We start from the raw sequence: 40754 nt of genomic DNA on the forward strand, positions 1-40754 counted from the left end.
GGCAAACCGGATCTACAACTGGAGTACTAATCCCTGTCTTGGTCATCCGGAAAAGCGCTGACCTGCGCGGTCGTGGTCCCGTTTACCTGGGAATTCTCCGCATTCTATGGCTTTTGTGCACTTCGACCGGTCTGGTTCGTCCGTCATCGGCGTGGAAACGCGGAGCCGCCATGGCCGCTCCCAACCCGCACAATGCCTCACTATAGGGATGGGGTAGACAAGGGCATGGCGGATCCGCCGTCCGGAGCGGGCGGCGGCGACTCAGCGCAGGAGGCGGGGATGGCGAAGGCGTCACGGCTCGGCACGGCCGGGCGTGACCTGTCCGACGGCACCGGGGACGGAGCCGGCGCAGCCGGGCGGCGTCCGCCCCGTGCGGGGGCCGGCGGGCGCTGGTGGGTCGGTGTCGGCCGTGCCGTCCTGTGGGCCTTCATCATCGTCGTCGTCTTCAACGGTGTCTGGTTCCCCCTGCGCGGCGGCCTCGCCCTGCCGAGCAGCGCGCAGGAGCCCGAGACCGGTGACACCGTGGCCTACCCCGAGACCGCGTCCGCGGCGTTCGCGCTCCGCTTCGCCGAGGTCTACCTCGACACCTCCGACACCGACGCGCGCCTCGACGACCTCGCCGCGTTCGTCCCCGAGGGCGAGGCCACCGCCCTCGACGCCACGGCCGACAGCCTCACCGGCGACGGCCTCGCCGTCGTCGCCGTCGACGTCCTCGACGACGACAACGCGGTCGTCGTCGTCCGCGCCGACGTCAACGGCGAGCCCATGCGCCTGGACGTGCCGGTCTACGCCGACGAGGACGCACTGGTGGTCTCCGGCCGTCCCGCGCTGCTGGCCGCTCCCTCGCGGGCCACGCTGCCGCCCAGCACGGCCTTCGAGACCGACCCGGCCGCCACCGAGCAGCTTGAGGAGGTGCTGCCCGGTTTCTTCGAGGCCTACGCCGGGGAGCCGGAGTTCCTGGAGCGATTCCTGGAACAGGGTGCCTCGATCACCCCGCTTCCGCAGAACGCCCTGGAATTCGACGAACTGTCCGAGATCACGGTGCCATCACAGTCCTCGACCGGGGATGATGACGTACGACGGGTGGCGGCCACCGTGCGCTGGAACGTCCCGGCCTCCGACGGGACGGAAGCCGGCCAGTTGGTGCAGGACTACCTGGTCACCGTGGTCGACTCCGGCGACGAGTGGCACGTGCGTGACATCCAGGGCGCCCCGAGTTCGTTCGGCGGCTGACGGGGCCCGTAGGCAAGGAGACGAGAAGAACCATGCGCACACGCAAGACGACACCGGAGGACGGCGCCTGACATGCTCCCCCTGTTGTCCTCCACGACGGACGCCCTCGCCCATGCGGGCGGGGCCGACCTGCTCCACCTCGCGTCGTCGACGCAGGACGCCCCGGACACCGGCGGCCTCGCTGACTTCCTTCGCGGCTTCTTCGGGCCGCTCTTCCTCGTCATCGTGTCGATCGTGGCGGTGTTCTTCCTGTTCACACGTGAGATAACGCGGTTCGCGCAGTTCATTATCCTGGCGATCTTCATCGGGATCGTCTTCTACGTCCCCGGCATCATCGAGGTCATCGCGGTGGCGCTCGCGCGAGCGATGGGCGTATCGGCGGAATAGGCGAGGGAGGCCGGGAACGTGGATCTGCCCACATACACCAACATCTGGCGTATCGAGAAGCGGCTGTACAAGCTCTACGATTTCCGGCTGCCCATGCCGCTCCCCGTGGGCACCTTCGGCGTCGCCCTGGGGATCTTCGCGATCTGGGTGGTCCTGCTCAGCGTCCTCAACGCCCCGTTCACCTTCGGCAACGGCTGGCACCTGGTGCTGTGGGTGGTACCGCCCGGGGTGATCACCGTGCTCGCCACCCGGCCGGTGATCGAGGGCAAGCGCCTCACCGAACTGCTCATCTCCCAGGCTCGGTTCCTCGCCGAGTCCCGCGTGTACACGCGGCTGGCCCCCGAGTACGAGCCCGGCGAGATCCGGGTGGTGGTGCGCGTGTGGCACCGCCATCCGGACGCCGGTCCGCTGCCCGCGGTCGGGCGGCGCCGCGCCGAGCAGCCGGTTCCGGAGGTCGGGGAGCCGGTCGGTGAAACGGAGACGGAACGCCCCGCCCCGGAGTCGGCCCCGCCCCTCGTCGGTGTGGCGCGCCCGCAGCCCGCCCCGAACCCGCGGTCGCCGAGGAGCCCGCGTACGCCCCCTCCGAGGACGCTGTCCAGGCCGCGCCCGCGGACACCCGCGGCGTGAGCCGCCGCGTGTTGAACTACTTCGGCATCGCCCTGGGGCCCGTGCCCACCACCTCCATCGGGGACGAGGCCGACCCGCGGGAGGAGCCCGAGGAGGAGGGCGACACCGCCGCGTGGCTCACCAGCTGCGCGCCCCCTCAGGTCAGACCCCCGTCGGTCTGCGGGCCAAGACCGCCTACGAGGTCGGCGACACCGGGGCGATGAGCCGCGCCGAGGTGGCCGAGGCGACCGCCGGTCCCGAGCGCGAACGCGAGCGCCGCCGCGCCGAGGAGGTCATGTCCGCCCCCGAGCCCGAGACGGCCGAGTCTCCCGCCGCCCGACGCCTCCGCGGACGCGTGCAGGGCATCCGCGTCGCGCGCGAACTCGACGAGCGCCGCTCCGAGCGCGTGCGCGAACGGGCCCCCAAGGACCCGCCGTCGGCGCGGTCGCGCGGGACCGCGCTTCCCGCCGACGAACCACCGAGCCCGCCCCGGCGCAGGAGCCGTCCCCACGCGGCGCCCTGGGAGCTGGACAGCGCACGGCCGGGCGGTGCCGAGCAGGAGCCGCCGGACCACGCGAACCCGGGCGACCTGACCGACTACGCCGAGCGCTACGCGGCGGCGACGGGACGACCCGTCACACCGGAGAGCCCCTCCGCCCCGTGGCTGCCGCCCGCCTCCGCGACCCCGGAGGACGAGCCGGCCGCCAGTACGGGCGAGACCGCCGAACCGACCGAGCCACCCGAACCGACCGAGCCACCCGAACCCGTCGAACCGGTCGAGACGTCGGCGAAGCTCCGTTGGAGCTGGACCACGGGACCGGCGAGCAGGCCGCGATGCGTCCCAGCCGAGCCCGGACGACGAGGATCGCGGGCCGGAGTGGAAAGAGCACATGTCGGTGCTCGACCAGCACCTCAGCACTGCGGACACCCCCGCGCCGCCGCGGCCCAAGTTCGCCGACGCCCTGCGCGACGGCGAGCGGGCGCCGGAGGGGACGAGCCCCGCGGAGTGGTTCGACGACGGCAGGAAACGACACCCCGACCAGCCCAAGGTGGGTGACCGGGGGAACCCCGTGATTCCCGCCAGCGAGCTGCGGGAGGAGAACGCCGCCCGTTCCGCCGAGCCGACGCCCGACGCCGACGCCGCCTCCGCGCCCGAGGCCGCGACGGCCGACGACGCCGACGACGGCACGCGCGCCACCGACGCCGACGCCGCCTCCGCGCCCGAGGCCGCGACGGCCGACGACGGCACGCGCGCCACCGGCGGCGAGGCGGTCGAGGCGGTCGAGGCGGTCGAGGCCAAGCCGATCACGCAGATCGACCACGGAACGGGGGAGCTGGCGAGTTTCGCGGAGGTGCGCGGCGCGACCGACGGCGACATCGGGTCCGACCGGCCTCCCGGCTCCCGGCTCGGCGCCACGCCGGAATCCGAGACCGACGCGCGGTCCGCGTCCGTCTCCGCAACCGGCTCCGAGCCCCCGGCCACCGATGTCCCGGAGGCAGCGGCGGGACCCCGGTCGACCTCCGACTCGCCGGACGCCCCGGCCTCTGAGGCGAGGTCCGGCCCACGGGCCTCCTCCGCCCGACCCACTTCGGAGCCCGGGGCCGCATCCAGCGCCCGGGTCCCGTCCGACGCCGGGTCCACTCCCGTTTCCCGGGACGCCTCCGGAACCGGTTCGGGCGCGCGGTCCGCGGCCGACTCTCGGGACGCCTCGGAGCCCCCGGTCGCCCGGTCCGCGTCGGATGCGCCTGAGGTCGGCGCCTCCGCCACCGACCCCCAGCCTGCCGACACCCCGATCCCGCCCGACCCCCGCGTCGGGCGAGCCTCGCGGCCTCCGGCCCCCTCCGAGACCGCTGACGACCCCTCGGCCACGAGCGGCTCCGAAACCGGCTCGGGCGCGCCCACCGCGCCCGCCGACTCCGACGGGGCGGTCGCCGCGCGCCGGACCGAAGCGGACCTGGAGGAGGTTGAGGCCGCCGCGCTCGCCCGTCGCCGCGAAGCCGTCCGGAGTTCCTCCGACACGCCCCTGCGCGACCCCCGCGCCAACCGGAGCATGGCGGACGCCCTCGCCCAGGAGCGCGCCGCCGCCCCGACCCCGGACGAGGCCTCCGACCAGGCCGCCCCCCACGAGCGTCCCGACGGCCACGACCCGCACGACGGCGCCTTCCACCGCGTCGCGCAGAACGCGCGCAAGCTCGGCCACCTCTTCGGTCGGCCGGTGCCCGGCGAGGCCCCCGAGCCCCCGCGTCGCGAGGAGCCCAGGCCCGATCTCGAACTCGACCACGGCACCGGCGAACAGGAGCGCCTCGGCGACACACCCCGGGGCGTACCCGCCCCGCGCCCGTACCCCCGCCCCCCGAGCCCCAGGACCCGCCCGCCCATGACTCCGGCGGCACGCGCGGCTGGCGCCGTCTGGCCAAGGTGGTCACCGGCGGAGCCAGCCCCGTCCGCTCCGACCTGCCCGCGAGCGACATCACGCGGCTGCGCACCCCGTTGGCCGAACCCCGCAGTCTGGTCGTGCTCGGCTGCACCGGCGGCGCCGGCCAGACCGTCACCTCGCTCATGATCGGGCACACCCTCGCCGCCCACCGGGACGAACCCGTCGTCGCGGTCGACGTCAACCCGGGTCCCAACGGCCTCTCCCGCCGGGTCGGGGCGCAGACCCCCGAGACGCTCACCGCCCTGCTCGCCAACGCGGACGAGGTCGACGACTACGCGAGGATGCGCGGCTACACGTCACGGGCGAGCACCGGACTGGAGGTCGTCCAGACCCTCGACGACCCCTACGTCCAGACGCTCGACGACCGCGACTACGCCCACCTGACGAACCTGCTCGGCCGCTTCTACTCCGTGACGCTCCTGGACCCCGCCGCGACCGGCGTGGCCAGGGCACTCCCGGTGGCCGACGGCCTGGTCCTGGTCGCCCCGGCCAACGCCGACGCCGAGCGGGCGGTCTCCATGACGTTCGAGTGGCTGGACGGCAACGGCTACGGCGCCCTGCGGGCGGCTTCGGTGCTCGTGGTGAACGGGGTGAGCAAGCGCAGCCTGGAGGACGTGGACGCGGCCGAACGGGTCGCGCGCGGCCGCTGCCGGGCGATCGTCCGCATCCCCTGGGACGACCACCTGGGCTCCTCCTACACCCGCATCGACGTGGGCGCCCTGCGCCCCTCGACCAAGCGGGCCCACGGCGCCCTGGGCGGCGTCCTCGTCAACACGCTCACCCGGGCCTGACACGCGGGGCGGGCGGGCACACGCCCGCCCGCACGCTGGTGAATCCGTCGAACCTCAGCGGCCGACCGGGGTGAAGTCACGCGCGGACAGGAAGTCCGGGCGCGGGTTGGACGCGGCGAACGGTTTCACGCACGCGTTCTCGACGCTGTTGAACACGATGAAGATGTTCGACCGGGGGTAGGGGGTGATGTTGCCGCCCGAACCGTGCATGCAGTTGGAGTCGAACAGGGTCGCGTCGCCCGCCTGGCCGGTGAGCACGTCGATGCCGTGCCGCTCGGACAGCATGGTCAGCGAGTCCTGGTCGGGCGTGCCGACGTGCTGGCTCCTCAGCGACGCCCGGTAGTGGTCGTCCGGGGTCGCGCCGACGCACGACACGAACGTCCTGTGCGAGCCCGGCATGATCATCAGGGCGCCGTTGTACGTGAAGTTCTCGGTGAGCGAGATGGAGACGCTGGCCGCCCGCATCCGCGGCATGCCGTCCTCGGCGTGCCACGTCTCGAAGTCCGAATGCCAGTAGAAGGAGCCGCCGCCGAACCCGGGTTTGTAGTTGATCCGGCTCTGGTGCACGTACACGTCCGATCCGAGGACCTGCCGGGCGCGCTCCACCAGGCGCGGGTCGTTGACCAGGTCGTGGAAGACCTTGCTGATCGTGTGGACCTCGAAGATCGAGCGGACCTCGTTCGACGACGGTTCCACGATCACCCGTTCGTCCTCGCGCAGGGCGCGGTCGGAGCTGAGCCGGTCCAGTTCGGCGTGGAAGGCGCCACCTCCGCCGCCGAGACGAGCGCCGGGATCTGTGCGTAGCCGCGTCGGTCGTACGCGCCGACCTCCTCAGCGCTGAAGGGTCCGTCCTCCGCGGCACCCCAGACGGTGGGGTCCTTGCGGTACAGAAGAGCGGGTTCGTTCGCCTTCCGGGTCGGGTACTCGTCCGCGGTTGGAGCATCCATCTGCAGAGTCATGGCCGATCCCCTCGGTGGGGTTCATCCTCTCAGAGGTCGACGGTCACCTTACGACACGCGAACTTAACAAATTTCCGCCGGCCTTCATGAGGATGCCCGTTGGCGTGGTGTTTGACGAATCCCCGATTGGGTATTACTGGAATACTATATGGGCGGAAACCAAAAATCCGTCCCCCTCTTTTTCTCCCTTTTTGGTTGGCTCGGCCGTCTCAGGCACGCCTCACCTGCGCCATTGCTTCAAGAGTGGTTCAAGAGCGCCATTTCGAGCATCACCCCAGGTCGTCCCGGTGCGGTCGTCGTCGGCGGGGCCGTCGGCGCATGCTCCGACTTTTCCTGTGCGCTAGATCACAGGGATCTGGTACAGCCGTGCGGTCGGGGCGTCCGCGGTGACCCGTCCCGGTCAGCCCGGATCACGCCCGAATTCCCCTGGCGGGACTGGTGCGGGAGCTCTCCTCCGGTGCACTCTGGGAAGGCCCCTGTCCTCGACCCGCTCCAGAGGAGAAAACGTGTCCCCCACCCCCCGCCCCCGCCACGGAACCCTGGCCGCCGTCGCCGCGGCGATCCTGCTGGTCGTCCTCGGCTGGGCGCCACCCGCCTCCGCCGACCACACCCTCCCCCCGGGCATCCCCAGCACCTCGGCGGCCCAGAGCCAGCTCGACTCCCTCACCGTCGCTCCCAAGGGAGCCCAGTCCGGCTACGACCGCAGCCTCTTCCCGCACTGGGTCGACGTCCAGGGCGACTGCTCGGCGCGCCAGGTCGTCCTCCTGCGCGACGGCCACGACGTCGTGACCGACACCGACTGCCAGCCCACGTCCGGTCGTTGGTGGAGCGCCTTCGACGACACATGGGTCTACGAAGACCCCTCGCGGATCAGCGTCGACCACATGGTCCCGCTCAGCGAGGCCTGGAAGACCGGCGCCCGCCACTGGAGCACCTCCGAGCGCCGAGCCTTCGCCAACGACGTGGACTCGTCGCAGCTGTGGTTGGCCACCCCCTCCAGCAACAGCGACAAGGGCGACGACGACCCCTCCGCGTGGATGCCGCCCAACACGGCCGTCCACTGCGACTACGCCAAGTCCTGGATCACCGTGAAGTACCGCTACGACCTCACCGTCACCTCGGCCGAGCGGTCCGCCCTCCAGAACACGATCGACACCCGCTGTTAGTCGTGCCTGGGCGTCGCGCAGCAGGGCAGGTGTCCGCGGCACCCCCCCTGGACCCGCAACGGGGCCGGGCGTTGCCGTGGCGCCCGCTCCGCCCGCCACCCAGGTCGACGGAGCCCGTTCCCCTCCAGGGGCGGGCTCCGCCCGTGTCGGCGCCACCCCGGGGCCCCGACGCCGGAATTCGGGCGCGCCGGAATCCCGTCCGCTTCTCTGCCCCCAGGCCATGCACCACTATGGAGGGTGGCACAGGCGGGAAACCCGGGGGCGGCCCCGGTGCGGGGGCTCGCCCCGCCGCGACGCGACCAGAAGGGTTACAGATGACCGGCACCAGGGGTACCCGGGGCGCGACCCGCCTCGCGGTCCGCTACTTCGACGACCGCGTGCTGTTCAGCGACACCGAGGCCTGGGCCTACTTCCGCCTGCCGACGGTGTCCTACGAGTTCACCACCCCCGAGGAACGCCAGGCCCTGGCCACCAACATCACCATCGCGCTCGCCGCCATCCGCATGAACGACGCCGAGGTCCACCTCCGCGTCGCCCACCGCACCTACCCCGCCGCCGCCTGGGCCACCCGCCTGGACTCCACCGCCGACTCCGGCCCCGCTGGTACGACTACCTCGACGAGATGTACCGGCACGTGTGGGCCAAGGACTTCTGGACCAAGGAGGTCTACCTCGCGTCCGGCTCGGCCCGCGCAGCGCCGGGGGAGGCCTCGGCGTCTTCTCCCAGCTCTTCGGCGCCTACCAGAGGACCGAACAGGTCCTCGGCATCACCGACGACGCCGTCGACGACCGCGAGATCGCCCGCTGGACCGAGCAGTCCGAGCGCCTCGGCCGTGCCCTGGCCGCCAGCTCCCTGCACGCCCGCCACGCCACCTCCGACGAGATCGCCTGGCTGGTCCGCCACGCGGTCAGCGGCACCGCCGAGGAGGTGCGCCCCTCCGCCGTCGGCCGCCGCACGTGGGGGCGGGGCGAGATCGAGGCGCTCGTCGACGGCGTCGTGCACAACGGCCGATCCTCACTCCGTCTCGAACAGCCCGCCGGCTCCACCCACGTCGCCTTCCTGTCCTTCGTGCGCTTCCCGGACCTCATGCCCTTCCCGGACGGCGAGCCCTGGATGCACCACGCAGACGCCCTGCCCTTCCCCGTGGAGATGTCCCTGCGGATGAAGCTCATCCCGCCCGCCAAGGCCAGCAAGGACGTCGGCCGCAAACTCGCGCACGCCCGCGACATGGACGCGCACATCCGCGAGGCGGGCGTGGAGGCCCCCATCGCCCTGGCCGAACAGATCGACGCCGCCCGGATGCTGGAGCACGGCATCACCAAGGAACGCCTCCCGTTCGTCTACGGCTGGCACCGCCTCATGGTGTCCGCGCCGACCGAACGCCTGCTCGGCCAGCACGTCGAGGCGGTCGTCGAGCACTACCGCGACATCGGCATCGACGTCATCAACTCCACCGGTGACCAGTTCTCCCTGTTCAGCGAGGCCCTGCCGGGCGACCGACTCCGCCTGGGCGCCTACGCCCAGCGCCAGCCCCTGCGCACCATCGCGGGCGGCATGCCCACCGCCACCGTCGACGTCGGCGACCGCGTCGACCGCTCCGGCGGCGGCTGGGTGGGCCCCTACGTCGGTGAGACCATCGGCCGCGCCCGCTCCATCGTCCACTTCGACCCGTTGGTCGCCGCCGCCCGCAACCGCCCCACCGCCATCGCGATCACCGGCGAGCCCGGCGGGGGCAAGACCACCCTCGCCCTGCTGCTCATCTACCAGCTCGCGCTGCGCGGGGTCACTGTCGCCGCGATCGACCCCAAGGGCGACGCCGAGTCCCTCGTCGAACTCCTCCGGCGTCGCGGCCGCAAGGCGCGCGTCATGTCCCTGGGTTCGGCCCAACCGGGGCTGCTCGACCCCTTCGCGTTCGGGGACGACCTGCCCTCCCGCAAGACCATGGCCACCGAGACCCTCCGCCTCCTCCTGCCGCGGATGAGCGAGGAGCGCGAGTCGGCGATGATCCAGGCCGTCGCCGCGGTCGCCAACCAGCCCCGCCCGTCCCTGGCCAAGGTGGTCGACCACCTCGTCTCCTCGCCCGGGGCCGCCTCCCGCAACCTGGGCGCGGTCCTCCAGTCGATGTCGGAGATGCGCCTGGCCAGTCTGTGCTTCGACCCGCAGGGCGACGCCCGGATCGACACCGAGGGCTGGACCACCGTGTTCACCCTGGGCGGCCTCACCCTGCCCGACTCCGGCGTGGGCCGCGACGACTACTCCTACGAACAGCGCCTGTCCGTCGCCCTGCTCTACCTGGTCTCCCAGTTCGCCCGCCGCCTCATGAACGGGTTGGACCGCCGCCTGCCCAAGGCGATCTTCCTCGACGAGGCGTGGGTGGTCACCTCCACCCCGGAGGGCGCCAAGCTCGTCCCGGAGGTGTCCCGCATGGGCCGCTCCCGCAACACCGCGCTCATCCTCGTCTCCCAGAACGCCGGTGACCTGCTCAACGAACAGGTCACCAACTGCCTGTCCTCGGTGTTCGCGTTCCGTTCCAGTGAGCGGTTCGAGGTGGAGAGCGTCATGTCCCTGCTCGGCGTCGAGCCGACCGAGGACCATCTGGCGGTGCTGCGCAACCTCGGCAACGGAGAGTGCCTGTTCCGCGACCTGGACGGGCGGGCGGGCCGGATCGGCGTGGACCTGGTCTCCGACAACCTCCTGCGCTGGCTGGACACCAACCCCACCCGCCAGCGGCCGTCCGAGGAGGACGACGACCTGGTGTCCGCCTCCGGGCAGGCCGGGTAGGGGCGCGGGGGCACGCCCGCGGCGTTCGCGCACGTCCACGGTGGGAACGGACCAGCCGCGGGAACCGGGATGAGCGGCGCCAGGTTCGGGGCCCGCCCGGGATGGGGATGACCTCTACTGTCGGGTTCCCCGTCCCGGCGCACCGACTCCGCCCCCGACCGAGACCCACCACTCACGAGGGACCGCCCATGAGTGAGGACGTGCCGCGACCCGTCATCGACCCCACCCTCCCCGAGGCGTCGCGCGAGCGGATCGCGCGGGACAGCCACGCCCCGGAACCGCCCCCGCGCCGACGCAACGGGGATGTCGTCACCCGCTCCCTCCGAGTCCGCGAGGGCGCCGTCCAGGTACTCGCCGTCGGCTTCACCGCGGGTCTGGCCGCGGCGGCCGGGGGATGGCCGCTCGGCCTGCTCATCACCGCGGTCATCCTCATGGCGCAGGTCCTCGTTTTCGTCTGCGCCGAGGACACCCACCCCGCCACCCGGATACTGGGCGTGACCGCCGGGGCCGGCGCGGTCGTCTCGGCCCCCGTCCTCGCCGTGGCGGCCCACGACGCGGTCACGGCCGTGCCCTGGGTGGTGTTCGGCGTCTTCGCCGCCCTCGTCGGGACCGACGCGGTCACCGCCCGGGTGCGCGAACCCCTCGCCGACCACGAAGGCCTGGTCGTGCTGCCCGACGACGTCAGCGAGGTCGACCACGCCCACCTCGTGGCCGTCCAGCACACGATCGACCGGGTCGTCGCCGCCCGCAACGAGATCGGCGGCGACTCCCTCGACACCGACCGCGCCCTCGTGGTCCTGCGCGAACAGGAGTGGCGGATCGCGTCCCTTCTGGCCCGCCAGCGGGAGCTGCGCCGCGCCCACCTGCGCCGCTGGCAGCGGGCGGCCTCACCCCGGGTCCGGGAGGCGCTCCGCCCCCAGCGCGCCCAACTGGAAGCCGTCGACGCGGCGGTCCGTGCCCGGGTCGAGCAGATCGCCGAGTACGGGCGGCTCGTGGACCGGGCGGTGGCCGCGCACCGGGAGTGGGAGCAGTGCCAGGAGGCGGTCGACTCCACCGTCGAGTACACCGAGCACCTGGCCTCGGCGGCCTTCCTCGACGCCCGCCCCGCAGACCTCCGCGAACTCACCGCGACCACCGAGGCCGCGCGGCGCGTGCGCGACGAACGGGTCCGCCGCCTGGTCGACCACGGCCTCACCGCCGGGGTTCCCGGATCGTGGCCGGACCCGGACGCCGGTGCCTCCGGCGGCGCCGCCCCGGGCGCCCGCGTCCCGGGGGCCGGGTCACGGGTGTCCGCGGGATCTGACAGATTGGGCCCATGACGCAAGACTGGGAGCCCCTCGCCACAGCCCTCGACGGCGCGACCGCCAACGTCGCGTACGGGGACGGCGGATTCGTCGAGATCTACCGCACGGCGCGCCGGGACCTGCTCGCGTTCATCGACTCCGACGCCGAGCGGGAGGGCGCGCGACGGCCAGGGGAACCGGACGTGGCGGAGGCCCTGACCGTGCTTGAGACGGCCGTCGACGGCGCCATGGCCGAGCACGCCCAGCAGCAGCGCCGCTGGCCCGCGCGCACCGACGGCGAGCGGCTCACCCGTGCCTTCCGAGCCCTCGACGAGTCCGGCATCCTCGCCCGCGAGGACTTCACCTGCTGCGACACCTGTGCCTGGGACGCGATCCGTTCCGAGATGTCCGCCCACGACCCGGACGAGGGCTCCGCGATCCGCGGCTACGTCTTCTACCACTCCCAGGACACCGCGCGGGCCACCGAGGACGGCGGGCTCTGGCTCGGATTCGACGCCGTCCACGAGGTCCGCCGCGCCGCCGTCGGCGACGAGATCGCCGAGACCCTCCGGGCCCACGGCCTCACCGTCGCCTGGAACGGCGACCCGGACAACAAGCTCGAACTGGCCCTGGACGGACGCTGGCGGCGCTGGGGGCGCCATGCCGCCCACCCGGGGCCGACGGTGCAGGGAGAGCCGTCGGTCGAGGTCGCCTTCACCAATCCCAGCGCCTACGCCACCCCCGTGTGGGTCAGCCACTACGAGGGCAGGGTGACCGTCCGCGAACTCGCCCGTATGGTCCTGCCCTGGCTGCCGGAGAACTTCGCGGCCACGGTCACCAGCGACCGGGGCGACACGATCCAGATCGAGCGCGCCTTCGACGTGCTCCGCGTGCGCGGGAACGGGCGCGTCCTGTCCCGCGAACGCGTCGAGGAGCCCCTCAGCCGCTGGGCGGTCGGCGGTGTCTGGCCCGAGGAGGACGCCGTGTCCGACCGGGTCGGCATGGTCGACGTCAGTTACCAGGACACGTCCCAGAACGGCATCGGCGCCGTCGACGTCCCCGAACCGATGGAGACCGCCGCCGCCCGCGCCCTCGTCCACCGGCTCACTCCCGCGCCGGACGGCTTCGCCGTGTTCGTCGCCCACGACGGCTCCTGCGTCCAGATGATGTGGCACGCCGGTCCCCGGCTGTGGATGGAGACCCCCGATCTCAAGGAGTCCCTGTCCAGGGGGCGCCACGTCAGCGTCTCGGAGGCGGAGGAGATGGTGCGGATCCTCGCCGAGGAGGGCCGCGTCGCACTCGACGAGCTGGGGGAGCTGACGATCATCGCCTGGTAGCGGGCGCGGGCGGGTCCGCGGGATCCCTCCGCGGAGCGGTCGAGCCGCGAGGCCGCGCGGCTCAGGGGCCGCCGGGACCGAACCCGAAGAAGGCGCGCGCCCTCGGCGGGATGAGCAGCAGCCCCCCGATCGCGAGGTTGACCGCGAGTACCAGCGCGTACCAGAACAGCAGGCCGGGCGTGTAGACGAACACCGAGAACATGGTGAGGATCAGCATCACCGACACCACGACCTGCACGACCACCACCGCCCCGTACAGGATCCGCGACCGCGCCATCAGGCCCGTTCCGGCGAACGCCGAGAACACGCCCCAGCCGCCGACCAGCAGCACGGTGCTCCACGTGTAGTCCTGCGACCCGTCCAGCGCCTCGCGGGCGAACAGGGCCGTCAGCACCATGAGGTAGAGCGCGTTGAGTCCCAGCATCACGGCGGCGACGATCACCGCCCCGGGCGCGGGCATGTCGGTCCCCCGGCCGTTCCACGCGGACCCACCAGCCGGTCCCCGCGGCGGAGCCCCGCCCCGGGGCGGTTGTCCGACGGCGTGCCCGGTGCCTCCGTCCGGACCGAACCGCTCGGTGGCGCCGGTTCCCGCCCGACCCGCGCCCGTGGCGGATCCGAGCCCGGCGGGCCCCGTCCGCGTATGTCCCGGCTGGTGGCCCGGGTGCTGGTGCGACTGCTGGGGTCCGCTGGGAGGTTGTCCCGGAAACCGCCCGGCCAACGGGTCGGGGGTGTGCGGGCCGGGCGCTTGGCGCCCGGGGAAGCCCCTGCGCTGCGTGTGCGGCCCCGGCGCGTTCGGGTGCGGGGTGTCGTACGGGCCGTGCTGGGGACCTCCGGGCCGCGCGCCCGTCGGGCCGTTCACGGGGGTCTGCGGCCCGCTCACCGACGCCTGGGGGCCGCTGGCGGCGCCGTGGGGTCCGCTCATCGGGCTCTGCGGCTCCCGCACGGGGTTCCGCGGACCGCTCGGGGAAGACCACGGTTCGCCGGCCTGGGGCCGCGGTTCGCTCGCGGGGTTCGCGGAGCCGTTCCCGAGGGCCCGCGCCGATCGCTCGCGCTCCAACAGGGCGAGCGCCTCGTCCGGGGTCGGCCGCGCCGAGGCATCCCGGTTCAGCAGTGCGCTGATCAGAACGTTCAGTGGCGCGCCCGCCGCATGGTCGGTGATGCCGGTCAGGGCCAACCGCGGTGGCAGGGGAGCGGTCAGGACGGCGCTGATGATGCCGGTGATGCTGTCCCTCTTGAACGGGGACCGGCCCTCCAACAGTGAGCACAGCGTGACTCCCAGGCTCCAGAGGTCGGAGGCGGGCAGCGCCCGCTCCCCCTCGAACCGCTCCGGGGCCATGTACTCCGGCGAACCGATGAACACCCCGGTCTGGGTGAGCGCCGTGCTGCCGTCGACGTTGGCGATGCCGAAGTCGGTCAGCACCGTGCGGTCGTCGTCGGTGAGCATGATGTTGGCGGGCTTGACGTCCCGGTGCGTGACCCCGGCCGCGTGCGCCGCGCGCAGACCGTCGAGCACTGACCGGGCGATCTCCTCCACTCGCGCCACCGTCATGGGACCGTGGGCGTCCAGGTGCTGCTGGAGCGACGACCCCGACAGCAGTTCCATGACGATCCACGGGCTCTCGCCCTCGTCGAGCACGTCGTGGACGGCGACCACGGCCGTGCTGTTGATGCGGGCGGTCGCCTGCGCCTCGCGCATGCTGCGGGCGTGCGTCTCCGCGCGGGCGTCCGGGTCCATCCCCTCGGGGAGGAGGACCTCCTTGACTGCCACGTCGCGCTGCAGGGCAGGATCCCAGGCGCGCCACACCGTTCCCATCCCGCCCGCGCCGAGCCGTTCGCGAAGCTCGTAGCGGCCCACGGAGGGATGACCGTCGGACGACATAGGGGCGCATCCCTTCTTGGGGCGGGGGACGATGCGCAGGGCAATCTATCCGAGAAGAGCCCTACCGCCCTGGATCGTGCTGGCGGGTGCCGACATCTGCGTCCATCTCACTGTAAGCCGGGCAGCCGCGAACACCTCGGGCCCCGATGGGAGCTGACCGGTTGCGGTCACCGGTGGTACGGGGTGTCCCAGCGCCCCGGAGCATCCGGGCTCCGTGCCCCCGGGCAGTGACGACGGCGTTCGCGGTCGCGTCGGCGGCGTCCCCCGGCGAGCGCACCGGCGCGGTGGGCGAAGCGATGCGTGCGCGGTGCTCGGCGGTCCGGACGCCACCGCGCGACGCGGCCGTGCGCTGGTCGACCACGCACCGTAGGGCATCGGATTTCGGTTGTGCGGCAATGTGGACTGTGGGTATCGCGGAAGCCGGACCGGAACCTGGACCTCAGTCCGATTCCTAGGGATATGTCCACTTTTGGCGGCGAAAGTGGATGTGATGCCCCTCATACTCGGTGCTGGGTCAGTAAATTGTGGTCTGGTGGTTTATGGGTGTTCCGGAAGTCCGTTGACGTCCTTTACCTGCGTAAACATGGATAGCGTGCTGCCTCGTGTGCCCAGGGTGCGCTGACGTGGTGGCGGAAACCGGAAATCCCGACGCGTTGCACTCAACCTCCGACCCCCTGATGGAGCACCATAGAGGATGGGGTAAGGACATGCGGGGGACTGTGCCCGTGCGCGGTCAGGCGACGGCGTGCGCGCGGGCGGAGTCACCGTGTCTGCCATCGACCCCCGGCACGAACCACGACGCAGGAGAGCCAGCAGATGACGCTTCAGCACGTCCGACGGCGCGGATGGCGACGCCTCCTGATGATGTTCCTCCTGCTGGTGGGCTTCGTCTTCCTCCCCGCGACGGGCGCGCAGGCGAACACCCTGTGCCCCGGCGAGCCCGCGCCTCTGCCCGAGGCCGCGGGAAGCGGTTCCGACGGGTTGCTGGTCCCGCCGCAATCGCAGTCCGCGATCCAGGGATCACCGGACGGGCTACCGCCCGACGCGAGTATGTACGGACAATACGGGACCGCCGGCACTCAGTGCACATGATCACCGAATCGTGCGTCGACAGCATCTCCAACGGGCCCCAGGCCACCCTCGCCAACACGGCGTGGGATCTGTCCAAGACGATCAACCAGTCGACGATCACCGTCTACCAGGCGGCCACGTCCGATGGTCTGCTCGCCAGTTTCAACGAACTGGTCGAGGACGTCGTCGTCACGCTTCGGGAGGGGATCTGGCGGCCGCTGATCCCGACGATCATCATTCTCGGCGCGATCTGGCTCGGGTGGTACGGGCTGGTCCGCAAGCGGGTGACGCTCACCATCGAGTCCACGGTGTGGATGGTGGCCGCGGTCGGGCTCGGCATGTGGATCCTGGTGAACCCCGCGCAGATCATGGGTTTGGCGAGCGGACTGGTCAATTCGGGGAGCCAGTTGGTGACCAGCACGGTCGGACAGGTGCCGTACGGGGGAGGCTCGGGCACGTGTCCTGCCGGCGCGGACGCTCCGGAGCGGGCGGACTGGGAGTCGGAAGCGGACTTCCAGGTCAGACGGAACGCCGACATGCTGTGGTCGAGTCTGGTGTGCCAACCGTGGGTGGCGGGGCAGTTCGGTAACGACGGATTGGCTGAAGACGCTTCTATCGACCATGCAACGGCCCTGATCTCAGCTCAAGCCATCAGCCGTATCGAACAGCAGCAGATCGCCGATAGCGAAACTGACCCAGCTGGGCTTTTCTCGGAAAAGCGCGAGTCTTATGAATCCATTGCTTCAGACATAGAGTCAACATATCCGAGCGTCTACCCGCTATTCTCTGGGCAGGATCAGGGGAGTCGACTTGGAGTCGCCACCCTAGCGCTCTTTGCAGCTATTTTTGCGGGTGGCTTGATCCTCGCGGGTTCAGTGGCCCTCATCGTGCTGAAGATCGCCTTCCTCCTCCTTTTTCTCCTGTCGCCGATTTTCCTCCTCATCGGTATCCACCCCGGATACGGCCGCATGGTCCTGTTGAGGTGGGTGGAGCTCATGGTCGGCTTCCTGCTCAAGCAGATTTTCGTGGTGCTCCTGATCTCCCTGCTCGTCATGTGCTACGGGATGGTCATGTCGAGCACTCTCGGTTGGGGCCTGCAGATGATCCTGCTGGCCCTGTTCACCGTCGCGCTGTTCGTGTACCGCAAGCCCTTCGCGTACCTGTTCACGTCGGTCAACGCGAACTCCTTCACCTCCCGCATCGTCAGCGACGTGGCACAGAGCCAGGCTCTCAGCAAGAGCGCTGTCGTGCTCCCGCCGATGGCCAATCTCAAGGCTCAGGCCTGGGGGCTGAGGAGGGCCCCGCAGATCGCCGCAGCCGCCTCGGGAGTGCCAGCGGGGGGCGGCACCCCGGTGGGTGACGTGGACGCCAGTACTGGGGAGACCGCCGCTGGCGACGGTGGCGGAGCTCGAAGCGACGGTGTTCGGGCACGCGGAGTCGCTGGCTATGGGCGGGTCCGCGGAGAGCGCACTGCGCCTCCGCTCAACGTGAATCGCTCTGGCCACGCACCCTCGGGCGGCGGTCAGCGTTCGGGAGAGGCCACTGGTCGAAGTACCGAGCAGGCCCCCAGCCTGGGCGGCGGCGCCTCGATCCCGCCACGGCCGAGTGGTGGCTACACGGGAACCGGGGACAGCGGATGGGCCTCCGTGTTCGGAACGCACTCGGGTGGTCGTGGCTCCTCCGACCGAAACGATGACGGCGGTCGCGGCAGCGGCGGATCCGTGTTCGGCGGAGGAACGTCCACTGCTGGCGGGCGTGCCGCGAGCGCTGAGCGGCCGGAACCCAGCACGGGGCGAGGGATCTTCAACGGCCGGGAGGAAACCCCAGGGAAGGGCAATATCGGCAACCGGGGCTCCCGTTGGGGGACTCCGAAGGAGAGGCGGGAACGCCCCGCGCCCCAGCGGCCCGCGCGCCCGGCTTCGTCGAGTGGCGACGGTGACGGCGGGTGGCTGACCGGATCCAGCAAGCGCAAGGACGACGCGCCCATCACCCCGTTCTGGGGGGAGTCCAGCTCCCGCCCCAGGGACCGCAAGCGCGACGTCCCCTTCTGGCTCAACGACGACTGACCTGCGAAGGCCCCGAGCGATGCCCAACTCTCTGTCCGAACGCGCCCAGCGGCTGATCTTCATCGGCCTGATCGTGGCCCTGGTGGTGTTCGGCGTCTATCTCAGCCTCGGTGGTTTCGGCGGAGGCGATGACGAACCGGAAGAACAGACCGCAGCCCCCGAGCAGGCACGGTCGAACCAGGAGGACGGAGCGGGGGAGAGTACTGCCCTGGACGGCATGTCCACGGTCGAGCCGAGCCCGATCACCACGACGGACGAAAACGACGTCGACGTTCTGACCTGGTTCCCGCTCGGAGAGGACGAACTCCGTGCGGCGGGAGCAACCGCGCGGAGCTTCGCCGAGGCTTACGGAACCATCGACTACACCCAGTCGCCGGAGACGTACTTCGGTGCGATGGAGGAACTGGCCACTGACGAGTACGCCGAGGTCCTGGCGGACACGAGCCGGGTCGGTGCCTTCTGGGAGGAGATGTCGGAGGCCGAAGCGGTCGCTGAGGGACGCGCCGAGGTGGATCGGATCCGGACCTTCGGCGACGACTCCGTCACCTTCGTCGTCACGGCACAGTCCATCACCGAGACCGGCGACGCAGAATTCGACGAAGACCTCGGCGAGTTCGCCGTGACGGTCGTCCGTGAAGGCGGCGCCTGGTCGGTCTTCGACTTTCAACCCGCCGACGTAGGACAGTTCGGGGAGGAGTAACCCTTGGCCCCCCGCCTCACCCTCACCCCCACGACCCCCTCCGACCAAGGTGCGACGGGCACGTGGGTCGGAATCACGGCCGCGATCATGGTCGCTCTCATGATCATGTTGACGATGTTCCTGGTTCCACTGATCACCAACACCACCCAGCAGATCGGCAGATTCCTCTCCAACGGGCTCGCCTGCGGGCCCAACGCCGACGCCGACCAACCGGGCGCGAGCGGATACGCGATGGACTCCATCCCGGAGAACTACCTGAACCTCTACATGGAGGCCGGGGAGGATCGAGGTATTCCCTGGAACATCCTCGCCGGAGTCGGTCAGGTCGAGTCCCACCACGGGCGATGGGATGGACCGGGCATCACCGAGGGGCACAACGACTGGGGGGCGGCCGGTCCTATGCAGTTCGGTGCCCTGGACGGCTCCGCCGCCGGCAACAGTTGGGGCGGCGAACCGATCCAGGCCGTCGACGACCGTCCCGACGAGGGTTACGGCGTCGACGGCAATGGCGACGGCATCGTCAACGTCTACGATCCCGCCGACGCGATCCCGGCCGCCGCTGACTATCTCATCGCGGCCGGTCTGGAGACGGATGTACGCCAGGCGATCTTCGGATACAACCATGCCTGGTGGTACGTGGACGACGTGACGGAGTGGGCCGAGCGGTACGCCGACGGCGACTTCGACACATCGGGCTCCATCCAGACCGCCGTTCTGTGCGAGCTGAACACGGACGGGTTGCCGATCGGTCGGGCACCGGACGAGGTCACGCAGGCCGTGGTCGACTGGGCGCTGGCGCAGCGGGGGAAACCCTATATCTGGGGTGGAACGGGACCGGTCGGTTTTGACTGCTCAGGGCTCATGCAGAAGGCCTACGAGAGCATAGGGCTCACCATTCCCCGCATCTCACAGGACCAGTGGGGATTCGGGCCCGAGATTCCCATGGGAGAGGAACAGCCGGGTGACCTCGTCTTCTTTGATGTCACGAGGGCTGGTGAACCTCCGGGGCCCGGGCACGTGGGAATGGTGGTCGGCGACGGGCTGATGGTGGAAGCCTGGTGCACCAACTGTGGTCCGATCGCGGTGCGCGAGTACGATGACCCCAACCGCGCGAACATCCTGGGGTTCACGCGACCCTCGCAGCACCCGCACGTGCTCGCACAGTTGGAGGCACAGGATAACCGTGGTTGACACGAAGGAGACCGTGCGTAGACAGGGCCTGCACGGTTGGCGGGCGGCGGCGGCAGTATTCGGATGTGGGACGCTCGCTGCCTTTGCTGTCTTCGGTGTGGTGGCTGGTGCGCTCAACTTGCTTCTCGACACAGCGACCTCCGGAATTACTTCCGGCGACAATGATATTCCCGGCGTCGCTCAGTCGGCACAGCCGCGAGCAGACCTGGAACCCGGAGCTCTGGATCTGTGTTCTGACTATTTACCGCAGATATCAGATATCACCATCACTGCTGAGCTGAGGGCGGAGCATTCAGACGAAGCTCAAGATCCTGGTTTTGACAGTGAAGCCGCTAGGACTGTAGTTGGTCGCTGCACCTTTGAGTTGACGCCGCAATACGGAACTACAACAGAATGGATATTCAATTTTGATTACGAGGCTGTGATTCGTGATCCGGGTCAAGGTCGTGACCAGGCAGCATCTGGTGTTCTGCAGCGGCGCCTGGTAGACGCGGAGAACGAGTTTGCGTCGATTGAATCACGAGGGGATCATGATTGGGCTGACGCTTCTCGATCTTTCTATGGGGAAAGTGCCAGCGGCGTAGCTCAGTACATGGTAGTTTCGCAGACTCGAAGCGCAGTTTACACTATCGCCTTTTTGGGCGACCCCGATTCTGTGGGTGCTGGGGAAGTGTCCGAATTCGACTTCGAGCGCCAAGCGGAGGTCCTGGCTGGACGACTCCACGACAGGTTTTTCAGGCTCATTCCTGAGTGAATTTTCCGGGCCAGCGGCGTCAGGCGACGCCAGCCATGAAGTGGTGGCGGCACAGTGTCGTGTACGACTCGATGCCGCCGATGTGCACCTGCTCCCCCTCGTAGACCATCACGCCGTCGACGACCCGTGCGTTGTGCGTCGCGCGCTCACCACACCAACAGCGCGCGGACACCGGTAGAACCTCGATCTTGTCGGCGAGTTCGACCAGTCGCTTGGAGCCTGGGAACAACCGTCCCTGGAAGTCGGTCAGGATGCCGTAGCAGTACACGTCGATCCGGAGCCCGTCGACGACACCCGCGAGCTGACCGACCTGCTTGAACGACAGGAACTGCGCCTCGTCGCAGATCACGTACGCGGCCTTGCGTTCGGCGACGTCGTCGTACAGGTCGAGGCCGTCGCCGACCTCGATCGCGGGCGACTTCAGGCCCAGGCGTGACGAGATGATCCCCGCCCCGGCGCGGTCCTGCTTCGTGTACAGCACGCCCTCACCACCCCGCGAGTGGTGCTCCTGGAGAGCCATCGTGCTCTTGCCCGAGTTCATCGACCCGGTGAAGTACTTCAGCTCCGGCATGCCTCTTCCTCGGTCGCGGACGCTGCCCGACGGCTTGGGCTTCCCCGCCGTGGCCAGCAGCGAAGATACCAGCGGTTCCCGGTCGCCGGAGAATCACTGGTTCGGTGGTCCTGAGCGACCCCTCCACCGCACCCTGGTGACCGTGTCTGCTCCAACCATCAGGGCGGTCGGCCCCGTGGCCGAGCGCGATGCGCGGCCCACTTTCGGCGGGGCGGGAAGTGGCTCAAGGGATGGACCGAGCCCTTCGATATATTTGGTCGCTGGTTGCCCGAATGGGGGTGGAATTTCGGAGGGGGATGTGACGTTGCGGCGTGCTCAGGTCATTCGCATGGTGGAGAGCAGATGGTTTGGCAACCTGATGCTTCTGCTGATTCTGGCCAACGCCGTCGTTTTGGGTTGGGCCACCTACGGAGGTTTCGCCCTTCCGTATCTCCTGCTCGTGGAACGCGTGTTCATCGGTGTCTTCGTCATCGAGTTGGCGCTCAAGGTCTACGCCTGGCGAGGCCAGTACTTCCGTAGAGCGTGGAACTGGTTCGACTTCCTCGTCGTGGTCGTGTCGGTCATCCCCGCGACCGGCCCGTTCTCCGTGCTTCGGGTGCTGCGCGTCCTGCGGATCCTGAGGATCATCAGCGCCGTTCCGCAGATGCGGATGATCATCACGGCCCTGTTCCGCTCGGCACCCGGCATGGGGACGGTGATCGGCCTGCTCCTGGTGATCATCTACTCGGCGGCGGTCCTCGGCCACCAGCTGTTCGGGGAGAACGTGCCGGAGTACTTCGGCGACCTGGGGACGACCCTCTACACGCTGTTCCTCGTGATGACCACCGAGAACTGGCCGGACGTCGCCGATGCGGTGGCCGCTCACCACCCGATGGGGTGGATGTTCTTCGTCCTGTACATCGTGCTCACGACCTTCATCATCCTCAACCTCGTCATCGGTGTGATCGTCACGTCGATGGAACAGGAAGTCGACAGGAGCATGTGGGCCGAGGACCAGGAGTTGGAGGAGATCCAGCACCAGGCCGTGATGGATCGACTCGCCGAGCTGAGCCAGCAGGTGGAGCGCCTGGAGCGGTTGGTGCGTGAGCGAGAGGGACAGCCAGTGAGCCCGCCGGGAAGCGAGAACTGACGGCAGTGGACCGTGAACACCCGGAGGCCCGGGGGGAGGGCATCCGGGTGCCGAGTGCGTGGGAGTTAGAGCTGAGCGGCCTTGAGGAAGGTCGTCCACTCCGCAGTGGAGAAGGGGAGGTACCCGGCGTCCGGGTGCTTCGAGTCGCGGATGGCGGCTCCGTGGGGGAGGCCACCGACCTCGACGCAGTTGACCCCTTGTCCGCTGTAGCTGCTCTTGCGGAAGTTCGTGGGGGTGAGGGCAACATTGAGGCGGTCGACATCGTGCGCGCTGTAGCTGCTCGTGTAGAAGATCAACTCTGAGCGTCTCAACGGGTGGTCTCCAAGACGTGTATCTGCTTGGTGATGTACTCGGCGGTCTCGGCGGCACTGATCGCCGAGGCCTGGACATCCCCAAAGGTGGCGGCGTACAGCTCTACATCGTCGTGCTCTTCGAGATACAGAGCATCGCTCAGAGTCTCCACGCACACGATGGAGGAGTCCAGGGGGTTCGGAAAGTCCAGGATCGTGAACGGGGCGGTGAGCCCGGAGTGTGCGCCCTGGCTGAGAGGGAGGATCTGCACATCGATGTGCGGCATCTGCGCCATGTGGAGCAGGTGCTTGAGCTGGCCAGCCAGCACATCAGGTCCGCCTATGAGACGTTGGCAGGCGGACTCATCGATGACTGTTCGCAGGTGCACGGGATTGAACCGAGTGAGAATCCCCCGGCGTCCCATGCGTGCTTCGGTGCGTCGTACGATCTCCTGGGGATTTGCGTAACGTCCGCCCTTGAAGATGGCAGCCGCATAGGCAGGGGTTTGGAGCAGTCCAGGGATCACCTGGGACTCGTACGCCCGAAGGACGGATGCCTCCGCCTCGAAGTCCGGAAGTGACTCGTTTCGGAAGACGTCTTTGTACTTCGACCACCAGCCACGGACACGTGCGTCTTTGGCGAGGGCCTGCATGCAGGCCCGCTTCTCAGGATCGATGATCCCGTACAGATCCATGAGATTGTCGAGATCGTCCGGTTTAATTCGTTTTGACTCGCTGGTCTCCATTTTTGTGACTTTGGGGGAGCTCCACTTCAGCTCCCTGGCAACACTGGTAGAGGAGTACCCGGCGGCGAGTCGGGCGCGGCGGAGTTCGGTTGCGAGTCGTCGTAGGCGCAGAGATGGACTTCGCGGGTCTTGCATGTCGCGTGAACCTCCCTAGTTACCCATGGGTAGAATTCAAGTTCCGCTTGCATAACTCGAATAATAACGGTTACCTAGATGATGTAGTCACCGGCTGATCACTGAAGGTCGTTGATGCCCAGGCTACGCCGTGCCCCATCCCGTCGTCGCGGGATTCTCGAACTCACCTGTTGCGGGCACACTTCATCCCTTTTGTCCGTACTCCGACACGTCAAGGAGTGTGTTCGTCATGCTTGCGAACTACGCGATGCCGTCTCTCGGCGACGTCACCGTGCCTCTCTCGACCTTCATCCGGCCCCGGTGCCGGCACTACTTCTCGGGTCGGCCCGAGCGCTCCCACTTCCGCGTCCGGCGCTACGACTTCCCCGGCACCCCGGTCGTCATGCCGTTGGTCAGGGCGTTCCTCGACACCTGTGCCGTGACCGAGTCCGAGGACTACCGCTACCTGTTCACGCTCCTCGGCTCCGAACTGGCCAACAACGCCATCCAGCACACGCGTTCGGGACTCCCCGGCGGGACCTACAGCCTCGTGGTCGACCGGCACCGCGACGGCCTGCACCTGGTCTGCCGGGACAACGGGACGATGGGTTGCGCCAAGGAGGGCGTCCCCGCCGCCAACCCGGACGGCCTCTGCCTCAACGCCGAATCCGGCCGGGGGCTCACCCTGGTGGACGCGTTCGCGACCGACTGGGGGAGCGACGCCCGCGGCCGGACCCATCACGTCTGGTGCTACCTGGCTTTCGACCTCGAAGACAGCCTGTGGGACACGAGCCCCGCGGCCTGACGCTCAGTGGCCGGGCGCGCCCACTTCTACCGCGCTCGGCCTGTCCCCTCATCCTCCGCACTCATGTACGACCCACACCCACAGGTAGGACGCGATGTTCACGACCCTCTCCGCTTTCGCCCGCTCCAGCGGCGCTCCGAAAGCCCACACCCCCGAGTCCGCGAGCCAGTGTCCCCCGGTGCCGGGGAAGGCGCAGACGCTCGGGCCGGTGTGCCGCCGTTGCTGCCACCCCACGTGCCGGACGATCCGGGCGCGGGCTCTCCCGCTCCTTGGCGGTCACCGTGCCGAGTTCTCCCATGAGCACGCCAGGGCCGCGGTGATCCAGGCCCGCCACCGACACCTGGTGATCTGGTTCGGGGAGGCGACCCAGTCGTACTGGGTGATGACCGGTGACGGCCTCCAGGAGGCCGAGGACATCGATGCGCTGCTACTGATCTTTGATGTGTGGGTTGACGTCCGGCTGAACTGGGAAAACCCTGTTCATGGAGCTTCCCCTCTCCTCTCCCCGCACCCCTGTCGAGTACGAGAAACGACGCCTGGTCGCCGCGGAGCTGTTCGACCGGGGCGAGCTGTCCCAAGCCGCGATCGCCCGCCTGCTCGGTGCGAGCAGACAAGCCGTCCACAAGTGGCACACCGCCTGGAAGAGCGAGGGCCCCGCAGCGCTGGCCGCCCGCCCCCGCGGCGCCGAACCCTTCCTGGACGGCGAGCAGGAACGCGCCCTGGCCGCCCTGCTCGACTCCAACCCCACCGAGCGCGGCTGGCCCGACCAGTCCTGGACCCTGGACCGGATCAACCACCTCATCCACGAACGTTTCCGCGTCTGCTACGCCGACCCTTCCGGGGTGTGGCGCCTGCTCCAACGCAGGGGCTTCTCCCACCAAACGCCCACGACCCGTGCCGCCGAACACGACGAGGAAGAGGTCGACCGGTGGCGCACCCAGGTGTGGCCCCGGGCCAAAAGAGCACGCTGAAACCCGTGGTGCGTGGGTCGTCTTCGCCGATGAGTGCGGCGCGGGCACGTCCCCGCCCACCCGCCGCACCTGGGGCCGACGGGGCCGCACCCCGCTGGTGGCCACCCGCCCGGGGCCGGCGGGAACGGGCCAACACCGTGGGATGGCTGTGCGTGCACCCCGCGACCGGGGCGGTGAAGCTGTTCCACACCGTGCGCACCCGCTCCTCGATCACCGCCGCGGTGCTGCCCGCCCTGCTGGGCCGGCTGCGTCGGGCGCTGCGGGGCCCGGTGGTGCTGATCTGGGACAACCACTCCTCGCGCTCCGGGAAGAAGATGGCCGCCCACCTCGCCCGCAGGAACTGGGTGCGGGTGGTGTTCCTGTCCCGGTACTCGCCCGAACTGAACCCGGTGCAGACGCTGTGGGCGCACCTTGAACGGGTGCTCAGAAGCCGTCTGTTCCGGAGCCTGGAGGAGTTGGAGCAGGTGATCAACGCGCATCTGCGTCCGGTGCGCAAACGCACCGACCTGCTGCGGGGGTTCATCGACTCGGTCGGCTTGGAACCCTCCCCGTTTCCGTCAGCCGCATAATCAAAGATCAGTAACTGGTCGGTGGCTTGGCCGGGTAGATCTTGTCCTTGGTCAGGGTCCCGTTCGCGTCCAGCGCTGGTGTGACAGAAGTTTTCCATGGTCGCCGAATGTCTTAATTTGTGCGAGTTGTCCGTTGGTGTGCCATTGTTTCCATTCGCCCACTGGGTGGCCGTTCTCGACAATCCCTTCGGACCGGCGCGTACCGTCGGAGTACCATTCGCGCTGTGCACCGTCTTCGTGGCCATCGACATAGTTGCTCAGTGTCAGGATGTTGCCATCGGCGTCCGTCTCCACACCCTCTCCTGTGAAGGGTTCGCCGTTGAGAAGGGTGATGTAGTTGTCGGGGTCGTAATCAAGATCGTCTTCGTCGGCCCTCATGAACCTTCGCTCTCCCTGCTGTCATCGTAGGAGGGGCCTAGCGCCCGTCTCCGTCGGGGCTCGCCGCTGGCGGTTCATCCACTCCCTCCGGTGCCCCGCTCTCCCCGTGCGCCTGACTTGCAGAGGGAGTGGGTGAACTCCCGTCTGTAGTGGAACGCAGACCCTCGTCCTCGTCGTCGTAGTCGACAGTCCCGTCCCACAACCCCTGGACTGGGTCGGTCTTGCGTCCTGCCGTGGGGTTCTTGGCGTCTCCGACCATGTCCCCACAGTTCGGGCAGCATGGAGCCCGGTGGTCCTCCCCCTCCCTCCGGTATATGAAGCGATTGTCCAGCTGGAAATCCTCGATCGCCGAGCGTCCGCGTCAGCGCCACGTCGCCAGAGAAGCTCGTTGACCGCCTTGACCTCGGCATGGCGTAGTGGGTCGTCGTCCATGCGTGTGGGAGCAAGCCTCCAGGGCTTCCCGTTCTGGTGGAGAGGATAGGGTCCGCCAGCCTGGAGCGCATCCAGCCGCTCCTGCAGGACCGGATGAACCAATTCGTCAGGGATCGTGCTGTCACGCCTGCCGTTGACACCCTCGACGATGATCCCGGTCCGTCGGTCGAGAACCAAGGACGTGATGGCGCCATTCTTTCCGAGGCCGCCCTTTGTGGCGTGGGCCCCCTTGTCCAATACCTGGTTCTTCGTTTGTTCGACGCGCAGGTCGAGGAGCTCTGCCATGTACTGTCCGGCGGGCTTGTCGTCGATGGTTCGGATTCGTCCGTTGGAATCGAGGGTGACCCGGCTGCGGTCGATCTTCTCGAAGATCTGCCCGCGGTCCGTGTCCACAGGCGTCAGCATTCCCTGCCGCTCCTGGCCGCCCCCGGCCACCGGTGTATTGGCCGGATCAGGATCCCGCCCCTCTGGAGTCATGCTGTCCTCCGGCAGATCAGGACTCCAGTCGTCGTCGGATATCCACGGGTCCCTGCCCGGTTCGGGGATGGGTTCGAGCGGTACCCCGCTGTATCTCCGAGATACCGGCTCCACGTCCTGGAGCCCAGGCATTGCTGGGGAATCCTCAGAGGTGGAAACGTCGGTGTGGTCATCGGCTGGGCTTGGCCACCGACTCTCGGTGATCGACTCGGGGCCGTTCAGCGGCACAGATCCTTCGGGTGGGTGAGGGTCGTCGGTTCTCGGTTCAGAATTCGGATCCGTGGGGGGCTGCTCTCTGGTCTGCGTGGATTCAGAGAGGGGAGTGTCGCCCCCGGCCAAGGAAGGACTGGGGTCTGTGCCATCGGCATGGTTGCGGGCAGGGGAGTTCTCATCCTGGAGTCGTGCGTCGTGCCGACCGTTGCTGATATCCGGATCCCTGTCCGGGGAGCCGTCGCCGTCGTGCCCGCGGTCGCCGATGCCGGTGAGGTCCACCCGGTGGTTCGCGGTCGGGCTGGGGGTGTTCCTCGACGCGGTCAGCGTGTCGTCGCCGCGACCGCCCACACCCGCTGGCACCCGCGCGCCATCGGCCTCCGGCCCGTCCGTGTCGCTGTGCTGCGCAGCCTCCCAGCTGCCCGGGGCGCCGTCGGAGCGGACGTCGTTCTCCAGGAAGTCGCCCTCGTACTGCCTCCGAAGCCGTGCGGCCTCCGGAGAGGTCGGGTCGAGCACGTCCTGGACCGTCACCACGTCGGCGAGGTCCTGCGTGGTCGGATCCTCGGGCACCGCTCGACGGTGGTGGGGAGAGTCTGCGGACTCCGCGCCGCCACCGCCGAACCGGGCGGTCAGCCGCTCCACCGCTCCTTGGGCCTCGGCCAGGCGCTCCCGGCTCAGCCCGCCCAGGTCGAATCTGGATGTGTCGATCCGGAACAGTTCCCGTGAACCCCCGGCGAAGTTCGGCAGGTTGAGGTTGACGCTGACGCCGGGCGCGTCCGTGTCGGGCAGGCCCACGTCCGGGACACGGGAGTCGCCCATGCGGCTGATGACCGCCGCGCCCCGCCAGGCCATCAGCGGCACGCCCACCGCCGCGCCCACGCCCGTCGCCGACAGGGCCGCGCCCACGGCCGTGACGCCGATGTTGAGAAAGGCGGTGCCGATCACGTAGCCGGGCCGTTCGCCCCACTCCTCCCACGGCACCACCGCGTGCGCCGCGTCCCTCCACGCCGACCCCACGGCGCCCCAGCCGGACCAGCCCCAGTCGTCGGACTCGGCGTCGTACATCCCCACCAGCGACGCCACCGACTGGGCGCTGCTCTCCCAGTTCTCCCACAGGGCGTCGCCCCAGGACATCTGGAACCAGCCCTCGGAGCTGTGCGCGCCGACCATGGCGCCCAGGCCCTCGGCCGCGCCCACGGCCCAGTCGCCCACGGCGGCGCCCACGTCCACCCACCAGTGCTCGTCGGTGGTGGCCGCCTCCACGCCCCACGCGGTGGCCAGGTCCGACAGGTCCTGTTCGTAGCCGTGGTAGAAGACGTCCGGGTCGAGGTGGCCGCTCCCGGGCATGGCGGCGAACCGGGTGCGGCCGGGGATCCCGGCGTTGATCCGGTTGGCACAGTCGCGTTCGGCCTCGGCGTACTCCTCGACGAGGGCCATGCCCCGGTCGACGTAGCCTGGTTCTCGGCGACGTTGGGGCTCTCCCCGATGCCGAAGAAGCCCTTGATCCCCTCGGCTTCCCTCCAGTCGTCGCCCTCGGCGTCGATCCGGTTCCGGAACTCAGTCGCCTCAGCGCGCAGCCTCGCCCAGCGCGACTGGATGCCGCTGAGCGCGTCGGCGAAGTCCTCCAGCGCGCTGGCGGCGCCGTTCAGGCTGCCGAGACGGTGTCCCCGTCGGTGCGACCGGGTTCAGCACGGTGTAGAGCTCCGCGGCCTCCGGCGCCTGGTAGCAGCCCGTCAGGCCGCCCCAAGAGGAGTTGATGTCGTGGCCGACGTCGCTGACGGCTCCGCCGGACGTGCGCAGCCTGGAGGCGAGGGTCTCGATGTGACCGGGTGAGGGCGTGGGCACCGGGAACGTGGCGGGGCTGATCTTGCCGTCGCCGTCGGTGAGCATGCCGGTCTGCTCTTCGATGGACGGCGGGGGACCGGCGGCGGGACTGTCGGCTGGGGGCACGGGGCGTCCTTGGCTGGGAGGCGGGGCGGTCAGACCGCTCGCGCGTTGCCGGGCGGGGGAGGGGTGTTCTCCGGTTCGGGGACGACACCGGCGTTGCGCTGGGACTCCAGGGCCATCTCCCGGTTGCCCTCGACGTAGGCGGCGGTGGCCTCGCTGGTCTGTTCCAGCGCGTTGGCGGTCAGGCTGAGCATGTCGCCCATGAGGCCGAAGTAGTGTTCGGCGAACTCGCCCAGGGCGATGCTGATCGGGGCGCTGTTGATGTGGCCGCTGGTGAGGGTGATGTCGGTCTCCAGACGTTCGATCTCCCCGAGCAGGCCGTCGGCGCCACCCTCCTCACCGAGGTGGGCCGCGGTGGCGGACAGGACGGAGCCGACGTCCTGGGGAGTGATGTCCCAGCTGGACAAGGGTGGGGCCTCCTGCTCAGACGGTGGTGGCCGGGTCAGTCGGACGTGCGGGCGCGAAGGCCTCGGGGCGAAAGCCTGGGGGCGGCGGCTGGTCGGTCGTGCCGGTGCCGTGGGAGTCCTGGGCTCGGGCGGCCTCGACGGTGTGGTGGAGCTGGTTCAGGGCTGAGCGGACCCGGGCCAGGTCGGCGCCGGAGCGGGTCCGCAGGTGCGCGACGGCCCGTCGCATCCGTACGTCGGGTGGGAGCGCGGGGAGCCCGCCCTCCGCGTCCTCTGCGGAGCCCTCACCGGATGCCGTCGATCGCGGCGCCGGGGTGGCGGGATCCTCGCCGTGGTCGAAGGAGACGACGTCGAACTTCACTTCCACCTTCTCCCTGATTCGTCGCCGTTCGGGTACTGGGTGTGTCGCCTGGCCTGTTCCGAGCGGCGACGTCGCGCGTCGGACGAGGAACTGTCTGTAGGCGACGTGCTGATTTTGTCAGGTTTTGGGGACATTTTCCGTACGGGTCAGCCGCACGAGAGCCGTGGTGCGGCGGCTTCGGGAACGTCGAACCAGGTCAGCACCGTGCGTTGTGGTGCGGGGCGGGAACGTGACCACTTCCGGACACGCCCCTGGCGCGTCGGGCGTGCGCCCGCTCCCGGCCGCGCCGCGCGGCCCGCCGTGACCGCCCCCGCGCTTTCCCGTACGGTGAGAGCCGTCGGTCCGGATCTCCACCCCCACGCAGGAGACGTATGAGCGCCAACACCCCCGAGCGCGGCGGGACGCACAACGCTGTCCACGGAGGCGCCCGCGACTCCACGGTGGTCCAGGCGCGGCACGTGGAGTTTCACCAGCACGTCGGCGGGCGCGACCCCGCCGCGCCGCCGATGCAGGTCCCGCCGCCACCGCCGGACTTCGTCAACCACGAGGCCACGATCGAGTGGATCAGCGGCCTCATGGACCCGGACGCCCCGCCGAGGGTGGTGGTCTGCCAGGGACCGCTCGGTATCGGCAAGACCTCCCTGCTGCACCAGGTCGCCTACGCCACCAGCGCCTACTTCACCGGCGGCCAGCTCACCTACGAGTACGAGCGCGGCGCACGCGAGGACAGCGACGCCGCGCTCGCCCAGTTCCTCCGATCGCTGGGCGTCGCCAGCGAGGCCCTGTCCCCGGATCCGAGGGACTGGCCGGGCGCGTACCGCACGCACACCCGGGGCCGACGCCTCCTCGTCGTGGTCGAGGGCGCCTGGGAGCCCGCCCAGATCCGTGCGCTGATCCCCAGCGGCCCCGGCAGCCTCGTCCTGGCCTCGGGAGACGGCCCCGATCTGGGAGAACTGACGATCGCGGCCCGCGCACGCCTGCGCGACCTGGAGCCGCTCGACGCCCCGGTCGCGCGGACCCTCCTCCAACGTCTGGTCGACTTCGACCTGACCGACGAGGACACCGAGGACGTCGACCACCTCCTGGCGGTGTGCGCGGGACTGCCGCTGGCACTGGTCCTGGTCGGGGCTCGGCTCGACCGGGGCGGTCCGGGCAGCGCCCGCGAGCTGGCCGACCGGGTGCGCGGACCGGGAGGAGTACTGCGGGCGGTGGGTGACGAACGGAGCAACCTCGACGTGATCTTCCAGTCTGCGTACGCGGAACTGTCCGACGGGGCCGCCGTCCTGTACCGGACCCTGGGCACGTGGCCCGGGGCGGCCTTCGACCGCTCCGTCGCGTTGGCGGTGGCGGACGAGGCGCGTCTCGACGAGCTGGTCGCGGCCAACCTCGTCGAGACCGGCGAGCGCGGCGCCCTGCGGTTCCGTCACGCGCTGATCCGGACGCATGCCCGCGACCGCGCGGAGGCCGAGGACGGCGCGGAGGTTCGCGCCGACCGGTTGCGGCGGATGCTCGACGCCGCCATGGTCGTGCTCGGGTTCGCCGAGCGGCTCGTCCGGGGTGAGCGCCTGCGCGTGGTCGACCTGGACGCACTGCTGGACGGAGCTGAGGACCCCTTCCACGGAGACCGGACCGCCGCGAGCCGGTGGCTGTCCCGGGAACGCCCGACGCTGATGGCCGTGGTTCTGGGCTGCCTGGACCTGCGGATGTACGAGCACACCTGGCGGTTCGCCGAGCTGGCCTGCGCTCTCTACCTCGGTGAACGCCACGTGCACGACTGGGTCGCGACCGGGACCGCCGGGGCCGACGCCGCCAGGATGGCGGGGAACGCCGCCGCCGAGGCCCGACTGTCAGCGCTGGTGTCGCGACCGCTCCGTGACCTGGGCCGCGACGAGGAGGCACGGGCGCGGATCACCCGCGCGGTGGAGTTGGCGCAGGACGTGGACGACGAGCTCCTGCGCGGATCCGTGTGGGAGTTCCACGGCCGCTTCCTGGAGGGTGTCGATCCGGACGCGGCGGTGGCCGCCTTCGACCGCTCCCTCCGCCACAACCGGGCCAGCGACGATCCCCGCGCCGTGCGCGGCTCCGCGCTCGCGCTCCTGTTCCGGGGCGGCGCCCTGATCTCGGCGGGACGGCCGCAGGACGCCGCCGCGGACATCGCGACCGCACTGTCGGACCTGCTCGCGTTGCCCGAGGGCCCCGACCACCGGATGGCGGCGCGCGCCCGCGTCATGCTGGGCCGCGCCCACGCGGAGGCGGGCCACGACCGCGCGGCGGTGACGGCCCTGAACGACGCGCTGGAGGGGTTCCGGGAACACCGGAAACGCTCCGGAGAGGACCTGGGGTACTACGAGGCGGAGGCCCACCACCGGCTCGCCGAGGTTCTGGGGTCGCTCGGCGCGACCGGTGACCGGCGTCGGCATCTGGAGATCGCCCGGGATCTCTACGACCGGGTGGGCAGCCCGCGGGCCGGCGAGGTCACGGGGCTGCTGGAGGAGGAGTCCCCGGAGGGGTGACGGGTTCCGCCTCGATCTTGACGTCGACGGGGACCGAGCCGACACGGACCTTGCACGCCCCCGTGATCCGTTCGGACGCACGGAGGAGCGTGTAGACCGCGGCCGCCGCCAGCACGGTGTCGAGCGGTGAACCTGGGCGGACCGTGAACCGTCGGCCGTCGCGGATCGTCACGAGAGTGGAGGCAACGCCGTTCCCGGCGTTCGCCGGGTTCTCGGCGGCCTCTGGAGCCGCTACCGTGCCGGGGGTGCCGGGGGTGTCCGCTCCGGTGTCGGCCGCCGCCATCAGAGCGCCGGGCAGGAGTTCCAGGACCTCCTCGGCCCAGGCACGCGCGTCGGTGTGGGCGTCGGTGTCCCGGCACACGACCGACGCCGAGGTGACGAGCGAGTTCCTCGCCTCGGTCTCGAACGCGGACAGGTGGCGGACGGTCCCGGGACCCGGAACCGGGGTTCGGCGCGTCGCGGCGGGGAAGCGTTCCAAGGCGATCTCCCGGTCGCCCTCCAGCCACCCGTACACCTCGAAGGCGCGCGGCGGGTCGCCGGCCGCGTCGGGGACCGGAACCGGGAGCGCCCGGTCGGTACCGTCGTCCTCGCGGGGGCGCAGGCCCAGCCGCCCGTACAGGAACGCGGCCATTCTGCGACCGCCCTGCCCCGGGTGGGCGAAGGCGAGGTCGGCCGCCCGGCGGTGCCGGGTCGGGCAGTGCGCGTCGATCGCGGCCTCCACCTGTTCGCGCAACCCCGTGTCGGTCAGACGCGGCGCGGTACGCGCCAGTTCCGCGGCGGCCGTGCCCGGGACGGACTCCTCACCGAACGCGCCCAGCAGGACGGGCAGACCCAGGGCGGCCCCGTACATCGTGACGCTGCCGTGATCGCCGATGACGCAGTCGGCGGCGACCACGGCGGCGCCCCACCCGGCGTCCGGCGGGATGAGCAGGAGGCCCGAGTCGAGGGCGTCGGCCAGAGTGCGGCGCACGGACCAGGGGCTGTGCGCGAACCACACGTTGGGGTGCAGGACGGCGGCCACGCGGTAGCCGTCGTGGGGGAGGGCGCCCAGCAGGCCGGCGGGCAGCCCGGGCCGGGTGCCCAGGAGCCCCTGCGGCCCCCAGGTGGAGGTGAGCAGGACCAGCCGCTGGCCGGGTGTGACCCGGAGCCGGGCGCGGTAGTGGTGGCGCAGGCGCCGGCGGCGACGAGCCGGTCCCGCGCCGGGTCGCCGACGACGTGGGCGCGGTCGGCGAGCGATCCGCTCTCCGCGCGCAGCTGTGCGAGCTGGGAGGGGTGGGAGAGCACCAGGTGGACGTTGCCCGCGTCGTGGGACTCGGACCGGGGCAGTCCGGAGACGCGGCGATCACCGGTGCGGTGGTCGGGCACGTACTTCTGGAAGCCGATGCCGTGCGGCAGGACCACCACCGGGCACGTGTAACCGGTGAGGTCCACGTTCTCGGAGGCCGTGACCACCAGGCGGGGCCGGACGCAGTGGCGCACCTCCCAGGGCACGACGGACACGCCGTGGGAGTCCAGGAGTTCCCGGGTCCCGGCGTGAACGCCGTGCTGTCGCTGAGGGCGAAGACGATCCGAACGCGGTCGTCGCCGCGGAACACCGCCAGGCTCTCCAGGACCCGGACCGCCGACGTGTAGGTGCGTGCCATCGCCAGCACGGGGACCGCGTCCGCGAACGTCTCCCACCGGTGGGTGTCGGGGCCGCAGCTGGCGCGGACGTACGGCGCTGCCCAGCGTCTCCCAGGGGCAGGGCGCGTCATCGGCGCCGGTGGAGGGGCGGCAAGGGGTGTGGCAAGGCGTCAACGGTCGCTCCTGCTCTCGGGAGCCGTGCCGAACCAGGGTAATGGTCGGTTCGCGGGGACGGTCGAGGCAGGAGCGGGCCGGGGCGGGAACCGGTCAGGACGGCGGCGCCCAGTAGGCGACGAGGCGGCCGACCCCGTGCTCCACGCCGCTCCACGGCGCGTCGAGGGTCAGGAGGGCGACCGCGCTGGCGGGGAAACCGGAGACGTTGAGCTGGGCCAGCAGGTCGCCCTCGGCCTCACCGGTCAGGGTGTCGGCGAGCCAGTGGAGGCCGGGGTTGTGGCCGACGATGAGGAGGTCGTCCACGTCGTCGTCGACCTCCTGGAGGAGGGTGACCAGGTCGGAGGGCGTGGCCTCGTAGAGCCGCTCGTCGTAGGAGGTCCTGCGGGGGGCGGGCAGTTCGCGGCCGACGAGGGTCCAGGTCTCCTGACAGCGGACGGCGGTCGAACTCAGCACCAGGTCGAAGCCGAGCCCGTTCCTCGCCAGCCAGCGACCCGAGGCGGGGGCCTGTTCGCGCCGCGGTCGGACAGCGGGCGTCGTGGTCGGAGTCATGGGACCAGCTGGCCGTGGAGTGGCGCAGGAGCGCGACTCGGCGTGTCTTCTCACCCATGGTGGTGATCGTCGCACAGAGTGACCGTCCGCGCGGCGGAACGGCGAAACCGGGCCGGGACCCCCCGGGGGCGGACCGGGGCCCGCGTTCACATCGTGGGGTGACTGACGGACTCGATCAGGGCGCGGCGCTCACCGGGAGCTTCCTGGCGTAGGGAGGGAGCCAGGTGCTCCAGGCCGGTGGGGGAGCCCGGCGGCGACGTCAGGCTGACGACCGTTCCGTCGTCGAGGAGGACGCGTAGCTCGTCGGGGGAGTCCGGGCCCCGGTCCACCAGGACCGCCCCGTCGGTCTCCCGGCAGCTCACGCCGGGGAAGTCGCAGCCCGTGCGGACGCCGTCGCCGTGCGGGTCGAGCGCGTTCGACCCGCCCCAGGAGTGCACGTGGACCGTCGCGCCGTCCGCGCGGCGGTAGGTGAGGCGCAGGGCGTCGCTGACCTCGTGGACGCGGGCGACGGACCAGTCCGGGTGGTCGAGGACGGCGATCGTGTGCGCGAAGTCGGTGATCTGGTCGCGTGAGCGCTCCTCGGTCGCCCACGCCCGCATGACCTCCGAGGCCGGCGGCAGCGACACCAGAGCCGCCAGGACCACCGCCACGGCGGGCAGAGGGCCGGGCGGCCACGCGTACGGGAGCCGGTCCACCAGGACGCACGTGCCCAGGGCCGCGGTGGTGATCGCCGCGGTGAGGAGGGCGACGTTGACGGCGAGGCCCCCGGGAAACGGGGTGAACGCCGGAGCCAGGTACCCCACGACCACCGGCGTGGCCATGGCGGTCGCGGTCACCAGTGCGGCCGCGAGGTGGGGTGGTGCGCGCCAGCCTCCTCCAACCAGCGGGTGGCCAGCCACATCATCAGGAGGATGACGCCGACGATGACCGGGGCGAACAGCAGCACCCACTGGACCGCGCCGCTGATCGCCAGTGCGCGGGCCGCCTCCCAGACGCCGAGCGGGAACAGGGACATCAGCGGCGAACCGACCAGGCACAGGGCGAGCACCGGCCCGACCGCGGATCCGCGCGGCCGGATCCTGGGTGACCGTGTCAGAACCCCGTCCATGGCAACCCGGATCATCCTCCTGGCGGTGAGATCACGCTACGCCTGTTCAGGCCTGGACACCAGATGTGCAACGTCCGGTTCGGGCTTGACACGCGGCACCGGGGATCGATTCCGGTCCCACGGTCACCGGCCGCGGCGTCCCGTCCGGTGCCGCGCGGGGTCCGGGACACGTCCCGCGCCCGTGCCTGTACCCGGAACGGTCACCCGGGGTGTCGCTCGGGTGCCGGCGGGGTTCGTGAGGGCGTGACCGCGCCGTGGGCGTCCGTCGAGGGTGGTGGTGGGAGACGGGTGGGCGCGGCGAGCGGAGCGGTGAGGAACGGGCGACGGGCGCCGCCGAGGATGAGGGAGCCCTGCCCTCGGGGCGCCCGAACCCGGTCCGAAACCAAGCGCAGGGCCCAAGGAACCTGGCTAGGAGCCCAGTTCGCGGCGGTACTGGCGGCGGAAGGCGTTGAACCACGCCCAGTCCGGGTCGAGCTCGCTGCGGAGCTTGACCTTCCCCTCGGGCCAGTCGACCAGCTGGGCCTCGAACTCGGGCAGGACGCCTGACTCCGGGTCCAGGTAGTAGTGGTAGTGGCGCTCGCCGCGCTCGGTCTTCTGGGCGAACAGCGCGCCGTCGTGGCCCAGTACGCCCTCCAGACGGGCCTCAAGGTCGCCCAGGGCCGCCTCGGAGGCCTCGATCGGGCGTTTCTCGGCGTCCATGGCGGTGAACGGGACGACCACCTGGACGTAGAGGGAGAGCGCGGGGAAGTCGCGGCGGGTCAGCGGGTGACGGATGAGGATCCGTACCGCGCCGAACAGCGGGTGGGCCCCTTCCAGGGTGACCCAGCCGTTGGCGCCGCCGAGCAGCTCGGCCATCTGGCGGGCCACTGAGGGCATCGAGGTGGGCGGAAGCGGGTCCAGCGGCGGTTGGTCCAGCGACGTGGCCGCGCCGATCCAGCGGACCACGTCGTCCTCGCCCAGGGCGAGCAGGGCGACGTGCTCGGCCACACCGCGACGCACGTCGTCGGGCAGGAACATGTTGTCGGGGTGGTAGACGCCGACCTCGATCTTGCCCGTCGACTGGTTCACGCGCAGTGACACCGACACGTGCGAGAGGTCGAGCTCGTGGTCGTCCCAGGTCAGGACGGACGTGAGCTTCTCGTGGTCGGCGGGGCGGACGGGCTGGAAGACCCACTGGTCGTCGGAGGGAGCGGAGCGGGCCCAGCGCTCGGACATGATCCGCGCGTCGTCGGAGGCGCCGGGGCGCAGGGTGAGGGCGTGGGTGGGGCCGCCGGTGAGCCTGGAGGGGTCGTCCAGCGCGGCGAGCTGTTCGAGGAGGGCGCTCGGGTCGACGTCCGGGGACAGGTCGAGGTCCTCGACGTCGCCGCCCTTCCGCTCCGGTGGGCGCCCCACCTCCCAGTCGAGGTCGGGGTGGATGCCCTTGACCAGGGCTGTGACGCGGTCGGCCACCTCGGCCGGGGCCGGTTGGCCGGACTCCACGGCGGTGGCCAGCGGTGCGCGCACCTCGGGCCAGGCGTCCCAGAACGCGGTGACGGCGGTGGTGGAGTCGGCGGAGCGGCGACGACGGAACAGAGCCATGCTCCGATTTTCGCAGAGCCCGGCGACCACCCTCGCCGCGCGGGGCGTGGTCCGGGGCGTCTGCGGCGGGCGGCCAGGAGTGGCGCAATCCTCGTGGCCGCGACCCCCGCGCGCCGCATACGCTGGACGGCACTATGACTTTGCGTGTACTGGCAGCCATGTCCGGCGGAGTCGACTCCGCGGTCGCCGCGGCCCGGGTGGCCGAGGCCGGCCACGACGTCACCGGCGTTCATCTGGCGCTCTCCAAGAACCCGCAGTCCTACCGCACGGGGGCGCGGGGCTGTTGCACGGTCGAGGACTCCCACGACGCCCGGCGCGCCGCCGACGTCATCGGCATCCCGTTCTACGTGTGGGACATGTCCGAGGAGTTCGACCGGGAGGTCGTGGCGGACTTCGTCGCCGAGTACGAAGCGGGCCACACACCCAACCCGTGCCTGCGGTGCAACGAGAAGATCAAGTTCGAGGCGGTGCTGGACCGGGCGATCGCGTTGGGCTTCGACGCCGTGGCCACCGGGCACCACGTGCGCAAGGTCGACGGGCGCCTGGTCCGCAGCGTCGACCAGGCCAAGGACCAGTCCTACGTCCTGGGCGTGCTCACCGCCGAACAGGTCGAGCACGCGATGTTCCCGCTGGGCGACTGCACCAAGGAGCAGGTGCGGGCCGAGGCGGAGCGGCGGGGCCTGTCGGTGGCGGACAAGCCGGACAGCCACGACATCTGCTTCATCGCCGACGGTGACACGGCCGGGTTCCTCAACCGGCGGCTGGGCGCCAGGCCGGGGCCGATCCAGGACGAGGACGGCAACGTCGTCGGCGCGCACGACGGGGCGCACGCGTTCACCGTGGGTCAGCGCAAGGGCCTGGGACTGGGCGGCGCCCCGCATCCGCGCTACGTGTTGTCCATCGAACCGGTGGACAACACTGTCACGGTGGGTCCGCGCGACGCGCTGCGCGTCGACCGGATCACCGGTGCGCGTCCGGTGTGGAGCGGCTCCGAGCCGCTGACCGAGCCGACCGACTGCCACGTGCAGTTGCGCGCCCACGGGGAGGTGTACCCGGCCAGCGTCGTGCAGCGCGACGGTGCGGACGGGCCCGAACTGCGGGTGCGGTTGGCGGAGCCCGCCACGGGCGTGGCGCCGGGGCAGGCCGTGGTGGTCTACGACGGCGACACCGTGCTCGGGTCGCCACGATCTCGGCGACCGCGCGGGCGCGGGAGGTCGGGGCCGGCGGGACCGGGTCGTCGGCGCACGCGTGACCGGCGTCCTGGCGTCAGCACATGTCTGACCTGGACTGTTGCTGGGAACACCCGCGTCGGAGCCGCCGCCCCTCTTGCTGAAGTTAGGTAAGGCATAGCATAGTGGCGGCGAGATGAGGGGGCCTGGTCCATGCCTGAGTTCGGTTTCCTGGAGGGGCAGCCCTTCTGGATCGTCTACTTCACGCTGCTCGGTGTGATCCTGCTGCGGGTCCAGGCCACGTACTGGATCGGCCGGGGGCTGGGCGAGGGCGTGTCCCGTAGCCGGATGGGCAGGCGCCTCGGCCCGCGCCTGGAGACCGCGCGTGAGCGCATCGACCGGTTCGGCGCCCCGGTCGTCACCCTGAGTTTCCTCACCGTGGGTGTGCAGACCGCCGTCAACCTCGCGGCCGGAGCGATGCGCATGAGGTTCGGACGCTACCTCGTCGCGATGTTCCTCGGATCGCTGATCTGGGCCGCCCTGTGGTCGGTGGTGTTCTCGGGCGTGGTCGGCGCCTGGTGGGCGCTCTTCCTGGACTCCCCGTGGGCGGCGGTCGGGGTGACGGCGCTGGCGGTCGCCGTCGTCGTGGGCATGGTGTGGCGGTCGCGACGACGCGAGCGCTCGGGGCCGAGGGGGCGCCGGTCGCTTCCCCGGCCGCCTCGGGCGGTTCGTCCCCGCCAGCCGTCCACAGACCGTCGCGAACCGGTGGCGCGGGGTAGGGATCGTCATCTAGGGTCGGATACGGGGCAGCTACGACCTCCCGACGGGGTCGCCTGACGCCCCCGAAGTCGAGTATCCGCCAGGTCGGCCCGCTCAGCGTGTCTTAGCGAGGAACCCCGGGGCTTCAGCCCCGGGAGGAATCGCCCCCAAGACTAGGTAGAGCGCCGCTCGATCCCTGGAACACCGGGACCGGGACGTTTCTGGTTCTCGATGTACTCCCGCACGATCGACAGCGGCGCCCCACCACACGAGCCGACGAAGTAGGACGGCGACCAGAAGTGTCCGTGCACGCGGGCACGGTTGATGCGTCCGGTGAACTCCTGACCAAGCCTGCGAGCGGACACACCCTTGAGCGAGCCGACCAGGCGAGACAACGCGACCTTGGGCGGGTAGTGCACCAACAGGTGGACGTGGTCGGTCCCGCCGTTGAACTCGCGCAGCTGCGCCCCGAAGTCGGCACACACCTCGCGCATGATCTCCTCGCATCGGGTGAGCATGGCCTCGTCGAACACACCCCGGCGGTACTTCGGTGTGAAGACCAAGTGTGCGTGGAGGGTATAGACGACGCTTCTTCCCCTGCGTACGTCGGGGTCTGGTTCCCATCGCGGTGACATAGATCAATGCTACGATGCGGTGGTGTCCACGATCGTCGTGCAGCTCAAACTCACGCCTTCGCCCGAACAGGCGGCGGCGCTTGAGGCAACCCTGCACACGGTCAACGAGCAGGCCAACCGTGTTTCCCGGATCGCCCACAGCGAAGGTGCCCACCGCAACTACGCGCTGCGCAAGCTCGTCTACGCCGACGTGCGCGCGGCCGGTGTCGGATCCCAAGCGGCACAGCATGTCGTCAAGAAGGTCGCCGACGCCTACACGACGTTCAAGGCCAACCTGAAGGCCGGGAACTATGGAAAACCCGGGTCGAAGCGGCGCAAGCGCGTCGGGGAAAAACCGATCGTCTTCCGGTCGGACGCCGCACAGCCCTACGACCAGAGGAACCTTTCCTTCTGTGTGGACGCCCGCACGATCTCGTTGTGGACTGTCCGGGGACGGTTGAAGGACGTGCCCTTCGCTTGCTCACCTGATGCGGCTAAGGCCTTGGGCGAGCACAAGCGCGGAGAGTCGGACCTGCTGTATCGGGACGGGGTGTGGTTCCTGTCCGTCACGCTCACCGTGCCCGACGACGAGGAGTATGACCCGGAGGGATTCCTGGGTGT

General features: G+C 70.3%; 35 protein-coding genes and 4 pseudogenes. 22 read left to right on the plus strand and 17 right to left on the minus strand.

The features are described from left to right. Positions 1 to 279: 279 nt before the first annotated feature. From BJF83_RS16025 to BJF83_RS16055, 5 genes are all read left to right on the plus strand, one after another. Entirely contained in the window at positions 280 to 1233 is a 954-nt protein-coding gene (locus tag BJF83_RS16025; RefSeq protein ID WP_075926946.1) for a conjugal transfer protein, read from the plus strand. 72 nt (positions 1234 to 1305) lie between these two features. Then, the gene (locus BJF83_RS16030; protein WP_075926922.1) at positions 1306 to 1620 is read left to right on the plus strand and encodes a hypothetical protein; all 315 of its coding nucleotides are present in this window, start codon (positions 1306 to 1308) and stop codon (positions 1618 to 1620) included. Positions 1621 to 1638: 18 nt separating this feature from the next. Next, positions 1639 to 2247 carry a conjugal transfer protein gene (locus tag BJF83_RS16035; protein WP_075926923.1) on the plus strand — a complete coding sequence of 203 codons (609 nt, stop codon included), beginning with the start codon at positions 1639 to 1641 and terminating at the stop codon, positions 2245 to 2247. Between the two features lie 869 nt (positions 2248 to 3116). After that, a complete protein-coding gene (locus BJF83_RS16050; protein ID WP_075926926.1) occupies positions 3117 to 4790 on the plus strand; it encodes a hypothetical protein in 1674 nt (557 codons plus the stop codon). Beyond that, complete coding sequence (locus BJF83_RS16055; RefSeq protein WP_143831915.1) at positions 4742 to 5455, plus strand: hypothetical protein; 714 nt, start codon at positions 4742 to 4744, stop codon at positions 5453 to 5455. The genes BJF83_RS16050 and BJF83_RS16055 overlap by 49 nt, the downstream gene beginning before the upstream one ends. Before the next feature lie 54 nt (positions 5456 to 5509). Here the strand turns inward: BJF83_RS16055 and thpD are convergent. After that, a pseudogene (gene thpD, locus BJF83_RS16060) lies at positions 5510 to 6414 on the minus strand (ectoine hydroxylase). Positions 6415 to 6920: 506 nt separating this feature from the next. Between thpD and BJF83_RS16065 the strand changes: the two are divergent. From BJF83_RS16065 to BJF83_RS16080, 4 genes and pseudogenes are all read left to right on the plus strand, one after another. Beyond that, positions 6921 to 7580 carry an HNH endonuclease family protein gene (locus tag BJF83_RS16065; RefSeq protein WP_075926928.1) on the plus strand — a complete coding sequence of 220 codons (660 nt, stop codon included), beginning with the start codon at positions 6921 to 6923 and terminating at the stop codon, positions 7578 to 7580. Between the two features lie 314 nt (positions 7581 to 7894). Further along, positions 7895 to 10361: pseudogene (locus tag BJF83_RS16070) on the plus strand (ATP-binding protein). 188 nt (positions 10362 to 10549) lie between these two features. Beyond that, complete coding sequence (locus tag BJF83_RS16075) at positions 10550 to 11680, plus strand: hypothetical protein (RefSeq protein ID WP_075926929.1); 1131 nt, start codon at positions 10550 to 10552, stop codon at positions 11678 to 11680. Next, positions 11677 to 12981 carry a DUF6891 domain-containing protein gene (locus tag BJF83_RS16080; protein ID WP_075926930.1) on the plus strand — a complete coding sequence of 435 codons (1305 nt, stop codon included), beginning with the start codon at positions 11677 to 11679 and terminating at the stop codon, positions 12979 to 12981. The genes BJF83_RS16075 and BJF83_RS16080 overlap by 4 nt, the downstream gene beginning before the upstream one ends. Positions 12982 to 13042: 61 nt before the next feature. Here the strand turns inward: BJF83_RS16080 and BJF83_RS16085 are convergent, their stop codons facing one another. Further along, positions 13043 to 14860 carry a serine/threonine-protein kinase gene (locus BJF83_RS16085; protein ID WP_075926931.1) on the minus strand — a complete coding sequence of 606 codons (1818 nt, stop codon included), beginning with the start codon at positions 14858 to 14860 and terminating at the stop codon, positions 13043 to 13045. Positions 14861 to 15676: 816 nt separating this feature from the next. Between BJF83_RS16085 and BJF83_RS29355 the strand changes: the two genes are divergently transcribed. From BJF83_RS29355 to BJF83_RS26835, 5 genes are all read left to right on the plus strand, one after another. Then, the gene (locus tag BJF83_RS29355) at positions 15677 to 15952 is read left to right on the plus strand and encodes a hypothetical protein (protein ID WP_262391595.1); all 276 of its coding nucleotides are present in this window, start codon (positions 15677 to 15679) and stop codon (positions 15950 to 15952) included. Further along, entirely contained in the window at positions 15949 to 17997 is a 2049-nt protein-coding gene (locus BJF83_RS16090) for a type IV secretion system protein (RefSeq protein ID WP_262391596.1), read from the plus strand. Before BJF83_RS29355 ends, BJF83_RS16090 begins: the two co-directional genes overlap by 4 nt. Before the next feature lie 19 nt (positions 17998 to 18016). Then, positions 18017 to 18697, plus strand: a complete 681-nt coding sequence (locus tag BJF83_RS16095) for a hypothetical protein (protein WP_187347166.1) — start codon at positions 18017 to 18019, stop codon at positions 18695 to 18697. 87 nt (positions 18698 to 18784) lie between these two features. Continuing rightward, on the plus strand, positions 18785 to 19888 hold the full coding sequence (locus tag BJF83_RS16100; RefSeq protein ID WP_083678556.1) for a bifunctional lysozyme/C40 family peptidase: 1104 nt from the start codon (positions 18785 to 18787) through the stop codon (positions 19886 to 19888). Next, the gene (locus tag BJF83_RS26835; protein WP_143831916.1) at positions 19881 to 20642 is read left to right on the plus strand and encodes a hypothetical protein; all 762 of its coding nucleotides are present in this window, start codon (positions 19881 to 19883) and stop codon (positions 20640 to 20642) included. Before BJF83_RS16100 ends, BJF83_RS26835 begins: the two co-directional genes overlap by 8 nt. A gap of 19 nt (positions 20643 to 20661) precedes the next feature. Here BJF83_RS26835 and BJF83_RS16105 read toward each other — a convergent pair whose 3' ends face one another. Further along, complete coding sequence (locus tag BJF83_RS16105; protein WP_075926933.1) at positions 20662 to 21213, minus strand: thymidine kinase; 552 nt, start codon at positions 21211 to 21213, stop codon at positions 20662 to 20664. A gap of 328 nt (positions 21214 to 21541) precedes the next feature. Here BJF83_RS16105 and BJF83_RS16110 point away from each other — a divergent pair, with 328 nt between their 5' ends. Further along, entirely contained in the window at positions 21542 to 22342 is an 801-nt protein-coding gene (locus tag BJF83_RS16110) for an ion transporter (RefSeq protein ID WP_075926934.1), read from the plus strand. A 65-nt stretch (positions 22343 to 22407) separates the two neighbouring features. Here the strand turns inward: BJF83_RS16110 and BJF83_RS16115 are convergent, their stop codons facing one another. After that, complete coding sequence (locus BJF83_RS16115) at positions 22408 to 22653, minus strand: DUF397 domain-containing protein (protein WP_075926935.1); 246 nt, start codon at positions 22651 to 22653, stop codon at positions 22408 to 22410. Further along, positions 22650 to 23513 carry a helix-turn-helix transcriptional regulator gene (locus tag BJF83_RS16120; RefSeq protein ID WP_075926936.1) on the minus strand — a complete coding sequence of 288 codons (864 nt, stop codon included), beginning with the start codon at positions 23511 to 23513 and terminating at the stop codon, positions 22650 to 22652. Before BJF83_RS16120 ends, BJF83_RS16115 begins: the two co-directional genes overlap by 4 nt. Positions 23514 to 23742: 229 nt before the next feature. Here BJF83_RS16120 and BJF83_RS16125 point away from each other — a divergent pair, with 229 nt between their 5' ends. Further along, positions 23743 to 24297, plus strand: a complete 555-nt coding sequence (locus BJF83_RS16125) for an ATP-binding protein (RefSeq protein WP_075926948.1) — start codon at positions 23743 to 23745, stop codon at positions 24295 to 24297. Positions 24298 to 24573: 276 nt separating this feature from the next. Here BJF83_RS16125 and BJF83_RS27520 read toward each other — a convergent pair whose 3' ends face one another. Next, positions 24574 to 24714, minus strand: a complete 141-nt coding sequence (locus tag BJF83_RS27520; protein ID WP_158070381.1) for a hypothetical protein — start codon at positions 24712 to 24714, stop codon at positions 24574 to 24576. 65 nt (positions 24715 to 24779) lie between these two features. Here BJF83_RS27520 and BJF83_RS16135 point away from each other — a divergent pair, with 65 nt between their 5' ends. After that, positions 24780 to 25268 (plus strand): winged helix-turn-helix domain-containing protein, encoded by a 489-nt coding sequence (locus BJF83_RS16135; RefSeq protein WP_075926937.1) that lies wholly within the window; start codon positions 24780 to 24782, stop codon positions 25266 to 25268. Between the two features lie 29 nt (positions 25269 to 25297). Further along, positions 25298 to 25837 (plus strand): transposase, encoded by a 540-nt coding sequence (locus BJF83_RS16140; protein ID WP_075926949.1) that lies wholly within the window; start codon positions 25298 to 25300, stop codon positions 25835 to 25837. Positions 25838 to 25888: 51 nt separating this feature from the next. Here BJF83_RS16140 and BJF83_RS16145 read toward each other — a convergent pair whose 3' ends face one another. From BJF83_RS16145 to BJF83_RS16165, 5 genes are all read right to left on the minus strand, one after another. Then, positions 25889 to 26215 (minus strand): toxin-antitoxin system YwqK family antitoxin, encoded by a 327-nt coding sequence (locus BJF83_RS16145; protein ID WP_075926938.1) that lies wholly within the window; start codon positions 26213 to 26215, stop codon positions 25889 to 25891. Between the two features lie 21 nt (positions 26216 to 26236). Then, entirely contained in the window at positions 26237 to 28771 is a 2535-nt protein-coding gene (locus BJF83_RS16150; protein ID WP_075926939.1) for a hypothetical protein, read from the minus strand. Positions 28772 to 28900: 129 nt separating this feature from the next. Then, a complete protein-coding gene (locus BJF83_RS16155) occupies positions 28901 to 29284 on the minus strand; it encodes a hypothetical protein (RefSeq protein WP_075926940.1) in 384 nt (127 codons plus the stop codon). A 29-nt stretch (positions 29285 to 29313) separates the two neighbouring features. Further along, positions 29314 to 29688 (minus strand): DUF6507 family protein, encoded by a 375-nt coding sequence (locus BJF83_RS16160; RefSeq protein ID WP_075926941.1) that lies wholly within the window; start codon positions 29686 to 29688, stop codon positions 29314 to 29316. A 16-nt stretch (positions 29689 to 29704) separates the two neighbouring features. Next, entirely contained in the window at positions 29705 to 30052 is a 348-nt protein-coding gene (locus tag BJF83_RS16165) for a hypothetical protein (RefSeq protein ID WP_143831917.1), read from the minus strand. Positions 30053 to 30417: 365 nt separating this feature from the next. On the opposite strand from BJF83_RS16165, the gene BJF83_RS16170 reads away from it, so the two are divergent. Then, complete coding sequence (locus tag BJF83_RS16170; RefSeq protein WP_075926943.1) at positions 30418 to 32559, plus strand: tetratricopeptide repeat protein; 2142 nt, start codon at positions 30418 to 30420, stop codon at positions 32557 to 32559. Here BJF83_RS16170 and BJF83_RS29360 read toward each other — a convergent pair. The 5 genes from BJF83_RS29360 to BJF83_RS16190 all read right to left on the minus strand — a co-directional run bounded on the left by BJF83_RS29360 (position 32522) and on the right by BJF83_RS16190 (position 37591). Further along, the gene (locus tag BJF83_RS29360) at positions 32522 to 33580 is read right to left on the minus strand and encodes a hypothetical protein (protein WP_262391597.1); all 1059 of its coding nucleotides are present in this window, start codon (positions 33578 to 33580) and stop codon (positions 32522 to 32524) included. The genes BJF83_RS16170 and BJF83_RS29360 overlap by 38 nt on opposite strands. 869 nt (positions 33581 to 34449) lie before the next feature. After that, positions 34450 to 34905, minus strand: a complete 456-nt coding sequence (locus BJF83_RS16180) for a histidine phosphatase family protein (RefSeq protein ID WP_262391598.1) — start codon at positions 34903 to 34905, stop codon at positions 34450 to 34452. 146 nt (positions 34906 to 35051) lie between these two features. Further along, the gene (locus tag BJF83_RS16185; RefSeq protein WP_262391599.1) at positions 35052 to 35741 is read right to left on the minus strand and encodes a hypothetical protein; all 690 of its coding nucleotides are present in this window, start codon (positions 35739 to 35741) and stop codon (positions 35052 to 35054) included. Beyond that, a complete protein-coding gene (locus tag BJF83_RS29365) occupies positions 35738 to 36013 on the minus strand; it encodes a hypothetical protein (RefSeq protein ID WP_262391600.1) in 276 nt (91 codons plus the stop codon). Before BJF83_RS29365 ends, BJF83_RS16185 begins: the two co-directional genes overlap by 4 nt. A gap of 408 nt (positions 36014 to 36421) precedes the next feature. Then, entirely contained in the window at positions 36422 to 37591 is a 1170-nt protein-coding gene (locus BJF83_RS16190) for a DUF695 domain-containing protein (protein ID WP_075926944.1), read from the minus strand. Positions 37592 to 37749: 158 nt separating this feature from the next. Here BJF83_RS16190 and mnmA point away from each other — a divergent pair. Continuing rightward, positions 37750 to 38843 (plus strand): annotated as a pseudogene (gene mnmA / locus BJF83_RS16195) (tRNA 2-thiouridine(34) synthase MnmA). 130 nt (positions 38844 to 38973) lie between these two features. Then, positions 38974 to 39597: a DedA family protein gene (locus tag BJF83_RS16200; protein ID WP_083678555.1), complete on the plus strand. Its 624-nt coding sequence runs from the start codon at positions 38974 to 38976 to the stop codon at positions 39595 to 39597. A 95-nt stretch (positions 39598 to 39692) separates the two neighbouring features. On the opposite strand, the gene tnpA is transcribed toward BJF83_RS16200, so the two are convergent. Then, positions 39693 to 40154 (minus strand): IS200/IS605 family transposase, encoded by a 462-nt coding sequence (gene tnpA / locus BJF83_RS16205; RefSeq protein ID WP_075926945.1) that lies wholly within the window; start codon positions 40152 to 40154, stop codon positions 39693 to 39695. A 19-nt stretch (positions 40155 to 40173) separates the two neighbouring features. On the opposite strand from tnpA, the pseudogene BJF83_RS16210 reads away from it, so the two are divergent. Beyond that, positions 40174 to 40754, plus strand: a pseudogene (locus BJF83_RS16210) (RNA-guided endonuclease TnpB family protein); the annotation flags it as partial.

Origin of the sequence: Nocardiopsis sp. CNR-923 (assembly GCF_001942255.1) — a bacterium.
Lineage (GTDB): Bacteria > Actinomycetota > Actinomycetes > Streptosporangiales > Streptosporangiaceae > Nocardiopsis.

Bases quoted from the DNA above. Each gene is read 5' to 3' on its own strand.
- BJF83_RS16025 (WP_075926946.1), top strand. From the start codon at position 280: ATGGCGAAGGCGTCACGGCTCGGCACGGCCGGGCGTGACCTGTCCGAC.
- BJF83_RS16030 (WP_075926922.1), top strand. From the start codon at position 1,306: ATGCTCCCCCTGTTGTCCTCCACGACGGACGCCCTCGCCCATGCGGGC.
- BJF83_RS16050 (WP_075926926.1), top strand. From the start codon at position 3,117: ATGTCGGTGCTCGACCAGCACCTCAGCACTGCGGACACCCCCGCGCCG.
- BJF83_RS16075 (WP_075926929.1), top strand. From the start codon at position 10,550: ATGAGTGAGGACGTGCCGCGACCCGTCATCGACCCCACCCTCCCCGAG.
- BJF83_RS16080 (WP_075926930.1), top strand. From the start codon at position 11,677: ATGACGCAAGACTGGGAGCCCCTCGCCACAGCCCTCGACGGCGCGACC.
- BJF83_RS16085 (WP_075926931.1), bottom strand. From the start codon at position 14,860: ATGTCGTCCGACGGTCATCCCTCCGTGGGCCGCTACGAGCTTCGCGAA.
- BJF83_RS29355 (WP_262391595.1), top strand. From the start codon at position 15,677: ATGACGCTTCAGCACGTCCGACGGCGCGGATGGCGACGCCTCCTGATG.
- BJF83_RS16090 (WP_262391596.1), top strand. From the start codon at position 15,949: ATGATCACCGAATCGTGCGTCGACAGCATCTCCAACGGGCCCCAGGCC.
- BJF83_RS16095 (WP_187347166.1), top strand. From the start codon at position 18,017: ATGCCCAACTCTCTGTCCGAACGCGCCCAGCGGCTGATCTTCATCGGC.
- BJF83_RS16100 (WP_083678556.1), top strand. From the start codon at position 18,785: ATGGTCGCTCTCATGATCATGTTGACGATGTTCCTGGTTCCACTGATC.
- BJF83_RS16105 (WP_075926933.1), bottom strand. From the start codon at position 21,213: ATGCCGGAGCTGAAGTACTTCACCGGGTCGATGAACTCGGGCAAGAGC.
- BJF83_RS16110 (WP_075926934.1), top strand. From the start codon at position 21,542: ATGGTGGAGAGCAGATGGTTTGGCAACCTGATGCTTCTGCTGATTCTG.
- BJF83_RS16120 (WP_075926936.1), bottom strand. From the start codon at position 23,513: ATGCAAGACCCGCGAAGTCCATCTCTGCGCCTACGACGACTCGCAACC.
- BJF83_RS16125 (WP_075926948.1), top strand. From the start codon at position 23,743: ATGCTTGCGAACTACGCGATGCCGTCTCTCGGCGACGTCACCGTGCCT.
- BJF83_RS27520 (WP_158070381.1), bottom strand. From the start codon at position 24,714: ATGTCCTCGGCCTCCTGGAGGCCGTCACCGGTCATCACCCAGTACGAC.
- BJF83_RS16135 (WP_075926937.1), top strand. From the start codon at position 24,780: ATGGAGCTTCCCCTCTCCTCTCCCCGCACCCCTGTCGAGTACGAGAAA.
- BJF83_RS16140 (WP_075926949.1), top strand. From the start codon at position 25,298: ATGAGTGCGGCGCGGGCACGTCCCCGCCCACCCGCCGCACCTGGGGCC.
- BJF83_RS16145 (WP_075926938.1), bottom strand. From the start codon at position 26,215: ATGAGGGCCGACGAAGACGATCTTGATTACGACCCCGACAACTACATC.
- BJF83_RS16150 (WP_075926939.1), bottom strand. From the start codon at position 28,771: ATGGCCCTCGTCGAGGAGTACGCCGAGGCCGAACGCGACTGTGCCAAC.
- BJF83_RS16170 (WP_075926943.1), top strand. From the start codon at position 30,418: ATGAGCGCCAACACCCCCGAGCGCGGCGGGACGCACAACGCTGTCCAC.
- BJF83_RS16180 (WP_262391598.1), bottom strand. From the start codon at position 34,905: ATGACTCCGACCACGACGCCCGCTGTCCGACCGCGGCGCGAACAGGCC.
- BJF83_RS29365 (WP_262391600.1), bottom strand. From the start codon at position 36,013: ATGGACGGGGTTCTGACACGGTCACCCAGGATCCGGCCGCGCGGATCC.
- BJF83_RS16190 (WP_075926944.1), bottom strand. From the start codon at position 37,591: ATGGCTCTGTTCCGTCGTCGCCGCTCCGCCGACTCCACCACCGCCGTC.
- BJF83_RS16200 (WP_083678555.1), top strand. From the start codon at position 38,974: ATGCCTGAGTTCGGTTTCCTGGAGGGGCAGCCCTTCTGGATCGTCTAC.
- tnpA (WP_075926945.1), bottom strand. From the start codon at position 40,154: ATGTCACCGCGATGGGAACCAGACCCCGACGTACGCAGGGGAAGAAGC.